Source organism: Nostoc sp. MS1, assembly GCF_019976755.1.
Classification (GTDB): Bacteria; Cyanobacteriota; Cyanobacteriia; order Cyanobacteriales; family Nostocaceae; genus Trichormus.
Window position 1 is genome coordinate 4,164,361 of record NZ_AP023441.1, and the last position, 57,671, is coordinate 4,222,031.

At 41.5% G+C, this 57,671-nt stretch carries 54 protein-coding genes, 3 rRNA genes and 3 pseudogenes (2 of these 60 only partly in view); 27 read left to right on the plus strand and 33 right to left on the minus strand.

Annotated features, from left to right (window positions below; all coding sequences use genetic code 11):
- Positions 1-73 carry the 3' end of a pilus motility taxis protein HmpF gene (gene hmpF, locus NSMS1_RS17990; protein WP_224086127.1) on the plus strand. 1,694 nt of this gene lie to the left of the window's left edge, so the window shows 73 of its 1,767 coding nt (coding positions 1,695-1,767); its start codon lies off the left edge, out of view; its stop codon occupies positions 71-73.
- Positions 74-469: 396 nt separating this feature from the next.
- On the opposite strand, the gene NSMS1_RS17995 is transcribed toward hmpF, so the two are convergent.
- Positions 470-3,052: a GAF domain-containing protein gene (locus NSMS1_RS17995; RefSeq protein WP_224086128.1), complete on the minus strand. Its 2,583-nt coding sequence runs from the start codon at positions 3,050-3,052 to the stop codon at positions 470-472.
- Between the two features lie 580 nt (positions 3,053-3,632).
- On the opposite strand from NSMS1_RS17995, the gene NSMS1_RS18000 reads away from it, so the two are divergent.
- Positions 3,633-3,878 carry a hypothetical protein gene (locus tag NSMS1_RS18000; RefSeq protein ID WP_224086129.1) on the plus strand — a complete coding sequence of 82 codons (246 nt, stop codon included), beginning with the start codon at positions 3,633-3,635 and terminating at the stop codon, positions 3,876-3,878.
- A gap of 163 nt (positions 3,879-4,041) precedes the next feature.
- Here the strand turns inward: NSMS1_RS18000 and NSMS1_RS18005 are convergent, their stop codons facing one another.
- From NSMS1_RS18005 to NSMS1_RS18025, 5 genes are all read right to left on the minus strand, one after another.
- Positions 4,042-4,413: a hypothetical protein gene (locus NSMS1_RS18005; RefSeq protein ID WP_224086131.1), complete on the minus strand. Its 372-nt coding sequence runs from the start codon at positions 4,411-4,413 to the stop codon at positions 4,042-4,044.
- A gap of 81 nt (positions 4,414-4,494) precedes the next feature.
- The gene (locus NSMS1_RS18010; protein WP_224086133.1) at positions 4,495-5,646 is read right to left on the minus strand and encodes a glycosyltransferase family 4 protein; all 1,152 of its coding nucleotides are present in this window, start codon (positions 5,644-5,646) and stop codon (positions 4,495-4,497) included.
- A 182-nt stretch (positions 5,647-5,828) separates the two neighbouring features.
- The gene (locus NSMS1_RS18015; RefSeq protein WP_224086135.1) at positions 5,829-6,833 is read right to left on the minus strand and encodes a GDP-mannose 4,6-dehydratase; all 1,005 of its coding nucleotides are present in this window, start codon (positions 6,831-6,833) and stop codon (positions 5,829-5,831) included.
- 263 nt (positions 6,834-7,096) lie between these two features.
- Entirely contained in the window at positions 7,097-8,455 is a 1,359-nt protein-coding gene (locus NSMS1_RS18020; RefSeq protein WP_224086137.1) for an AtzE family amidohydrolase, read from the minus strand.
- Positions 8,452-8,631: a DUF4089 domain-containing protein gene (locus NSMS1_RS18025; protein WP_224086140.1), complete on the minus strand. Its 180-nt coding sequence runs from the start codon at positions 8,629-8,631 to the stop codon at positions 8,452-8,454. The genes NSMS1_RS18020 and NSMS1_RS18025 overlap by 4 nt, the downstream gene beginning before the upstream one ends.
- Before the next feature lie 97 nt (positions 8,632-8,728).
- On the opposite strand from NSMS1_RS18025, the gene NSMS1_RS18030 reads away from it, so the two are divergent.
- The gene (locus tag NSMS1_RS18030) at positions 8,729-9,508 is read left to right on the plus strand and encodes an MBL fold metallo-hydrolase (RefSeq protein WP_224086141.1); all 780 of its coding nucleotides are present in this window, start codon (positions 8,729-8,731) and stop codon (positions 9,506-9,508) included.
- Between the two features lie 233 nt (positions 9,509-9,741).
- Here NSMS1_RS18030 and NSMS1_RS18035 read toward each other — a convergent pair whose 3' ends face one another.
- Positions 9,742-10,398 (minus strand): DUF3386 domain-containing protein, encoded by a 657-nt coding sequence (locus NSMS1_RS18035; protein WP_224086142.1) that lies wholly within the window; start codon positions 10,396-10,398, stop codon positions 9,742-9,744.
- Positions 10,399-10,499: 101 nt separating this feature from the next.
- On the opposite strand from NSMS1_RS18035, the gene NSMS1_RS18040 reads away from it, so the two are divergent.
- The 4 genes from NSMS1_RS18040 to rrf all read left to right on the plus strand — a co-directional run bounded on the left by NSMS1_RS18040 (position 10,500) and on the right by rrf (position 16,242).
- Positions 10,500-11,174 carry a LuxR C-terminal-related transcriptional regulator gene (locus NSMS1_RS18040; RefSeq protein WP_224086144.1) on the plus strand — a complete coding sequence of 225 codons (675 nt, stop codon included), beginning with the start codon at positions 10,500-10,502 and terminating at the stop codon, positions 11,172-11,174.
- Positions 11,175-11,467: 293 nt separating this feature from the next.
- Positions 11,468-12,956 (plus strand): 16S ribosomal RNA (locus NSMS1_RS18045).
- 279 nt (positions 12,957-13,235) lie between these two features.
- Positions 13,236-16,063: ribosomal RNA gene (locus NSMS1_RS18050) — 23S ribosomal RNA — on the plus strand.
- A gap of 61 nt (positions 16,064-16,124) precedes the next feature.
- Positions 16,125-16,242, plus strand: a 5S ribosomal RNA gene (gene rrf / locus NSMS1_RS18055).
- Together the 16S, 23S and 5S rRNA genes form the textbook arrangement of a ribosomal RNA operon.
- 132 nt (positions 16,243-16,374) lie before the next feature.
- On the opposite strand, the pseudogene NSMS1_RS18060 reads toward rrf, so the two are convergent.
- Positions 16,375-16,563 (minus strand): annotated as a pseudogene (locus NSMS1_RS18060) (abscisic acid-deficient protein Aba4 family protein); the annotation flags it as partial.
- A 371-nt stretch (positions 16,564-16,934) separates the two neighbouring features.
- On the opposite strand from NSMS1_RS18060, the gene NSMS1_RS18065 reads away from it, so the two are divergent.
- The 5 genes and pseudogenes from NSMS1_RS18065 to NSMS1_RS18080 all read left to right on the plus strand — a co-directional run.
- The gene (locus NSMS1_RS18065; protein WP_224086146.1) at positions 16,935-17,240 is read left to right on the plus strand and encodes a hypothetical protein; all 306 of its coding nucleotides are present in this window, start codon (positions 16,935-16,937) and stop codon (positions 17,238-17,240) included.
- A 133-nt stretch (positions 17,241-17,373) separates the two neighbouring features.
- Positions 17,374-17,532, plus strand: a complete 159-nt coding sequence (locus tag NSMS1_RS18070) for a hypothetical protein (protein WP_224086147.1) — start codon at positions 17,374-17,376, stop codon at positions 17,530-17,532.
- A 60-nt stretch (positions 17,533-17,592) separates the two neighbouring features.
- The gene (locus tag NSMS1_RS18075; RefSeq protein ID WP_224085968.1) at positions 17,593-18,699 is read left to right on the plus strand and encodes an IS630 family transposase; all 1,107 of its coding nucleotides are present in this window, start codon (positions 17,593-17,595) and stop codon (positions 18,697-18,699) included.
- Positions 18,686-18,808, plus strand: coding sequence for a hypothetical protein (locus NSMS1_RS35140; protein ID WP_263432519.1), 123 nt, complete (start codon positions 18,686-18,688; stop codon positions 18,806-18,808). Before NSMS1_RS18075 ends, NSMS1_RS35140 begins: the two co-directional genes overlap by 14 nt.
- Positions 18,801-19,121 (plus strand): annotated as a pseudogene (locus tag NSMS1_RS18080) (ISL3 family transposase); the annotation flags it as partial. The gene NSMS1_RS35140 and the pseudogene NSMS1_RS18080, both read left to right, overlap by 8 nt.
- 93 nt (positions 19,122-19,214) lie before the next feature.
- On the opposite strand, the gene NSMS1_RS18085 reads toward NSMS1_RS18080, so the two are convergent.
- The 6 genes and pseudogenes from NSMS1_RS18085 to NSMS1_RS18110 form a co-directional block, all read right to left on the minus strand.
- Positions 19,215-20,549: an IS701 family transposase gene (locus NSMS1_RS18085; protein ID WP_224086148.1), complete on the minus strand. Its 1,335-nt coding sequence runs from the start codon at positions 20,547-20,549 to the stop codon at positions 19,215-19,217.
- 51 nt (positions 20,550-20,600) lie between these two features.
- Positions 20,601-20,807, minus strand: a pseudogene (locus NSMS1_RS18090) (hypothetical protein); the annotation flags it as partial.
- A 502-nt stretch (positions 20,808-21,309) separates the two neighbouring features.
- Positions 21,310-21,840 carry an HARBI1 family protein gene (locus tag NSMS1_RS18095; RefSeq protein ID WP_224095267.1) on the minus strand — a complete coding sequence of 177 codons (531 nt, stop codon included), beginning with the start codon at positions 21,838-21,840 and terminating at the stop codon, positions 21,310-21,312.
- A gap of 8 nt (positions 21,841-21,848) precedes the next feature.
- Positions 21,849-22,229, minus strand: a complete 381-nt coding sequence (locus NSMS1_RS18100) for a helix-turn-helix domain-containing protein (RefSeq protein ID WP_224086152.1) — start codon at positions 22,227-22,229, stop codon at positions 21,849-21,851.
- 67 nt (positions 22,230-22,296) lie between these two features.
- Positions 22,297-23,337, minus strand: coding sequence for a cobalamin biosynthesis protein CobW (gene cobW / locus NSMS1_RS18105; RefSeq protein WP_224086153.1), 1,041 nt, complete (start codon positions 23,335-23,337; stop codon positions 22,297-22,299).
- Between the two features lie 140 nt (positions 23,338-23,477).
- A complete protein-coding gene (locus tag NSMS1_RS18110) occupies positions 23,478-24,641 on the minus strand; it encodes a helix-turn-helix transcriptional regulator (RefSeq protein WP_224086154.1) in 1,164 nt (387 codons plus the stop codon).
- Between the two features lie 317 nt (positions 24,642-24,958).
- Between NSMS1_RS18110 and NSMS1_RS18115 the strand changes: the two genes are divergently transcribed.
- From NSMS1_RS18115 to NSMS1_RS18130, 4 genes are all read left to right on the plus strand, one after another.
- Entirely contained in the window at positions 24,959-26,143 is a 1,185-nt protein-coding gene (locus NSMS1_RS18115; RefSeq protein ID WP_224086156.1) for a hypothetical protein, read from the plus strand.
- Positions 26,140-26,937, plus strand: coding sequence for a hypothetical protein (locus NSMS1_RS18120; RefSeq protein ID WP_224086158.1), 798 nt, complete (start codon positions 26,140-26,142; stop codon positions 26,935-26,937). Before NSMS1_RS18115 ends, NSMS1_RS18120 begins: the two co-directional genes overlap by 4 nt.
- Before the next feature lie 161 nt (positions 26,938-27,098).
- Positions 27,099-27,797, plus strand: coding sequence for a hypothetical protein (locus NSMS1_RS18125; protein ID WP_224086160.1), 699 nt, complete (start codon positions 27,099-27,101; stop codon positions 27,795-27,797).
- 20 nt (positions 27,798-27,817) lie between these two features.
- Positions 27,818-28,213, plus strand: coding sequence for a hypothetical protein (locus NSMS1_RS18130; protein ID WP_224086162.1), 396 nt, complete (start codon positions 27,818-27,820; stop codon positions 28,211-28,213).
- A gap of 117 nt (positions 28,214-28,330) precedes the next feature.
- On the opposite strand, the gene NSMS1_RS18135 is transcribed toward NSMS1_RS18130, so the two are convergent.
- The 4 genes from NSMS1_RS18135 to NSMS1_RS18150 are packed head-to-tail and all read right to left on the minus strand — an operon-like array spanning position 28,331 to position 35,262.
- Complete coding sequence (locus NSMS1_RS18135) at positions 28,331-31,279, minus strand: RNaseH domain-containing protein (protein WP_224086164.1); 2,949 nt, start codon at positions 31,277-31,279, stop codon at positions 28,331-28,333.
- A 5-nt stretch (positions 31,280-31,284) separates the two neighbouring features.
- Positions 31,285-33,981, minus strand: coding sequence for a hypothetical protein (locus NSMS1_RS18140; RefSeq protein WP_224086165.1), 2,697 nt, complete (start codon positions 33,979-33,981; stop codon positions 31,285-31,287).
- Positions 33,945-34,109, minus strand: coding sequence for a hypothetical protein (locus NSMS1_RS18145; protein WP_224086166.1), 165 nt, complete (start codon positions 34,107-34,109; stop codon positions 33,945-33,947). Before NSMS1_RS18145 ends, NSMS1_RS18140 begins: the two co-directional genes overlap by 37 nt.
- Position 34,110: 1 nt before the next feature.
- Entirely contained in the window at positions 34,111-35,262 is a 1,152-nt protein-coding gene (locus NSMS1_RS18150; RefSeq protein ID WP_224086167.1) for a hypothetical protein, read from the minus strand.
- Positions 35,263-35,409: 147 nt separating this feature from the next.
- Here NSMS1_RS18150 and NSMS1_RS18155 point away from each other — a divergent pair, with 147 nt between their 5' ends.
- A complete protein-coding gene (locus NSMS1_RS18155) occupies positions 35,410-35,760 on the plus strand; it encodes a helix-turn-helix domain-containing protein (protein ID WP_224086168.1) in 351 nt (116 codons plus the stop codon).
- A gap of 30 nt (positions 35,761-35,790) precedes the next feature.
- Entirely contained in the window at positions 35,791-36,333 is a 543-nt protein-coding gene (locus NSMS1_RS18160; protein ID WP_224086169.1) for an ImmA/IrrE family metallo-endopeptidase, read from the plus strand.
- A 163-nt stretch (positions 36,334-36,496) separates the two neighbouring features.
- Here NSMS1_RS18160 and NSMS1_RS18165 read toward each other — a convergent pair whose 3' ends face one another.
- The 7 genes from NSMS1_RS18165 to NSMS1_RS18190 form a co-directional block, all read right to left on the minus strand.
- On the minus strand, positions 36,497-36,730 hold the full coding sequence (locus tag NSMS1_RS18165; RefSeq protein ID WP_224095435.1) for a hypothetical protein: 234 nt from the start codon (positions 36,728-36,730) through the stop codon (positions 36,497-36,499).
- A gap of 133 nt (positions 36,731-36,863) precedes the next feature.
- Positions 36,864-37,013 carry a helix-turn-helix domain-containing protein gene (locus NSMS1_RS18170; protein ID WP_263432520.1) on the minus strand — a complete coding sequence of 50 codons (150 nt, stop codon included), beginning with the start codon at positions 37,011-37,013 and terminating at the stop codon, positions 36,864-36,866.
- A 99-nt stretch (positions 37,014-37,112) separates the two neighbouring features.
- Positions 37,113-37,244, minus strand: a complete 132-nt coding sequence (locus tag NSMS1_RS35145; RefSeq protein WP_263432521.1) for a hypothetical protein — start codon at positions 37,242-37,244, stop codon at positions 37,113-37,115.
- Entirely contained in the window at positions 37,241-38,431 is a 1,191-nt protein-coding gene (locus tag NSMS1_RS18175) for a hypothetical protein (RefSeq protein WP_224086170.1), read from the minus strand. The genes NSMS1_RS35145 and NSMS1_RS18175 overlap by 4 nt, the downstream gene beginning before the upstream one ends.
- 46 nt (positions 38,432-38,477) lie before the next feature.
- Entirely contained in the window at positions 38,478-38,867 is a 390-nt protein-coding gene (locus tag NSMS1_RS18180; RefSeq protein WP_224086171.1) for a type II toxin-antitoxin system VapC family toxin, read from the minus strand.
- The gene (locus NSMS1_RS18185; protein ID WP_224086172.1) at positions 38,864-39,085 is read right to left on the minus strand and encodes a hypothetical protein; all 222 of its coding nucleotides are present in this window, start codon (positions 39,083-39,085) and stop codon (positions 38,864-38,866) included. The genes NSMS1_RS18180 and NSMS1_RS18185 overlap by 4 nt, the downstream gene beginning before the upstream one ends.
- 14 nt (positions 39,086-39,099) lie before the next feature.
- Positions 39,100-40,179 carry an ATP-binding protein gene (locus NSMS1_RS18190; RefSeq protein WP_224095269.1) on the minus strand — a complete coding sequence of 360 codons (1,080 nt, stop codon included), beginning with the start codon at positions 40,177-40,179 and terminating at the stop codon, positions 39,100-39,102.
- A 202-nt stretch (positions 40,180-40,381) separates the two neighbouring features.
- On the opposite strand from NSMS1_RS18190, the gene NSMS1_RS18195 reads away from it, so the two are divergent.
- Positions 40,382-40,618 carry a hypothetical protein gene (locus tag NSMS1_RS18195; RefSeq protein WP_224086173.1) on the plus strand — a complete coding sequence of 79 codons (237 nt, stop codon included), beginning with the start codon at positions 40,382-40,384 and terminating at the stop codon, positions 40,616-40,618.
- Positions 40,619-40,778: 160 nt separating this feature from the next.
- On the opposite strand, the gene glmS is transcribed toward NSMS1_RS18195, so the two are convergent.
- Positions 40,779-42,653, minus strand: coding sequence for a glutamine--fructose-6-phosphate transaminase (isomerizing) (gene glmS, locus NSMS1_RS18200; RefSeq protein ID WP_224086175.1), 1,875 nt, complete (start codon positions 42,651-42,653; stop codon positions 40,779-40,781).
- 285 nt (positions 42,654-42,938) lie between these two features.
- Complete coding sequence (gene psaC, locus NSMS1_RS18205; RefSeq protein ID WP_224086177.1) at positions 42,939-43,184, minus strand: photosystem I iron-sulfur center protein PsaC; 246 nt, start codon at positions 43,182-43,184, stop codon at positions 42,939-42,941.
- A gap of 411 nt (positions 43,185-43,595) precedes the next feature.
- Between psaC and NSMS1_RS18210 the strand changes: the two genes are divergently transcribed.
- Complete coding sequence (locus NSMS1_RS18210; RefSeq protein ID WP_224086178.1) at positions 43,596-43,967, plus strand: DUF6464 family protein; 372 nt, start codon at positions 43,596-43,598, stop codon at positions 43,965-43,967.
- A 110-nt stretch (positions 43,968-44,077) separates the two neighbouring features.
- Here NSMS1_RS18210 and fmt read toward each other — a convergent pair whose 3' ends face one another.
- The gene (gene fmt / locus NSMS1_RS18215; protein WP_224086180.1) at positions 44,078-45,079 is read right to left on the minus strand and encodes a methionyl-tRNA formyltransferase; all 1,002 of its coding nucleotides are present in this window, start codon (positions 45,077-45,079) and stop codon (positions 44,078-44,080) included.
- 897 nt (positions 45,080-45,976) lie between these two features.
- On the opposite strand from fmt, the gene NSMS1_RS18220 reads away from it, so the two are divergent.
- Positions 45,977-47,224 carry a hypothetical protein gene (locus NSMS1_RS18220; RefSeq protein ID WP_224086182.1) on the plus strand — a complete coding sequence of 416 codons (1,248 nt, stop codon included), beginning with the start codon at positions 45,977-45,979 and terminating at the stop codon, positions 47,222-47,224.
- Positions 47,225-47,289: 65 nt separating this feature from the next.
- Here NSMS1_RS18220 and NSMS1_RS18225 read toward each other — a convergent pair whose 3' ends face one another.
- Positions 47,290-47,817 (minus strand): DUF2199 domain-containing protein, encoded by a 528-nt coding sequence (locus NSMS1_RS18225; RefSeq protein ID WP_224086184.1) that lies wholly within the window; start codon positions 47,815-47,817, stop codon positions 47,290-47,292.
- Between the two features lie 197 nt (positions 47,818-48,014).
- Between NSMS1_RS18225 and NSMS1_RS18230 the strand changes: the two genes are divergently transcribed.
- Positions 48,015-50,318 carry a PhoD-like phosphatase gene (locus NSMS1_RS18230; RefSeq protein WP_224086186.1) on the plus strand — a complete coding sequence of 768 codons (2,304 nt, stop codon included), beginning with the start codon at positions 48,015-48,017 and terminating at the stop codon, positions 50,316-50,318.
- Positions 50,319-50,393: 75 nt separating this feature from the next.
- Here the strand turns inward: NSMS1_RS18230 and NSMS1_RS18235 are convergent, their stop codons facing one another.
- The 4 genes from NSMS1_RS18235 to NSMS1_RS18250 all read right to left on the minus strand — a co-directional run bounded on the left by NSMS1_RS18235 (position 50,394) and on the right by NSMS1_RS18250 (position 53,113).
- Positions 50,394-50,885, minus strand: coding sequence for a hypothetical protein (locus NSMS1_RS18235; RefSeq protein WP_224086187.1), 492 nt, complete (start codon positions 50,883-50,885; stop codon positions 50,394-50,396).
- A gap of 135 nt (positions 50,886-51,020) precedes the next feature.
- Entirely contained in the window at positions 51,021-51,560 is a 540-nt protein-coding gene (locus NSMS1_RS18240) for a L,D-transpeptidase (RefSeq protein WP_224086189.1), read from the minus strand.
- Between the two features lie 324 nt (positions 51,561-51,884).
- Positions 51,885-52,397 (minus strand): L,D-transpeptidase, encoded by a 513-nt coding sequence (locus NSMS1_RS18245; protein ID WP_224086191.1) that lies wholly within the window; start codon positions 52,395-52,397, stop codon positions 51,885-51,887.
- A 71-nt stretch (positions 52,398-52,468) separates the two neighbouring features.
- Positions 52,469-53,113, minus strand: a complete 645-nt coding sequence (locus NSMS1_RS18250) for a bifunctional 4-hydroxy-2-oxoglutarate aldolase/2-dehydro-3-deoxy-phosphogluconate aldolase (RefSeq protein WP_224086192.1) — start codon at positions 53,111-53,113, stop codon at positions 52,469-52,471.
- A 248-nt stretch (positions 53,114-53,361) separates the two neighbouring features.
- Between NSMS1_RS18250 and NSMS1_RS18255 the strand changes: the two genes are divergently transcribed.
- The 5 genes from NSMS1_RS18255 to NSMS1_RS18275 all read left to right on the plus strand — a co-directional run.
- Positions 53,362-53,631, plus strand: a complete 270-nt coding sequence (locus NSMS1_RS18255) for a hypothetical protein (RefSeq protein WP_224086193.1) — start codon at positions 53,362-53,364, stop codon at positions 53,629-53,631.
- 183 nt (positions 53,632-53,814) lie between these two features.
- Positions 53,815-54,858, plus strand: a complete 1,044-nt coding sequence (locus NSMS1_RS18260) for an erythromycin esterase family protein (RefSeq protein WP_224086195.1) — start codon at positions 53,815-53,817, stop codon at positions 54,856-54,858.
- Between the two features lie 48 nt (positions 54,859-54,906).
- Complete coding sequence (locus NSMS1_RS18265) at positions 54,907-55,470, plus strand: HdeD family acid-resistance protein (RefSeq protein WP_224095270.1); 564 nt, start codon at positions 54,907-54,909, stop codon at positions 55,468-55,470.
- Between the two features lie 1,131 nt (positions 55,471-56,601).
- The gene (locus NSMS1_RS18270; protein WP_224086197.1) at positions 56,602-56,922 is read left to right on the plus strand and encodes a hypothetical protein; all 321 of its coding nucleotides are present in this window, start codon (positions 56,602-56,604) and stop codon (positions 56,920-56,922) included.
- A gap of 392 nt (positions 56,923-57,314) precedes the next feature.
- Positions 57,315-57,671, plus strand: partial view of a B12-binding domain-containing radical SAM protein gene (locus tag NSMS1_RS18275; protein ID WP_224086199.1) — the 5' end (the start) only. Its footprint extends 1,233 nt past the window's final position; the window shows 357 of its 1,590 coding nt (coding positions 1-357); its start codon is at positions 57,315-57,317; the stop codon falls past the right edge of the window.

Here is a 57,671-nt window from a genome sequence, read left to right on the forward strand (position 1 = left end):
ATTGCAAACTATTAGTGAGTTACGTCAAGTTATGAATGGTTTGATATCTCAGCCTGAGTTAGTAGCTTCTTGAAAAGTGCTGAGTGGAGAGTGTTGAGTAATAATTTTTTTCTCTGACCTTGACATAGGTACTTAATTGACTATCCTGAGTGACCTTTCTAAGTACCAAGACTTCAACGGCTACTGATGAAGTCTGTAGACTCGTTTGACATCTCCACTCAATAAAGCTCAATAAATTTGACATTGGGGCTTGAATACTTTGACCTGAATTTGTTTTCAGGAAATGTCCTTCCATTCATACCTAACCATTCTTAATGATTGGCTCATGGCATTTACACTCTACTAGTGAGCTGTCATTTCCAAAAATATTTGCAACACATGAATCGGCTGTAGGGGTGCAAAGCTTGCACCCCTATCCATGTATCTATCCCACATTTCGCAGGTATATTATGAAAAAGCGTCTATCTATTTATTTCTCTTGAAAAGTCCATACACCTTCATCCCATTCGCTATCTGTAGGGGGTGACTGTAACCAATGTTGACAGCGTAGCAGGTGCAACATGGCGGCTTTGTCATGTTTATCAACTGCTAAAACCTGGGCAAATTCTGCCCTTGCGAGGGGAAACTGACGCTGGAGATAGTATTCTCGACCTTTATGATAATGTTCAATTACCCGTAATTTCTCGCTGTTGATGGGGTCGGAACGTAAACCCACTAACTCATATATAGATACGGGTTCATTTCTACCTTTAACGCGGATGTAATCTAGTTCTCTGGCCCAAATTTTATCTCGGCATGGTCGGAAGGTGTTATCGCTAATAATAATGTCACAACCATATTGTTTACTCACACTTTCTAGGCGAGAACCAAGATTGACACCATCACCGATCGCCGTAAATTCCATCCGCTTACTGGAGCCAATATTACCGCTAATTACAGTATCGGAGTTAATACCAATACCGATATTAATTCTTGGCTTATTGGCAGCGTAACGCCGTTGGTTAAATTCCTGTAGGCGATGGCGCATTTCTATAGAAGTTTGTACCGCCATCCAGGCGTGTTCTTCTAGGGGGAGGGGAGAACCAAACACAGCCATAATCGCATCACCGATATATTTATCGAGTGTGCCTTTGTGCTTAAATACAGCATCTACCATTGATTCAAAATACTCATTGAGCATACTTACCACTTCCTCAGCTTGGAGATTCTCAGTCAAAGTGGTGTAGCCGCGAATATCAGAAAATAATATAGAAACATCTTTGCGATCGCCTCCCAGTTTAGCATCGTCCAATTTCAACAATTCTTCTGCTAATTCCTGGGTCATGTACCGATACATGGTACTTTTGAGGCGTTTTTCATCACTAATATCTTCCATCACTACCAACGCACCACAAACTTGTTGCGGGTCGCTGGCATCGGCAATGGTATTTATTGATAAATTAATACTATGTTGTACTGTGTCGTTGCTAACGAGTGTGCGGTCTGGGTAATATTGCTGGCGGCGTTTGGTATCTTCGCCATGTAAAGCATCTTCACACCATTTGCTAAAATCGCCTTCTTTAATGGCGATCGCTTCACAAATAAGTTTACCTTCTAATCGCTCCTGGGATTCTAATCCCAACAAACGCACTGCGCTTTCATTAACTGCAATAATTGTCCCCGCCTTATCTGTAGAAATTACGCCATTGGAAAGACTGCGCAGAATATCCCGTTGCATTTGTTCTTGCTGCTTGACTGTGGCGAACAACTGCGCGTTTTGTAAAGCCACCCCAGCTTGGATATTGAAGGCTTCCATAAATTCTTCGTCATTGCGGTCAAAACTTGCTTGGAAGCATTCTGGGGCTGTGGGCCAAGTGTCGGGGTTGTATGGAGGAAACTCGCCTGTTTTCTTTTTATTTATCAGTTGAGTAACACCGATTAATTCTTGGTCGCCGTTGAATACGGGCATACATAATAAGCTACAAGTGCGGTAGCCATTTTGTTGGTCGAGTTGTTTGGCGGTTGCTGAGTCTGGATGGTCGTATAAATCGAAAGGAATGTTAAGTTTTTGACCTGATGCGGCTACTATCCCCGCAAATCCTTTACCTATGGGTACGCGCAACTCCTTGGTAGAACCGTTATCTTGGGTGATTTTTGTCCATAGTTCATGGCGATCGCGGTCTATTAACCATAGGGTACTGCGATCGGCGTTCATTAGTTCCTTGGCTTCGTCCATCACCCGTTTGAGGGTATCTTCCAAATCCAGACTACTTTGGCTGAGGGATTTGACAGCTTTCATCATCGCCGCCGCCGCCCTTTGTTTTTGTGTGGCGATATAAAAAGAGCGCGACGACTCTAAAATCAAGCGAATTGATGGCGCAAACTCTTGGAATAACTGCTCATCAGCACTGGTAAAACCTTTGGTATCAATCTGTTGTGCCAGTGGTGCTTCAGGGGAGTTGTAAGGTTTTAATTTATTGAGTAATTGTACTACTGCTACTAGTCGCCCTTGCTCGTTTAAGAGCGGTAAGGCCAACATAGTGTAGGTACGGTAGCCTGTGATTTTTTCTTGTTTTTGAGCAAATATCGACCGGGGGTCGTGATAAAAGTCAAAGGGTATGTTAACTACCTTCTTAAAAGTAGCGACTTCACCTGCAATACCTTTGTCGGCGGGGATGCGAATTTCTAAAGAGCGATCGCCCTCACCTGCGGCAACAATTGACCACAATTCTTGTTTTTCTTCATCTAACAAAAATATAGTCGTGCGGTCTGCTCCTAGTAATTCCCCTGTTTTTAGGGTAATTGAGTGCAACATTTCTTGCAGAATAGTCTCAAACCCATGAGAATCTAACATCGACAGGGTTTGATGCACAATTTGTAGCTTCTGCTCAACTTCTGTAACAACTTGTTTAAAAGTATCCTGAGTTAAGGGAGCAAGAAATGTAGAAATAGTACCTTTTCTGCGGGCTAGTGCGCCGACAGGAGAAGAATTTGCTGGCAGGTTTTGTTCCTGATTTTGTACTCCAATCATCAAATCGCCAGTCTCCCCAAAATTACGCCGTGGCAATGACATAAGTAATTTTTGATATAACAGGATTTAGACTTTTAAGAATTTATTTAAGTGTTGCTAAAGGCAACGAAGATGGACATTACACACAGTGTAATCTGTAGTTCAGTCAGCGTCATCCTGCTCTAATACTGGTTTTCTCTATATCTCCTGCTACCAGCCGACAGCAAAATCAGTATAGACGATAACTCAATGGCGATCGCTAGATTCATAGTTATACTGATATATTTATCAGCTATTTGCTTGATGTATCTTATTAACGGGAATAGTGTATAAATTATATTGCCCAATTTCGGGGGTTTAGTAACACCCTGCTTTTTGTACTTGGCAATGGACAAAGTTCAACAGGGCTGATCGTTGTAAAAGAATTTTGTGATTTTTGCGTAAAACTTGAAAATGCCACTGATATTTACAGAGAAGAGTTTTGGGACTCATCTTGATTGTTGAGCTATTAAGTAGGTAGAACATTGGTTACTAAACAGATGACTACATCACTGAAAATTTTTCAATAATCAAATTAGTCCTCTCGCAATTTTCCTGCCGTATCTGATTAAACTTTCATATTTTGCAAGAGGGGTAAATTGACATGACAACTTACACATTAAGTCAAGCTAATTCTTGGTTTAACATTGAAGCACTATTTAACATTGGTGCTATATTTGGTATTTATAGTGGCGATCCACGGCCAATTAGCCCAGAACCTAGTACAGAAGAAATCAAAAATCCATTAGAAGAAGTATTAAACCCATCTAAAAAACATAAAAAAAAGCCTATAGGCTCTGATACAGACTCTTCAAGCAATTCTACAATTGACTCAGATTCACAAGTATAAAACTTCATTAAAGCTGGCTTATCGAAAAAATGGTTTTAAAACTATTAACCTAAGATAAATGAATAGCTGTAAGGACGCACAGCTGGCTGTGCGTCCTTACCTATGTATCTATATCAAGCATTCTGTGAAATGGTGTAAGCCCTAGATTATTACTATCAACTCATCATTCATCCAACTGTTGGGCTGATACTTCCACGGCTGTAACATCAATTGTTCCTTCTGGTGCGAAGCGTTGAAAATGACCCTTTTGTACCATTACATTTTCCCCACAATTAGGACATTGCATTTGACTATTATTTAAACCCGTAAATTCATAATTACAGACGGGACATTGATCAGTGACTAAGTTGCGTTCTAGCCACCAGCGAAACCCAAAGAACGCCACAACAGGCGCTAGCAATATGAATCCCAGAATAATCAACAAAGAATTTACTAACCATCCCAAGCCCAAGGAAGCCAGTAGCCAAGCGATGGCTAACGCTGTTAGCCAAGGGCGGAAATTTAAAAGATTTAATTGAGAGTTGTTAAAGCTCATTTTAAATACTGTCTTGCTCTCCCTCTAGGATAGCGTTTGGTCATTAGTCATTGGTCATTAGTTATTACTATAGACTGTGGACTAATGACTCTGGACTAGAGACAAAAGCTGCTTTTGCAAAGCATCTATGCCGAAAAGCGCGATCGCCTGTTCACGTAACCATTCTCCGTCACAACGTTTATCGTTTCCTTGCAGAATCTCTAAACAAGCTGTGGCTACGGCTTCTGGGTTACGATGGGGAACACGCCACCCTAGCTTACCATCTTGCAAGGGATCTGCTGAACCATCATCGTCACCGGAAAGTACTGGTACACCACAAGCCATAGCTTCTAGATAGACAATACCAAAACCTTCTTGTGAGGGCATGATATAGGCATCAGCTAGGCGATAATGTGCCATTAAATCTTCAGTTGGTACGAAACCAGCAAAAATCACGCGATCGCTGACACCCAAATCTTTGGCTAATTGTGCTAATCGTGGCTGGTCATCACCACGACCAATAACTAAATATTTTACTTCGGGGAACGCCTGGACAATCTTTGGTAATGCCCGAATTGTCACATCCACACCTTTATATATATCACCTGACCATAGTCTGGCTACGGTCATTAATACTTTGGCATCCTGTAAGCCATATTTTTCTATTAATTCTGGCTGTTTGGGGCCTGGTGTAAATTTATCTCCATCGATTGCACAAGGCAACATTCTCACTTTTTGCGGATCTATACCATTAACCGCACAGGCGCGATCGCGACTATAACGACTAATCGTCCAAATTTCTTTTGCACCTGCTAAAGCGCGGCATTCCTTTTGGTTCAATGGTTCCCAAAATTCTTTACCATAGGTAAGGATAGTGTAGGGAATACCCAAAGGTTGGCAGAGGCTCTGTATGAGTACGGACAGCTTAATGTGACCACAAAAAACATGTTGTGGTCTTTTTTGTAATAAAAATTTCAGTAGTACCCCAGCCATTGTAATTCTGCCTAGTTGGGGTGAATTATTTTGAAAGTAGTGGAATTTGAGACTATCGCCAGCAAAAGAATTTGAGCATTCAGGACTATCTCGCAATAGCAAAACTTCTGCTTGATAGTGTTTGTCTAATCCTGAATATGCTCGAAAAATATCCTTAACGTAAGATTGAATCCCACCTTCCTGTTTAAGAACTTCTAAAAAGACGAATATATGGTTGGTTCGCTTATTAGAAATTGTATTCAAACTTATTTTGTCTGTCACTGTATCAAGTAACCTTGAAGTTATTTTAATTAAACGATAGGCTACGCCTCGCCATAGGCGATCGCGTGTCCGTATTATAGATATACTTTCTCACTCAATATAAATTATAAAATCTTAATAGCAAGTAGCTTTTAAAGTTGTTAATTCACTGCTATGTATTCAACGAGTTGTACTAGAGTATATTACTCTACCAATAATTTTTTTTCTGACACTTGAGCAATTGAGCCATTTTGTAATCGTTCTATATCTGTTTGCACCATTTTCTCTAAAAGAGTTTCAAAGCTAACTTCAGGTTCCCAACCGAGATTCCTTTTAGCTTTACTGGGGTTAGCTACTAATTGGAAGTGTTCGTCTTGTCTAAGTAAATCTGTATTTATCACTACATGATTTTCCCAGTTTAGACCCACAGACTCGAAAGCGATAGATATTAATTCTTTGACACTACGTAACTTTCCTGTACCAATTACATATTCTTCTGCTTCGTTAGCCTGCAACATCAACCACATTGCTTTTACGTAATCACCCGCAAATCCCCAATCTCGTTTTGCATCCAAATTCCCCATCTCTAAAGTCTGAGCTAAACCTAATTTAATTGATGCAACCGCCAGTGATACTTTACGTGTAACAAATTGAGGTGGGCGCAGGGGTGATTCATGATTGTATAAAATCCCACTACAAGCAAACAGACCATAGCGTTGTCTGTGATGTACCATTGTCCAATGGGCGTGTAGTTTTGCTGCTGCGTAGGGGTTTTTAGGACGAAATGTAGTTTCTTCGTCTTGCGGGGAAGATAAAACATCCCCAAACATTTCCGAACTACTAGCTTGATAAAATCTTGTAGCTAAACCAACTTGACGAATTGCATCTAATAATCTAGTAGCTGTTCCGGTGATTAAATCGAGAGTTCCCAGTGGATCTTTCCACGAGTCAGGGACAAAACTAGGTGCAGCCAAATTATAAATTTCTTGGGGAAGCAGTTGTTCTACTGCATTCACTAGTGCTAGAGGATCTCTCAAATCGACGTTGTATATTTCTACCTGATTTGCCAAATTTCCCAGCTTTGCTAAATTTGGTTGGCGATGTGGGGAAACCAGTCCTACAACTCGATAACCTTGATTAAGAAGCAAATGGCTGAGATAGTAGCCATCTTGACCAGTAATACCTGTAATTAGGGCTGTCTTAGTCATATCCTCTCCCTATACTCTCTTTGACCATATAAGAGTTACAGCAGCTTTACTGAGTGTTTTCTATACTTATAAACATCTCAGTTTAATTTTTTGCCACTAATAATTCCGCTAATTGTAACAAAGCCACAACAGTAACTCGTATGCTAACTCTACTACTACAGGAATGATTTTTTATACAAATTTTACAGTCAACAGTCAATAGTCAACAGGTAATTGATTTAAGCAAGAGTGCTTTCAAGTAAGTAGTATCGGACTATTCCCTTTTAAACTGTTCCTCTGCTTTCCAACACAGCAGCCACCTGTAAAATTAAGGCTTCATTATAGGGTGCGGCGATTAACTGCACTCCTAATGGTAAAGCGTTGGGGCGTTGAATTGGCACTGATAAAACAGGTAAGCCAATAAAAGATAAGGGTTGGGTAAATAACCCTAAATGTGGACGGACGAGAATTTCTTCTCCATCTATATTCATCGTCTGTTGTCCAATGAATGGGGCAGAGGTGGGGGTTGTAGGGGCTAAGATGATATCAACATCTTGAAAAACTTCACGAATGCGATCGCTATACCATCGGCGAAAGCGTTGTGCTTGTATATACCACTGGCTGGGAATTAATGCGCCTGCCAAAAAGCGATTGCGTGTTGCTGGGTCAAAATCCTGGGAACGGGTTCTTAATTTATCTAAGTGTAAATTTGCCCCTTCGCTGGCTGTAATTATAAATGCGGCGGCTCTAGCGCGGTGGGCTTCTGGTAAAGTAACGTATTTAGTAACATTTAAAGCATTGGCTACTTGCTGCACTGCTGCTAATGCTTCTGGTGTTGCGCCTTTTTGGAAATAATCATCAGCGATCGCAATTCTGATATGAGAGATATCTTGATTTAGGTGAGGTAAAGTTGGTTGTGGATGTCGTTTGGTACAGATAGGATCGCGATTGTCTTCTCCTTGGAGAATATCAAATATCGTAGCAATATCCTCAACCGACCGAGCAAAAGGGCCGATATGGTCAAAACTACTAGAAAATAAAGCCACCCCAGCACGAGATAAACGTCCGTAAGTCGGTTTAAAACCATACACACCACATAACGCCGCCGGCACACGAATAGAACCGTTAGTATCAGAACCCAGCGTAAACGGAACCAAGCCAGCAGCCACAGCCGCCGCCGAACCACCAGAGGAACCACCCGCTACACGCTGTAAATCGTGGGGGTTAGGAGTTACGCCGTAATGAAAATTTTCTGTTACAAACCCATAGGCGTACTCATCCATATTGAGAGTACCTACTAAAATTGCTCCAGCTTGTTTAAGTTTGGCTACGGCTGTTGCATCTTGAGTGGCTGGGGGATTTTCTGCATTAATTTTCGCACCCGCCAGAGTTGTTAAACCAGCAATATCAAATAAGTTTTTTACTGCAAAAGGTACACCAGCTAGTAAACCAGGATTGTTACCTGCGCCTATTTCTCTATCGATACGTGCTGCATCAGCTAAAGCAACTTTCTTAGTGACAGCTGTAAAACAGTTAAGTTCTCCATCCTGTGCTGCTATCTGTTCTAAAGCTGCTTGCGTCACCTCCACGGCGGTAACTTTGCCTTCACGTATAGCCTTAGCGATAGAGACAGCATCATTCATGGTTCAAAGATGGGTGCAGGTTGGATTTCTACTGGTAAAGGAAATGAGTTAACAAGTTGAGCGATCGCTTTAATTCTCTCAAAATTTGCCACCACCCCATCCCGGTACTCATCATTTATCGGCAAATCCAATAATAAAGCCGCCTGTTCAACATATACACCCAATGGAACTTCCATCTTTGTACCTCCGTGCCTTCGTGGTTATTCTACGCCTTTACCCTTGTCTTAGCTGCAAGAATGTCACAATGAAATTAAGCGTTATCATCCTTTGGCTATGTACTTGACTTGGTTTGACAATAATAGCTGGCTGCTAGAAATCAGCAACCAAAAAATACTTATAGACCCTTGGCTCGTTGATGTATTAACTTTCGGCAATTTAGACTGGTTATTCAAAGGCTCCCGTATTCAAGAGCGTCCCATACCAGAGAATATTGACTTAATTCTGCTATCTCAAGGTTTAGAAGACCATACTCACCCACCAACACTAAAACAACTTAACCCTAATATTCCAGTAGTGGCTTCTCCTAATGCGGCGAAAGTAGTCCACGGTTTAGATTATACAAACGTAACCAGTTTGGCTCATGGTGAAAGTTTTACTTTAAATAATCTTATAGAAATTAAAGCTTTTCCTGGTTCTCTAGTAGGCCCTACCCTTGTCGAGAATAGTTATTTTCTTAAAGAATTAGAGACTGGTTTCACACTCTACTACGAACCCCACGGAAATCATTCTCCACAGTTAAAACAATTAGCACCAGTTGATGTCATCATTACGCCAATTATTGATGTGGTATTACCTGTTGTTGGCAGCATTATTAAAGGTAACAGCAGCGCCTTGGAAGTAGCCAAATGGCTGCAACCACAAGTCATGCTGTCTACAGCTAATGCCAAAGAAACAAGCTATGAAGGTTTATTGAGTAAAATACTCAAAACCGAGGGCAACATTGCAGACTTCCGTTTGCTACTAGAAAAAAATAACTTGTCTACACAGGTTTTAGATCCAAATCCAGGCGATCGCGTGGAATTACAATTAAAAAAGCGTGTATTGGCAAGTTAAAGGTTAAATGTTCACAATCGTTATCCCCAGGTGTAAATATTTGAAGCACTCATAATTTCTTACTTCTTGAAATAAGTCTTTATACTCTGCTCAATATTCATCTATGATGCCAACTGTTGGATGAGGGTTTCTTGCCAAATGTTTGAGAATTTGTAAATAAAATAAAAAGGACACGATATAGCCGTGTCCCTTTACATATATGAGTAACTAAACTCAGATGTTAAACATTCAACCTAAGCCGCAGCAGGTTCTAACAATTGAATATTAGAAAAGACAAACTCTTGCACCGATATTTGTCCTGCTGTTTGAGTGCGAATTTCCCGACGATTAAGGATGGAATAACCTCCAACCTTTTCATACTCATCTACAAAATTACTAACACCGCCTCTTTGTTCCCCAGTTGCTGGGTCATGATAAACAGAGTCATAGGTGTGAGATAAGTAACCTTCCCCAGTCTCATGCACACTAAAGGTATTGATCGTCACAACCACACCATGAATATGACGGTGAACTAGAGTAACTATATTATTGTGGACTTTATAGCGATCGCCTTCAGCTTTACCGCCCATCAAAATTTCTACCGCACCATTCTCATCAGTCGCACCATAACGGAAAGTGTTAGCACCGTGAGTTTCTTCAAAAGTGCGACGGACACGGTGAATAGCAATTTCCCAAGCTTGTCCGTGAATAACTTTTTTAGCTGACTCATCATCTATACCCAAAACTTCCGCCTTGAGTTCCGCGTTAACAATGACCTTTCCGGTAATAACCTTATCGTTATCTCTAAAAGTGATATCTGCCGAGTACCCTGGAAAATTCTTATCCCAAGTGTAGCGGTTGTCATAAGCAGCCCGGAAAAATTCTTGAGCAGAGAGTTGTGTAACTGTCATGTGCTTATCCTAGAAAATTAGTTATAGTCGCTTTTTACCTTTGCTGGTACTAGCATAGAAGTAATTGTTGAGTCTCGCATAGACCCCAACTGGGTACACTTATGACTAATACTCTACATGATGTATTTGAAGCGATCGCCAACCTGCGTAGTGAGCAAGAATTACAACCAACGCTCATGGATAAGATTGGCGAATACTTTGGTGTGCAACGTTGGGGCATATATCTAATAGATGATGAATCAAAAGCGGACACCAAGGCCCAAACCATTCCCGCCATCTGCTTAGAAAGTAACCCTGTCGGTCAGTATGTAGTTGAGCGTCACGCCCCCGCCCACGAACAGTTAATATTGACCCCAGAAGACTGGAAAGACTTTTGCCCACGCCACGACCACGGCCACGTCATGACCGGCCCCATAATTTGCGATGGTCGCCTCATCGGTACTATCAACTTCGCCCGCGACAAAGGAAAACCAGCCTTTACAGCCAACGACCTAGCCGACCTCAGCGCAGTGTGCATTCATTTATCAACTAAACTCGCCACCCTCAGAAACAACCCCACAATATTCAAATCATCAACATCAAATCCCCTCACACCCCGCGAATTGGAAATTGCCGAACTAGTAGCAAAAGGACTAACCAACGCCGAAATCGCCGAAAAACTGTGGATTACCCAAAACTCTGTCAAACAAGCCCTCAAAAGAATGTTCCGCAAACTAGGAGTCTCAGCCCGTGCCGAAATGGTCGCCAAACTACAAGAACTGTTAGCTCATAGATAATTTTTTTAGAGGTTGAAAAGCTTATAAATTATTGCTTACAGCCTCTTGCCCTCACAGATTTAGAAAAAAAATTTATTTACCTCTTGACGCTCCTAAAAATACTCGCTATCCTAGATAAGTGTCGAGGCGAGAGAGCTAAGACAACTGAACCGAGAAAAAAGAATACTTTGAAAGCTTAAAGAAAAACCAATCCTCGTCAAACAAATTGGTTTTGGGACTTCCCAAAAACTTAAAAAATTATAGCAAGGAATCTGGAAAACAAGTTTTTTCAGATAACAAACTCGAAATACAACAAAACGGAGAGTTTGATCCTGGCTCAGGATGAACGCTGGCGGTATGCTTAACACATGCAAGTCGAACGGTCTCTTCGGAGATAGTGGCGGACGGGTGAGTAACGCGTGAGAATCTGGCTCCAGGTCGGGGACAACAGTTGGAAACGACTGCTAATACCGGATGTGCCGAGAGGTGAAAGATTTATTGCCTGGAGATGAGCTCGCGTCTGATTAGCTAGTTGGTGTGGTAAGAGCGCACCAAGGCGACGATCAGTAGCTGGTCTGAGAGGATGATCAGCCACACTGGGACTGAGACACGGCCCAGACTCCTACGGGAGGCAGCAGTGGGGAATTTTCCGCAATGGGCGAAAGCCTGACGGAGCAATACCGCGTGAGGGAGGAAGGCTCTTGGGTTGTAAACCTCTTTTCTCAGGGAATAAAAAAATGAAGGTACCTGAGGAATAAGCATCGGCTAACTCCGTGCCAGCAGCCGCGGTAATACGGAGGATGCAAGCGTTATCCGGAATGATTGGGCGTAAAGGGTCCGCAGGTGGCAATGTAAGTCTGCTGTCAAAGAATGAGGCTTAACCTCATCAAGGCAGTGGAAACTACATAGCTAGAGTACGGTCGGGGTAGAAGGAATTCCTGGTGTAGCGGTGAAATGCGTAGAGATCAGGAAGAACACCGGTGGCGAAAGCGTTCTGCTAGACCTGTACTGACACTGAGGGACGAAAGCTAGGGGAGCGAATGGGATTAGATACCCCAGTAGTCCTAGCCGTAAACGATGGATACTAGGCGTGGCTTGTATCGACCCGAGCCGTGCCGGAGCCAACGCGTTAAGTATCCCGCCTGGGGAGTACGCACGCAAGTGTGAAACTCAAAGGAATTGACGGGGGCCCGCACAAGCGGTGGAGTATGTGGTTTAATTCGATGCAACGCGAAGAACCTTACCAAGACTTGACATGTCGCGAACTTTTCTGAAAGGAAGAGGTGCCTTAGGGAGCGCGAACACAGGTGGTGCATGGCTGTCGTCAGCTCGTGTCGTGAGATGTTGGGTTAAGTCCCGCAACGAGCGCAACCCTCGTTTTTAGTTGCCAGCATTAAGTTGGGCACTCTAGAGAGACTGCCGGTGACAAACCGGAGGAAGGTGGGGATGACGTCAAGTCAGCATGCCCCTTACGTCTTGGGCTACACACGTACTACAATGCTACGGACAGAGGGCAGCTAAACAGCGATGTCAAGCAAATCCCGTAAACCGTAGCTCAGTTCAGATCGCAGGCTGCAACTCGCCTGCGTGAAGGAGGAATCGCTAGTAATTGCAGGTCAGCATACTGCAGTGAATTCGTTCCCGGGCCTTGTACACACCGCCCGTCACACCATGGAAGCTGGCAACGCCCGAAGTCATTACTCCAACTTTTCGGAGAGGAGGATGCCTAAGGCAGTGCTGGTGACTGGGGTGAAGTCGTAACAAGGTAGCCGTACCGGAAGGTGTGGCTGGATCACCTCCTTTTTAGGGAGACCTACCCAACTCAGTGACCGAAAGCACAAAGCAAATAGGAAGTGAGATGGTCTACTCTAGGTCGGTCGAGGTTGGTAAAAGCTTTCAAAGTATTATTCCGGTTTAATTAAAATAGGAAAAAGTCAGCAACTAATAGAGAGAAACTCGTTAGACTGCTGGGTGAATGCCTAGCCAGAACCTTGAAAACTGCATAGAAACGCGATTTATAAGCAGGCAGACACAGACATCCAATGGGTGTTGAGTGGATGCAGGTGGAAACCAATGTATTGTGGTCAAGCTAATAAGGGCTAATGGTGGATACCTAGGCACACAGAGGCGAAGAAGGACGTGGTTACCGACGAAATACTCCGGGGAGTTGGAAGCAAACATTGAGCCGGAGGTGTCCGAATGGGGCAACCCTATGTACAGCCTGTTGAATATATAGACAGGTATGAGCCAACCCAGCGAACTGAAACATCTTAGTAGCTGGAGGAAAAGAAATCAATAGAGATTCCCCAAGTAGTGGTGAGCGAAAGGGGAAGAGCCTAAACCAAAGGGTTTACCTTTTGGGGTAGTGGGACAGCAATATCGAATCCAGCGATTAGACGAAGCAGCTAAATACTGCACCAGAGAAAGTGAAAGTCTTGTAGTCGAAAATTCAAGGATAGTAGCTGCATCCCGAGTAGCATGGGGCACGAGGAATCCCATGTGAATCAGCGAGGACCATCTCGTAAGGCTAAATACTACTGTGTGACCGATAGTGAACCAGTACCGCGAGGGAAAGGTGAAAAGAACCCCGCAAGGGGAGTGAAATAGAACATGAAACCATTAGCTTACAAGCAGTGGGAGTCCGATTAAACGGATGACCGCGTGCCTGTTGAAGAATGAGCCGGCGACTTATAGGCACTGGTAGGTTAAGACGAGAATGTCGCAGCCAAAGGGAAACCGAGTCTGAAAAGGGCGATAATCAGTGTTTATAGACCCGAACCCTGGTGATCTAACCATGGCCAGGATGAAGCTTGGGTAACACCAAGTGGAGGTCCGAACCGACCGATGTTGAAAAATCGGCGGATGAGTTGTGGTTAGGGGTGAAATGCCAATCGAACCAGGAGCTAGCTGGTTCTCCCCGAAATGTGTTGAGGCGCAGCGGTAATGATTATAGTCGGGGGGTAAAGCACTGTTTCGGTGCGGGCTGGGAGACCGGTACCAAATCGAGACAAACTCAGAATACCCGATGTACACATTGCCAGTGAGACGGTGGGGGATAAGCTTCATCGTCAAGAGGGAAACAGCCCAGACCACCAGCTAAGGTCCCCAAATCATCGCTAAGTGATAAAGGAGGTGAGACTGCACAGACAACTAGGAGGTTTGCCTAGAAGCAGCCACCCTTGAAAGAGTGCGTAATAGCTCACTAGTCAAGCGGTCTTGCGCCGAAAATGAACGGGGCTAAGCGATGTACCGAAGCTGTGGGATTAACTAAACATTAATCGGTAGGGGAGCGTTCCGTAGTAGGTAGAAGCAGTAGCGGCGAGCAGCTGTGGACGAGACGGAAGTGAGAATGTCGGCTTGAGTAGCGCAAACATTGGTGAGAATCCAATGCCCCGAAACCCTAAGGGTTCCAGAGCCAGGTTCGTCCACTCTGGGTTAGTCGGGACCTAAGGCGAGGCCGAAAGGCGTAGTCGATGGACACAGGGTCAACAATCCCTGACTAGTATACGGGAGCATTATTAGGGACGCATGAAAGATAGCCATACCCTGATTGGTTTGGGAGGAGTTTACGAACTCCGCGTGGCCAAGGATAGTGTCAAGAAAAGCTAGTAATGTGATGAACGTATGTTACCCGTACCCGAAACCGACACAGGTAGGGAGGTTGAGAATACCAAGGGGCGCGAGATAACTCTCTCTAAGGAACTCGGCAAAATGGCCCCGTAACTTCGGAAGAAGGGGTGCCCACCTCAGACGTGGGTCGCAGTGAAGAGATCCAGGCGACTGTTTACCAAAAACACAGGTCTCCGCAAACTCGTAAGAGGAAGTATGGGGGCTGACGCCTGCCCAGTGCCGGAAGGTTAAGGAAGTTGGTCAGTGGCAACATGAAGCTGACGACCGAAGCCCCGGTGAACGGCGGCCGTAACTATAACGGTCCTAAGGTAGCGAAATTCCTTGTCGGGTAAGTTCCGACCCGCACGAAAGGCGTAACGATCTGGATGGTGTCTCAGAGAGAGACTCGGCGAAATAGGAATGTCTGTGAAGATACGGACTGCCTGCACCTGGACAGAAAGACCCTATGAAGCTTTACTGTAGCCTGGAATTGTGTCCGGGCTTCGCTTGCGCAGGATAGGTGGGAAGCGTTGAAGCAGTCCTTGTGGGGACTGTGGAGCTAACGGTGAGATACCACTCTGGCGAAGCTAGGATTCTAACTTATTTCCATTATCTGGAAAAAGGACAGTTTCAGGTGGGCAGTTTGACTGGGGCGGTCGCCTCCTAAAAGGTAACGGAGGCGCGCAAAGGTTCCCTCAGCACGCTTGGAAACCGTGCGGCGAGTGTAAAGGCATAAAGGGAGCTTGACTGCAAGACCGACAAGTCGAGCAGGTACGAAAGTAGGCCTTAGTGATCCGACGGCGCAGAGTGGAATGGCCGTCGCTCAACGGATAAAAGTTACTCTAGGGATAACAGGCTGATCTCCCCCAAGAGTCCACATCGACGGGGAGGTTTGGCACCTCGATGTCGGCTCATCGCAACCTGGGGCGGAAGTACGTCCCAAGGGTTGGGCTGTTCGCCCATTAAAGCGGTACGTGAGCTGGGTTCAGAACGTCGTGAGACAGTTCGGTCCATATCCGGTGCAGGCGTAAGAGCATTGAGAGGAGCCTTCCTTAGTACGAGAGGACCGGGAAGGACGCACCGCTGGTGTACCAGTTATTGTACCAACAGTAAACGCTGGGTAGCCATGTGCGGAGCGGATAACCGCTGAAAGCATCTAAGTGGGAAGCCCACCTCAAGATGAGTGCTCTCACTACATTAAGTAGGTAAGGTCACGGGCAGAACACCCGTTGATAGGCTCTAAGTGGAAGTGCAGTAATGTATGTAGCTGAGGAGTCCTAACAGACCGAGGGCTTGACCTCATCATCATTGGCAAATATCGCGTTTCTGGCAGTCTTCAGGGTTTTGTACCCACTAAGTTTTCCTGGTGCCTATGGTGCAGTGGCACCACTCTGATCCCATCCCGAACTCAGTTGTGAAACGCTGCTACGGCTACGATAGTTGGAGGGTTGCCTCCCGCCACAATCGCTCGGTGCCAGGTTCTTTTTTTGAAAATAAAACCCCCTTTCCTGTGTGAAAGGGGGTTTTGTTTTGGCTTATTCTTTTTCTCTGTCCTCACTTTGTTTATTTCGCCCCTTCCTCTGGTGCACCTCCTTTGGAGACCACATTTTACTTAACTACCTGTTGAGGAAACAGCTTGTTCTGTTGATGTATTACTATTTTGACTATTGGGAGAAATTGCTTTAGTAATCCAGTATGTAAAAATGTGAGATAAAACTCCTAACGGGCCAGCAAATAGACAAAGTATCAGAGAATGAATTGTCCAAATCCCTGTTTTCTGTCCTTCCCAATATATCCACCTTTATATATACAACAACAGCTAAAATCTTTATTGAGTAAGGCTTTTACTTTATGTGTATATCCATAAAGTAAAATAACTTTCCACAAAGATAACTGTAAAATCTTGCTTAATAATATTAATTACACTAAGATTTTAAAAAATTTTTCTCTATTTATAACTGGCTACCAGTGCCAATTAATAGGAGATAGTTTAGAATTGAGTCGCAAAATTTATACTATCTAAGTCTGGTAGTCCGAAATTCTATAAAAAATGGGTAAACTACACGCTTCAATCATTCAAGTTCACGCAGAACTTCTGGCTTTGACTCTTTTACTTACCAACAGTGAAGGCAAGGAGTATGAAAAAAAATCATTTCTTCACAGCCAGTGCGTATGGCAGCAGCACTTGGGCTTGCTCTGCATAAAAAGTTTGGTGGAGGTAGGAATCTGGCTTTAGGTGAAGCATTAGCAGAGGAAAAACCTTTGACGATGGAAGATATTAATACAATGGTGGACTATTTTGAACTTTTCAAAATAGATAAGAGTGATCCTGGATGGGGCAACTGTGAAAACCCATCTGCTAAATGGATTCGTTGGTCACTTATGGGAGGTGAGTGTGGTCAACAATTTGCCTTAAACACGAAAAATATGATTGAAGAGGGTTTAAGAGATAAATCCATAAAAATCAAAACTAATTAACTTTTATACACATAAAGTAAAAGTAAAGCTTTTAGTTTTTCCCTGTAGTTTTACTACATTGGAGATCGCAACCAGTCAGAATAAGATAATTACAGTAATCTTTCTGTAGAAAACAGTTAGAAAGGATACTGTAATGTCGTTAAGCGAAGCCAACACCAGAACAGCATTTATTGACCCAGCTTTAACAAAAGCAGGATGGAACTTACAAGACCCGAATCAGGTAGGGTTTGAGATTCCAGTGGATGGCTACGACGCAGAACCTTGGAATGGTGTTACTGACTACTGCTTGTAAGCTGCTACGCAGCTTAGTTGTATAATATAAACTTAAGTAAAAAACTATTATCGGCCATATATGCCAGCAAAAAACCATCTTTCTCAAGAGCAGAAGGAAAGGCTACTGAAAACACTAAAAGAGCATGAAAATCCTTATGTAAGAGAGAAGATTCTGATTATTCTGTTGATAAATGATGGAAAAACATATCAAGAAATTAGCAATTTTTTAGAGATTGCATATCCGACAGTCGCATATTGGGCAGTTCACGGCGACCCGGATAATTTAGAAAGCTTTTTAGATGGAAGAAGAGAAGGTAACTGCCGCAAAGTTACCAAAGAATATGAAAATTTGTTATTAGAAATAATTGAGAAAGACCCAGTAGAAAATGGATATGAATTTGGTCGATGGACGGCGGCAAGATTAGCAACATATCTTGAAGAAACAACAGGAATTAAGTTAAGCGGCTCTCAAGTTAGGAGAATATTAGAGCGAAAAAAGTACGTTTACCTCTGGGCAAAATATAGCCTAGAGGACAAACAGAATCCTGAAAAGCGTAAGGCATTTCAAGAAAAGCTATCAGAATATTTAAGAATAACCAAAAAAACTCCAGAGCGTTTACAAGTATGCTTTTGGGACGAAAGTGGATTTAGTTTAAGAGTGATAAGAAGAAAAAGTTGGGGTAAGAAAGGTACAAGGAAAAAAGTTACAGGGCAAAGGAGAAGAGGAAGAGTAAATATTATGGGAGGGTTACGTTATCATGACAAGAAAAGAATAAATTTTGTCATAAAAAAAGGAAATGCAGATGTATTCTATGAACAGATTAAATCTCTAAATAATTTTCTGTTACAAGAATGGGTAGAACAAGGGAAATCAGTTGAAGAATTTAAAGATGGTTCAGCGAAAATAGTTATCATACTAGATAATGCTAGTTTCCATAAAAGGAAAGATATTTTATCTAAAATTGAGTCAGAAATGCCAAATATTATTCTAGAATTTCTTCCACCTTATAGTCCAGATTATAATTTAATTGAATTGCTTTGGCATTCAGCTAAAGAATATATAGCTCATAGATTGTTTGAGTCTGTATCACAGCTAGAAGAATTGTTAAATAAATTGCTCAATCAAGGTGGACTTATTATTAAATGGGAACGCAAGATTAAAAATAAAGGTAATGCTGTTTATTAACTTTAGCTGCGTAACAGCTTATCAGCCCAATGGTGAAGTGATTGCTGTAGTCGAGGCAAAATGGCAAAGCCGTGACCCACGTATTGCTCAAGGACAGGTAGAGTATTAATCTAGCAAAGATGCACTCCTTAAAAGAAAAATTTAGACAAATATTTGAATTTCACACATCTTGGGGAGATAGCATCATTGAATTATTGGATTGGATGTACGATGCCATGTTATTTTTTCCCAAATCTATCGGAACAATGATTAGATGGTTTGGGGAAATAGTTGGTTATTTTGATAGTAGAACTACCAGTGGTACTGTAGAAGGTATTAATAAACTTAAGCTGATTAAACGTCTTGGATATGGTTTCCGTAACTTCAACAATTTTCGTCTACGCAGTTTATTAAACTGGCACTTTAGTATTAATTCTCCATAAAACAGGCGCAAGAGCCAAAACAAACAACCAATTTAGCCACTATTAACCCTCTTCTGTCACTTTCCGAAATAAGCAAGTAGTAAATAACTGAAATTATCCAGAAGAGAAAAAAGGTTTAAATTGGTTCATTGTAAAAATTAGGTGATTAAATCCAAGCAATAAATCGGAATTGGGAAAAACATTTAGCCAGGGATAAATCAACCAAAATAATAAAAGAGGTTGAACAATTAAACGAAGATTATTTAAAGTATTCTTCCATCCAGAATCATGATTCCATTGTTTATGGTTAGAGAAATCTACACAACTAATACAAGCACTGTCATGTATTTCTGTTTCAGAAGGAGCTTGATTTAAGGATAAGAAAGGTGGAGAACTTAAACTAATCATTGTGTAGACACAAAAAATAATCTCCCACCATTTCTCAATATGTTGAAAATTTGTAAATCTGTAGTCTGTCCAGCCCAGTTCCTGTTTACACTGCCAAAAACCATATTCTACCCAAGTTCTTAACCCATATAAGTCGCCTAAAATTTTCTTGAGGTTCCCTGAAAGATTAGTCATGACAAATGAAGTAGAATTTTCTGGCATAGTTTCTGGATCAGTTGTTATTTCCCAGTAAGTTATGGCTCCTTTTTTACCATAAACTATTTCTCTAATATATCTAGTTTCTGATTTTTGGTTACTAAATGTTCTTTCAAATTTGCACCACTTATTCGCCCTAACGCTCTGCCCTGCTGGCAGCCAGACTCCATGATTACTTCTGATTGATACCACATAACCTAAGCCATATTCAGCCAGTTTTCTAATAAATTGGCTACTTTCACCATACAAACTATCAGCCAATACTAATTCAATATTGAAATCTAATTCCATTAACTCTGTAATTATTTCTGATGCTAACTCTATTTTAGTTTTATATTTATCTGAATCCTTTAGTGTTCCTTTTGGTTTAAATACTTTGAAAATTAATGGGAAAGTTATGTTGGCATAAACTCCATAAGCGTTAACTGAAACTATCCCTTTATCTACTTTTCCCACACTTCCTAAATATTGTCTAGCTACATAATCTGTCTTTTTACCTTTTTTTCTGTCTCCGGTTTCATCTATTACTACCGTAATTGTCTGACCATTTAATGCTCTTTTTATTTTCTTTAATCTTCGGCTCTTCAACTCATTTACTGACCAGTATGAATTGGCTATAAAATGATGTAATGATTGGGCTGAGTTTATACTGACTACTTTTGCTATCTCTGGTAATGATTTTCTTTTGATTGGTGAAATTATGCCTAAGTGTAAATATTTGAAACATTCATAATTTCTTACTTCTTTGAACAGGTCTTTGTACTCTGCACAATATTCATCTACGAGCGCAACTGTTGGCTGCGCATCTCTTGCCAAATGTTTCAGGATTTGTAATTCTACATCCATTGCCCTGCTTTCCTTCCAGAGTTTTTTCTTTTCATCCTTTTATTTAGAATACTCGGAAAGTGACAGAAGAGGGATAGAACAAATTTCCAAAAAGATATGACGCTCAACTGGACGGCCAGAGAAAAACCGCCAAATAGGTTGTCGAGTCTTTAAACCGACTTCTAACGCCAAATTTTCCTGAGTCCAACCCTTGCGGGCAAACGCTCTTTTAGCCTGTTGAATGCCAATCTGTGATGCTTGGAGCGATCGCCTGACCATAAGACAAAAAACTCATATTAAAATTCACAACTTAAATTTTTATGAATACCAAGGATTTTATACTTTTTCTTATGCTAGATATTTTTTGCTCTAGTTAAATCATACATAAGTCAGAATAAGGCTGTAATTTGACCCAAATATTTAAACTTTTGTAACAAATTCAAACGCTATTCACTCATCTTATACATCTCTAACCTTTGCCACAACCTCATCTCAAACACCGGTTTATTAGGCTGGGAAAGAAAAATAGCGTAAAACTTGGATATTTTGCACTAATAAATTAACTTTTTAACAATGGACCTTAGTGCTGTTCAACCAAAGATATCAGGAGTTCAAGCAACAATAGACATCTCCGAAAACTATCAAAGCTTTGCTGTGGCTAGCTTATGAGACGTAAATGCAAGCATCAAAAGCTAACTAGTGAATATGATAAGATAAGGGTTTGAGATATTTATTATAGAGAACAAGACCAAAATATATGGTGATGTGCATTAATTTCATCTCAGGCGCTGCTTGCGTGGATTTCTGGTGGTAATATAAGTGCGCCAATTCGGAATCTTACTAGTCCACAAATTGTCAAAATTACCTCAGCATACTTTTTCGGATTTAACCGAAATCTTTCTTGAACAACTCGAAATATTTTTACTGAACGGATTCGGTGTTCAACAAATACTCGTTTGGACGAAAACTCTTGATTTTGTTGTTTCTGGTCAATTGTTAACTTTCCTTTTCTTGGTGTTTTAATAGGAGTATCAATTAAATCTTCGCCTAGATATCCTAAGTCTCCCTGAAATTTCTGTTGTGGCTCAAAGTTATCACGGTTTTCTCGGAATAAAGTTATATCACTTTTTGGACCCGGTTCTCCTGCCACAACATCAACGATATCGCTGCCATTAGGCAAGATAATTATCTGAATTTTAAATGTATGTTTACTTGCTTTACCTGAGTAATATTTTTCTTGCTCTTTATTATCTCCAGGTCTTTCTCTGACTTGCTCATAGCTATCTACAATTAATTCATAATCTGTGAGTATCTCTTTAACTACTTGATAGTCAGATTCTTTTTTTTTACTTGTTCAATTAAACTGGATGGTAACAATTCTCTCAAGAGTGGCAACCAATAGTTAAATGTTTCATTTGCTGTAGACTCGCTCACTCCAAACTGGATACCCAGAAGTTGAAAGGTTGTCATATGTCTCAGATATACTAAGGTTAAAATTATTTGTTCTTTGATAGCTAGTTTTGGTTTACGACCTCCACCACCAGTAATAATTCTAACTTTTTTTGATTCTAGCAACGCTTGCTTCTCATGGTGTAACTGCTCCGCATTTTGCATTAATTGTTGTAACTGTTCATATTCCATACCAATTAACCGCTTTGTTTCTTTCGGTTTCTCCTCAATGTGATTCAGTATGTCACTCATATTTTTGTGTTAAAAAACTTCTCATGATGTTCTCCTAGCACAAAATATACTATTTTGGAGATGTCTATTACAAGCTTACTAATTGTGATTCTATTTCTGTTGAGTTTAAATCTCGACCAATGAAAACTAGGCGGGTTTGCCTTGCTTCTTGTGGCTGCCAAGGGCGATCATAAAATTTATCAAATCGATTACCTACGCCTTGCATGACTAAACGCATGGGTTTGTTGGGAACTGAGACAAAGCCTTTAATTCGGTAGATTTCTTGCTGGTTTGCCAGTGTTTGCAATTGTGCTTGAAGTTTTTCGGGGTCAAAGTCTCGGTCTAAAATCAGGTGCGTTGATGTGATGTCTTCGTCGTGGTCATGGTCTTCTTCGGTGTCGTGATGGCTGGGACGGCTATCTAGATTGTCTTCTACTGCGGCTTGGAATCCTAATAGTATAGATGGGTCGAGTTGACCACGATCGCTCTCTACCATTTTCACGACTCTCGGCAATTCTTGCTTGACTAATTCCTCAACTTGTAATTTTGTCTCTGCATCAACTAAATCAGTTTTGCTTAAAACTACTAAGTCTGCACAGGCTAATTGGTCTTCAAATAATTCTTGCAATGGTGTTTCATGTTCTAGACTATCATCAGCTTGGCGTTGGGCGGCGATCGCATCCAAATCACTAGCAAACGTCCCCGATGCTACAGCCGCACAGTCTACCACTGTCACCACAGCGTCTACAGTGGCGGCGTTGCGTATTTCTTGCCAACGAAAGGCTTTAACTAAGGGTTTGGGTAAAGCTAAACCAGAAGTTTCGATGACAATACAATCAATACTATCTCGGCGTTTGAGTAACTCCTGCATCGTCGGGTAAAACTCCTCTTGGACGGTGCAACACAGACAGCCATTGGTTAATTCAAAAATATTACTCCCGCCGTCTTCATCTTCTGGACAAATTTGACAGGATTTCAACAAGTCGCCATCTATACCAAGTTCGCCAAATTCGTTGACTAAAACTGCTATGCGACGACCTTGGTTATTTTGCAGTAGGTGGCGAATGAGGCTAGTTTTACCACTACCTAAAAAGCCTGTAATTACAGTAACGGGGATTTTTTGAGCCATGATCTAAGTAAGCAGCAGCTAGGCGAAATTTTTACAGAACGGACTATAGCCATAGTACCTGAGTTCTGATGAGAAATTGCGATCGCTCTCCGGCTTAACTGATAATTCAGCGATAAAGTGACCATGAGCTATTGTTCTAGTTAAATTACTTCTTGATACCGAGCTATTAAGGCAAAAGCAAATTTCTGGTGTTGTTCGGCTAGATATTGAGGATAGATAAATTGAGCATTGTTCATAAAGCGATACACCCAGCGACAAAATTCGTCTAGCGATCTCTTAGGCAATTTCACAACATAATCTACATAAGCAGGTTTGCCATCTTTTCCCATTGGCCCTAGTTCAATTTCTTGCTTAGGATGTCGCTTTTCCCCTTCCTGGATAAATTCCATCACTTCAGGAAAAAATCGAACTTTTACTTTTACAAGCTCTAGTTCTTCACGGATTTCCTTTTGCTGGTCTTCTCTTGAACCTAAGCTCAACCCCCAACCTGCATTTAAAAGACGATGAGCGATATGTAGCCTTCTCCACTGAGCATCTGCTCCCCGACCTCTTTCATCCAATACTTTGAAATGATCACTATAGCGATCTAGACGTGACACTACTAAATGACCATTTTTGTAGTCCTCCTTTAGCAAATACCAGGCAATGTCTGCATAAATCAGTTGCAAAGGATAAACTTGCTCATATCCGATTTTTTTAGAATTGTAAGGATTACGGCAGCGATAAAGCTCAACTGCTTGCCCCTTAATAATTGCCGCTTCCAGTGCATTTAGTTGTTCAAATAGCGTACCTTGGCTTTGATATTTGCCCTTGGCCATCATCTCTACTGGATCAGTGTAGACAATAACTCGGTTTAATTGGGTTCTGACCGGATAAAACATTTCATGTTTCAGGTTTAAACCCTGTAATCGTCTAGTTAGTCTTTGATATATCTGGACAATTTGCGGGTCTTCCTGATACCTTGCCTGCGACTGTAGGGCATTGAGGGCAACTTGTAACTCCTCGCCGTTCATTGCTCCTGTACCAAGATAATAACCCCATCTATAAGCTTTTTTATCTAAAAGCCCGTAGCGGCGAAGAGTTTTTAAATCATTTTGAATGGTATGACGCGAATATAAAGGTAGCTCTATATTCAATTCACTTGCTACCTTGTATAAATACATATGTACTATATTCAAGGTATCATGATTATCAGAGTCAGATTGCATAGGATCATGACAACCAACTCCTGGGTTTCGGGCAAACGTAGCAATTAAAAGTAAAAGACGCTCGAAGGCAGGAAGAGAGGCATAGGAATGCTTCATAAACTATATTTCATTCATAACTGTCAATAATAAGACAGTATTAGCCTGGAATTTATAAAAAGCTGAAAAGTCTTGCTTAGTATATTTTTTAAAGATTTCACCCTATAGCATCCAATACTGCCAAATAGTCGCACTCTATCTTGACCTCTGTGTAATATGCAGTTCAGATAGAGTTTTGGTGACTAAAAAATATGCAGACCTGCCCCTCCTGTCAACATCCTTTACACACTACTGGGTTCTATTGCTCGAATTGTCCTCAGCAAATTCGGTGTAAAAACTGCAATGAAGCACTCCTTCCTGGAGCAAAAAGATGTGTAATGTGTGGAACCCTAATAGGTGAAGGATCTAACGGATCAGCATCAAGCAATGGCGGTAGTTTCCCAACCGTAATGAACACTTTAAAATTTGTTGAAACCAGCAAAGGCTACTCACGAGAAATTCAGGCTTCTCTATCTAACGAAGTGGGGATTAGCTGGGGTGGTGCGGCGATCGCGGCAATTGTTGGTGGACAAATGACACCAGGAAAAACACCTACTGGTCGTCCAGTGATTCGTAATGTAGGTAATGCTGAACCTCAACAACTTTCGTTGTTCAACTATGAACCTAATGCAGAGAACAATGAAACTACTATTAATACTGTTGCTCAACTTCCTGCTGCTCATGGAGTTGATGCTGATAAGTTAAGACAGATTTTTCGATATAACGGCGAACAATTACAGCTAATGGAAACGCGGCTCAAAGCTGCAAACAAGATAGATGCTGCACGGAGGTTGACGTTTTTGGTTCTTCTGTATTCATTAGATGTCGATGGGCGAGAGGAAATTCCTCGTACTGAGTTGAACGATATTCTCAAAAGAGTCAGATTATATGACAACAACATCATCACATGGATTAGCAAAAGTGCCGATCTGATAGTTGAAAAAGATACGGTTGGGTTGCGGCTATCCGGACAAGAACAAGCGCGAAAAGTTCTCGCTGAGGTGCTTGATCGATCAATAGAAGGCAAATGGGATTTAACTTCAGGTGGAGCTTCACGCAGTTCTAAGTTAAATGGCAAAGCAGATGAGGATTCAGAAAATTCCACAAAGAATGGCAAGCGTAAGAATAATGAACTGTCCAAGGAAGTTGAGTCTTGGGTAGTTAACTGGAAACCACTCACATCGAATATTGATTTTCATGCAGTTATTAAAGATTGCACGGGTATGGAGAAGGGCTTGTTTGGTCTGTGGGCAATTTGTCAAGCAACAAACGACCCTAAGATAGTGGTTTCAAGCAACAAGCTCAAGCAGTTCCTGTATTTTGGACTGGGCATCAAGGTAGATGAGAGTAACTTAGAACGCCGCTTACAAGCTGCTTCAGGACAAGGAAGCTTAATTAAAGTGCAGGGTGGTTTTCAAATACTTCCTCCTGGCTTGGCTGAAGTCGAAAGATTGATCAACTCCAAACAAAACAACGCATCTATTGATGAATCTGCTGAAAATTCTGGTGAGGTGCAACCATGAGAAGGACATCCGAGCAACTAATTCAGGAACTTGCCAAAATAGTTGACTCTCACTTTGCTAATGCAGTGGTTGAATGCTATGTCGAAATGCAGCAAAGATTTCTAGCAGGCGACTGGCAACCAACAGAATTAGATGCTGGTCGGTTTTGTGAAGCAATTTCACGCTGCTTGCTGCAAATGGATACTGGAAAGATTGATCATCGTAAATTGCCTGGTGAAATTCGTCAAGATTTTTTACTAAATAACAGCATTCCTCATAAACTTGGCTCAAAGGATCGTTATCATCTGGCTAAAGTAATTGAGGTTGTATATAGATTTCGTTCTGATCGCGGTGCTGTTCACATATCAACCGAGTACACCGCCAACTATATGGATTCTATGCTAGTGCTTCATGCTAGCAAATGGATATTTGCCGAATTTCTGCGTCTGGTTTGGAACCGTGACCGAAAGATTGTTGCCGAAACCATCGCCCAGATTGTTCAACTAGAACATTCCATTATTCATGAGTTGGATGGAAAACCGCTAGTTTTGGCAAAGGATATTTCGGCAACGGATGAAGTTCTATTGCTTCTGTATCATGCGACAAATAACCGCTTGATTCGGGCTGAACTACGTGAATATGCTGCCGGACAGAACCCTCAGAATGTTAATGTTGCAATATCTAGACTCATTAAAAGTAAGGATATTCGACCTGTGGCTGAGGATGAAGTTGCTCTTACTCCTAATGGTCAAAAGCGAATCCTTGAATTGATATTGCCGAAGCTCACTCCTAAAAATAGAACTCCACCTCAATAGCTCAAAACGCATTGAGAACGGTTTAAATCACAGTAAAGATGGCAGATAAATTGGTCTAATCAAGATTTATTAAGTATTTCCGAGTAAATACGGCTTCAAGCTCACTTTCATTTACTCTATGCTTTTAAGAATAAATAACTACTTTCAGAAGCGATCGCACAATGGACGACAGCAAAGCATTATTTGATTACTGGCATGATCGAGTGCGGCTGAAAAATCAAGAATTAATTGCAGAGCCTCAACACGTTCCAACCCAAAAGCTGCGCCATGAATGTACCAATTACGACGAACTTCGGTCTATCCCTGAAGTTCAACAATTGGATGAACTAGAGCGTAGTAGAGTTATTGCTGTTATTAAGTACGAATGTACAGCTAAAGTTTTACAACACCGGGCTGGTCGTCTGCGCGATCGCGCTCATCAGTTGGAAGCAGCTTGTCATGAACAAGACCAACAAAAATCTAAGCTTCTTGGTCTTATCAAAGCTTTACAAGAGAAACTGTTTGGCAAGGACAAGGAAATTGAAAGGTTAGAAGCAAGAATTGCCTCGTTAGAAGCTGAAAATGAAGCCTTTCGATCTGAAGCAGAGAATAGCAAAGCCGAGGCAGAATTGCGTACAGAACTAGAGCAGCTAAAAAAGGAGTACAATGCTGTTGAGAAGCGAAGACTGGAATTAGCTAAGAATAATCAGAGTTTAGGTGGAAGACTTTCCCATACTAAACGGTATAAACAGCAAAGAGATGAAGCAAGAGCTTTAGTTGAACAGCAAAAACAGCAAATTGCTGTCTTACTTTTAGAGAGTCAGCGTCTTCGTGAGGACAATCAAAGGCTTTTTCAGAAATTAAACCAAATAAATCGATAAAATGCTCTAAATTTGAAATCATGAAACTTCAAGAGCTAAAAGCTAAAGTATATGAGTTAGCTGGTGTCAACACTACCAAACAACTCAAGGCAAAGTATAAAGATATTCAGGCGCTAGATATGCGTCTAAAAAGCTCTTGGGAAAAGACTCTTACTATTGTTCAAAAATCGCAAAGCGAGTTTGAGGATTGGTTAGAAAATCCATCTGAAGAATACAAAGAACTCTTTTCTGAGATTACAGAAACTTTGGAACAATATGATCATAAATCAGCACAGACAAAACAGTTAGTGCAAGAAATTGTGTCAATAGCTGATGATCTCGAAGAACTAGCAAAGGAATCTCAAAACGAAGCAAATCAAATCAAACAAGAAGTTAAAGTAACTAAACTTATTTCAAAACAAGCCAGACTTAACTAATTTTGACATTATAGTATAGTTAATCCTTAAAACCTCAATCATTTTGCTGTTATTAACAAATAAACTCCCTAAGAACATATAATTTTAGGGCTGATATTGCCGTTTTTATGCCTCACGTTAAATTTGTCCATTTACACCCAGTATGCACAAATGATCTTCTATGAGTTCATTGCCTAAGTGCATTGGGTATGGTGAAACGATATTTCCCATAGACCAAGCAGGTGAACATCTTAAATAATGAGGAACACGACATAGTGCTTTTAAAGCTTCTTCTGTTTGAAAATGTGGGTGTACAAAAAACGGTACTATCTCGACTATTTGCTGATGTTTGAATGGAATATTAGCACCGTATTTATCCTCGTGAAAACCGAGTTTATAAAGTTCGGGTATTGGCATTTCATTTTGCAACTTCTGTGTTCTTGGTAGTTTTCCCACAGAGAAGTAATGTAATAGTTCTAGTGCAGACTTCTCGTAAAAACTACTCAGATGTTTAAAATCTTGTGCCGCACAATTTTCGTCCCAAGCTTCTCGATTGGTAATATACTGTGGTGTTTCTTTACCAGTGCGAATACGAATTACTGCTAATAAGTTTTGTAGTTGTTGATGATCACGGGTATACTCGCAAGTGTGACCAGGAACATGACAGAAGTCAAGAACATTGTATTTTGCCAAAAGATTCTCATTTTTTAACTGCGGCCAGATTTTGCCGTCATTATCTTCGCCGCGTCCGTTACGCCATCCTTCAGCTTCAATGAGGACAATAGTTGGTCGGTCTAAATATTTGGTGAGTACATTGGCAACAAACCGTACAAATTCTGTACCGTTCAACTTGATTTTACTTTGAATGCGCTTTTTGTTTTCTTGGCGATCGCAACGTGCTTTAGCAAAAATTTTTCCGATATCAATTCCCGCCTGGTTATAAGGAATCCAATCATTAGCATCGGGAAGTAGTACATCTACTGCACCTGTTGCACGTAGACGAACGGCAAGAGCATAATGAATGTCACCCTGAGATGGATTAGTTTTGCGGCGACAAAAGCTAATTACATCTAAGCCTTGGGCAATTTCTTTCGGTATCTTTGCTTGCTCGTATATTTGAGAGGGTAGTCCGTATAGCGCCCCTATTTGGCGTAATGTCCCATCGAGTACAGCATTCATCACACGGCCTTTTGTGGGTTTGCTGTAAGATGGTGATTTGTCTTCATCATCTTCTGTATCATTTGATTTTGGCTTAACCGTCTGTATCATTTGCGAACTAATTCCTTCCCTGACACAAGCTTCACGAATCGCCCCTTTAATGTTTTGTTGAGGAAGAAATCCCTTTGTTTTGATTTGTCCAATTTCGATAATCGCTAGACAGTGGGGATTAGTCTCAAGATTTATCAGTGGAATAACACTTTGCTGGAGAAATTTACGCCATAATTCTCGTTTTTTCTGATGCTGATCGCGTATTTGATCATCAAATTTACTACCATCTTTAGGTCTAAGACCATTTGTCTTAAATTTCTCTAAAAGCTCGGCATTATCAATCAAAATTTTGGAAACCGTGATGTCTGCTGGAAAATCTTCATTGTCATCAAGAAGGAATACATCGCGTAATTGCTGATAAACTACTTCATAAGTATCTTGTTCTCGATAAATGATAAAAATGTGCATTGGCTTACCCTGCAATGCTCTGTAAATAGCATCAGTAGCAATTTGCTGATAGGGTTGGTGCTTTGTACGAGGTCTAGAAATAAATTCGTAATCACGCATTGCTAATGGTACTTGCCTACTAGATGGTGCAGGAATATCAGGCTGCATAGGCTTATCTGGTATTAACACGCCGTTGAGCAATTCCAGTATCCGTGCAATGATATCGCCCCGTTCCAAAAAACTAAATCCCGTTTTGATACTGTGTCCTCTTTTGCGGTTTTCATGCTCGTACTTATAACCCTCAGCATGAACTATATAATATTCGTCTTTGTCACCCCGGTTAGTTGCGTTATCTAAATTACCAACTACTCCGGGATTATTTAGAATATTTTCTGGCTGTTCTAGAGCGCGTGCTTTGAACGCCGCCAGTAGTTCCGGTAGTTGCAACCTCCATAAATTTTCGTTATCTTTGCCGTTGTTCTCAATAACAAGACGTACCAGCGTCGAATCTATCTCGTAATCTGATAAACGCGCCTTATTCATACCCATGAGAACAGAGATATCACGCCCATAGTTGGCTTCTAACAAAGGTTCATGAGAGTATCGCTGGCAACTCAGATGTAAGAAAATCCACGGCTCTAAATTGCCATTTTTATTGAATTTTCCTGCTTGCGTCTCAACATTAAAATCTAGACGGTAAGCAAAATAACCTTCTTTTTCTTTGCCAGAATCATCAGTGTAATTGGACTTAAAAGGCTTACTGACAAGGTAGAGTCCAACCCTACCCGAACCGCCTCCCTGTACTTTGCGCCATTGAATCTCCTGTTCTTGTTTTCCAGAACGAATAATACACTTCTTCCCGTGCAACATTGTTGCTAAAAGACTAGGAATAGCTTGAAATCCCAAGCCTTTTTCTGCGTTAATATCACGCACAAGTATTTCTGGTTTAATGCGTTGCCATTCCCAATCAGGTGGCATGATTGCTATCCTTTCTAGAAAGCGATCGCACACGCTATTTACTTGCTCCGTGTTACCCTTGTCCCGATATTGCTTTGTCCATTCCTGCGACCAAATTCTCACTAATTGATGTATTTGCTGGGGTGTGGGAGTCTTGAGTAGGTTTTCTGGTGTTCCTACAGCTAACGCCTGATATACAGAAAGCTTTCTTTCCTCATCAAAACTATGAAACTCAAAGCCGTATGTGAGCGTAGATGCACAAGCAAGCAAAGCATTATTTAACTGTCGATATAGTGGCTTAACCTCCCTGTTACTGCCACGATACAAGACTTGTTTTATATCACGGCAGAAGTCTGCAACCACTTGGACAAAAGGAAATGGCAATACAGCAATATCTAGATTGGCTAAGGCATCTGTCACCAAGTTCATGCGGGCGGGTAGTAAGATATTTGTTGCTGTGGTTTTGCTAGTCATAATTTTTATCTATCTCTTGAGTCTATTTCCCAGTTAAAGCCATCGATATCAACCAAAGCATCGGCTATCGATTGGTATAAAGCTTGACTTATATTATCTTCAGTAACATAGTTGCAAAGCAAATCGATGATTGCTGCCAGCAAGCTGGTACGTGGTGTATCAGGCTGTTGCTTTTCGGCATAGTTTGGCCCCCAAGCAGCATCAACAAAGTAAGCATGAAAAGGAACACCTCCACGCAAAAGACGACCTACAGCTTGCACTATTACACCCGCAGTAGTCGCGGCTAAGTCTTGGCGAGGAAAAGCACGTAACTCTGGATTTGGACGCAGTGTTATGTAGTAAGAACGATGTTCTACCGATCGCCAGTAACGCGCAGACAATCGGCGCACAGCTTCCGCACGTCCTAAAATTCCGTCTCCTTCCCAAGCAATGAAATTCGTATCGTCCAGCCAATCCAAAGCCCGACGGTTGATTTCTTGAGCGATCGCTTGAGTATCATGTGGATGAGGATAGGGACGGGTGAGAAAGTAAACCGCACCAAAAGCAGCTTTGCCATTAGCATTTAAAATGTTGAATCCGCGTCCTATAGCACTCATCGGTGCGGCTAGGATTTTACCGCCAGTCAGCGCGAAAGTTTCAATATCTGCACGGTTGAGAGCGCCAACTTCCATTCTTGAAAGATAATCAATATCATCAGTCAAAGTTTCTGAGCGATCGCGCTGCAAATGGTAGACTTGCTCCCGCATACCCCACCAACATTGACGGATTTCATCTGCTACCCACCGCGCTTGATCGTAGGAGTTTACAAGTAACAGTAAGCGTTCCCTATCCTGCCAACAATCTGCATCACTCTGAGCAAGGTGTTTCAATTGCCCAAGTTCCTGTCCTAAATGGCCGCTCCCGTTGTTGCCAACTAAGGCTTGTGCCATTTGTTTAAACATTCCCATTTTCTGACGTTCAGCTGTTCCAGAAATACGGATAGGTTCGTCTTTGCTGTTCAGTTGAGGCAGAAACTTAAATTGGCTTTGAGCGATCGCTTCTGTTGCACTCGCCTCTGGCATTAAAATACCCTGGGGATTACCGACATGAAATTGCGTAGAATGTGGTAGATAAGATGTTCCTGATAATGCCAAAACGTTAGGACCGGGTTGACCATCCAAATCTGTAAGCAAGCGATGAAAGTTTAAAACGTAGTAACGACCAATATTTGTATAAGCGAACAAAGATAAAGCATTTTCGCTACTGTTCTCAGATTGGTTGTGATTGTCATCCTTGCGAGAATAGTAAGTACCAAACTGCCTTCCCGTTGGAGGCAAAGGTAAAATATTTAACATTGCTGTAGGCATACGACGATGTGGTGGCTCTTCATCCAGAGTGGGCGGTCGATGATGCCATTCATAAAAAACAATGCGCGTGTGTCGGTCTAAAAGGGTGATGGTCAGCGCAAACTGTAAACGATATGCCAGGGTTTCAAGAGTATCTACCGGATCTGATTCTTCCTCCTGTTTTGAGGACTTCCGCCGTTTTTTATTAGCTGTCTGCTGTGAATTGTTTTGACGTTTTTTTAGTTCTTCTCGCAGTCGTGCTAAACGTTTTCCTGTGTTGGGGAAAAAATCAACTATCCAGGCTCTGCAAGCACGATAAATACTATCATCAGTGGCACTTTCGCCGATACTATTAATCTGTTGAATCAAAAGTGCTAGTCTCTGAACTTTAGAATTGCGACGAGGTTGCCCAAGTAAAGGATCATCGTCGAGTAATGCGTCAAAATATTGCATTATCTTTTGTACACGCCTGTTATTTGCCTTAACTTCTTGCTCAGTGATATCAGAAGGATCTAACTCTTCAAGTCCAGCAAGGCGACGGGCAAATTTATACAGGAGAGAATTAGGTGTGAAATAGCCACGTTCTATCCATTTGCGTAAAAATTCGTGACCAGAATTTTTATCTAATAACGTTAATGTTGCTGTAACTACACTTTGTACATGGCGTTCTGCGGTTGCCCATCGCACCATTAATGACGGGCTAACACGGTTAAATCTCATGTAATCTTCAGTTTTCACCCCAATGTCATCAAAAACACCACCATTTGTTAGTAAAACTTCCTCAGCATATACGTCATCAAACCACTTAATAACAGTGTCTACTTCATCAAAGACAACAATATCGGAATGTAAATAAACGAGTTCTCCTATCTTGATTGGACGTAATTCTAGATGACGTGGTAAGCCAGCCATTGCCATTGCGCCTGGAGTTGTAATCCAAACACGGGCATTTGGCATATCACGATATACCTGCTGTGATGGGCAGGTGGGAAAAAACGGACACAAGTGTGATATGCCAGGGTAATTGTTTTGTTTTTTACGCTCACTTTCACTTTCTGGTGCTTTTTTGAGAGAGTGGCATGGCTCACTTCCAGGTATGAGTGGCTTGCCGTGCAAACGGTCGAAGATGTCGTTAGACTGTAGCAGTCCTTGTAAGGCACAAGCTGTTCCCAAAAAGCGATCGCCCCAATGTGGTTGTCCGCGTTGCCAATGTTCCTGAAAGTCTTTTGAGGCATAGAAGCTTTTGAGATGCGCGTCCCGTTTACTGCGCCCTAGTAACGGTACAGCAACTGGTTCATCGTTTTCTGGGTCGTTGCAGAACCACCAGTTAATCTGATTTGCTAACCGCAGTGCTGACTGTACATCACTGACAACCAAAGTGATGCGGCAAGTTCCACCTGAAGCAATAATTGGGCTTGTTCTCGCTTTAGCTCAGGGCTAGTCAATTCCTTGACACGCTTTGTAAAAATATCTGGTGGCTCAAATAATGTCATTTGATACATCATGCTATTTTCCTTGATTCAAGTGCATTACTTTGGTGATGACTTGTTCTTCAAAAGCGATGTCACTAAAGATATGGGTGCTTTTTGGTAATTCCGTTGCTTCTTCACGCAGGATTTCGATGTAATCTTGGCGCTGATGCAGACGATGGTTAGGAATAACATAAAAACTTTCGTCGTAGTGCAACTCACCTTCCCCGAATATCGGCTTCAGTTGCAAAGCCAAATCATACGGATTGCGGTAGTCTTTGATATCTACAGACCACACTGAGCCGTCACCAAAACGTAGTTGTAGGTCGTAACGGTCAATACCAGGCCAAAGTTGCACTTCGCAAAGATATTCTGGCTGTTGTTTGTGCAGCTTTGTTAAAGCATCGAATAAACGTATTTCCGGGATTCCTGGCAAACAGACCCGCCAATGAATGCCGAATTTGAGATTACACAGACCTCGCTTCCAAGAAATGCGTCGCACATGGGACAAGTTTTTCCGATGGTCGTTGCAGACACTTGGCTTAATGCCACGTAAATGTCCATGTTTTTCAATTAAAGGGCCGCAGCGATCGCAACACCAATAAGATTGGTTTTCTTTGCAGTCTTCATACAGTCCACCAACATCATCAATAGAGACATAACTTGTCTTAGAAAACTTGTTGCGAAGCTGGTCTAAAGTAGTGTAAGGATGCTCAATCAAGAATCGACGCAGCAGAACATATTCCTTTTGAGCGCGTTCAGCATCCTTTTCGTTGGCTGCTTGCAGCTTTTCCAGCAACCTCAGAAATTGGAAGTTTTCCAAGGCTATTTGTTGTACTTTTGCAGAAGCAAACTCAGGAATTTGCCCTCGTTTGATTAATTGTTCGTAGAAATATTGACTTGCTTCCTCACTTAGCGCTCTATCGTATATCAAGCCATATTCTGAGTCAAACTCTTTGGGTATTTCTAGGGAATACCATGTTTGCAAAGGTTTTTCTAAAAGAGTTAAAAGACCTTCCAAAGTACGTGGATAAGCAATAGCTGACATCTTCAATGCCAAAGTATTACAAGCACGCCGTAAGAAATCAGGGTAGGGGTATTTAGGGATTTGGTCTTGAGTATCTGGACGGAAAAACTCTGCTAAACCAACAACCAACAAATCAAATATGATGATTTCGTTATTATCCAAGGAGTACCTCCTTTGTAGAAAATCAGCTGTGGATAGATTTCGTCTCTTAGATGAAACACTGTTAATTGTATGTATACAAAGAATACATAATAACTATAGCTGAGTGATACAATAAAGAAAAGCGTTTCACAAAAGCAACAATAAACTATGGGATACAACTTAGACACAGCTTTATTAGGTGCAATGGTGAAGACGAAGCGAGGGAGCAAGGGTTTGCGAGATACAGCTAAAGAAATAGGTAATATTAGTTCTGCTACACTCTCACGGGTAGAAAATGGCAAAATGCCTGATATGGATACCTTTTTATTACTTTGCAATTGGCTACAAGTGTCACCATCTGAACTATTTAAGAAAACAGAAGAATCCGAAGTTTCCTGCGACTTTAATACATTAGAGACAATAGAAATTCAATTGCGAGCATCCAAAAAACTTGATCCAGCAGTAGCTAATGCACTAGCAGAATTAGTCAAAGCAGCCTATAGGGATAATTCTCAATAGAGTGACAATTAATAGCCAGATTAAAATAATATGACACTAACAGAGACATTACCAACAGAGTTTAGGCAGAGGTGTGAAGGAATTGCCACCGAGCAACGTAGTTTATTAAGATTACGAGCATTTGACTCATTACCCGCAGATATGCTAACGGCTCAAATGAATGCAAAAATTGTGACACCCGAACAGATTCCCAGCTTAGACCCTAGTATCGTGGAGATATTGCTCAATAGTGACCAATGGTCAGCAGGAATTATTAATCAAAACCCACTCTGGATTATCAACAATCCACGCCATACTCCCGCACGACGTGAATCAAACCTGATGCACGAGTTTGGACACTTGCTATTAAGACATAAAATCGTCCGCTTTGATCCAAATACTGGGCTTCCTCTGCGCCGACAAAACGATGAAAATGAAGCAACTTATTTAGGTGGCTGTCTTCAAATTCCACGCCGGGGATTACTCTGGGCTGTTCAGCGTCAAATGACACAGACGCAAATAGCGTTGCATTTTCATGCAAGTGAGGAAATGGTGCGATTCCGTAGCAATGTCACAGGCGTAAATATCAGATAAATATTGTATAAAAACTTGGATGCGGCAAATTTTTCAAGTCATAACTTAAGTTTCATCGATTTGTAGTGAGGTTAAATCAACATGAGTTCTGGGAAGAAACTGCGATCGCCCTCCAGACAAAAGTGATGTATGCAATCGCATTGATTGAATTGTTTGCACTTACTTACTTTGATAAAACTATGCTTTGACGGATAGTACGCTTGCGATCGCTTTTGCGAGTACCGCCAGCCATTTGATACTCATGGCTGTTGTTACCATATTTGTAAGCAATACCACGCAAGATTTTTTCAGAATAATCATTCTTTGTGGATGAGGTTAGCGCAACGTTAATAAGCCTGCGATCGTCATCATGAAGTATAACGTGAAGACGGAAATCGCTTTCAAGTACGCAAAACACGGAAATGTGAAAGCGGAAGTTGCTTGCGGGAAAGCAGAAGTTGCTTCCAAGTACGCAAAACACGGAAATGTGAAGGCGGAAGTTGCTTGCGGGAAGGCAGAAGTTTATTCATAATCTGTGAGTATCTCTTTAACTACTTGATAGTCAGATTCTTTTTTTTTACTTGTTCAATTAAACTGGATGGTAACAATTCTCTCAAGAGTGGCAACCAATAGTTAAATGTGTCATTTGCTGTAGACTCGCTCACTCCAAACTGGATACCCAAAAGTTGAAAGGTTGTCATATGCCTCAGATATACTAAGGTTAAAATTATTTGTTCTTTGATAGATAGTTTTGGTTTACGACCTCCACCACCAGTAATAATTCTAACTTTCTTGGATTCTCACAACGCTTGTTTCTCATGGTGTAACTGCTCTGTATTTTGGATTAATTGTTGTAACTGTTCATACTCCATACCAATTAACCGCTTTGTTTCTTTCGGATTCTCCTCAATGTGATTCAGTATATTACTCATATTTTAGTGTCAAAAAACTTCTCATGATGTTCTCCTACCACAAAATATACTATTTTGGAGATGTCTTTTTGATTGAGAGCCGCATCTACATCTTCACTGACGCGCTTGAAGATGCGTAGTATATGGTTAATTGGACTTTGTAATTCCCCTATTTCTAGACTGCGGTGAATTTGACGGATAGCTTGCACACTGGTACAGGCTTGTAAATTGCCTGCATCTAGTTCAATTTGTACTGCTTGAACAGCCCAACGTTGAGGACTGGTAGCTAAATATTCTAAAGCAGCTTTGCCTTCAACTGGGTTATGTTTAATGACAAAAAGTAGATGTTCATCTAAGCCAAATAAACGTAGACGCTGCCACTCATCCCAGAAGGCAGAGTGCCAGCGAAATAAACAAGGACTTTTAGCGTTACGTGTTTTGTCCAATCCATAGAGTAAATAATTCCATACGATAAGAAATGGAAATGATATAATAGGTAGCCATGAGTTGATAGTAGCTCCCACACCTCCCGCCACGGCCAAGACCAAGCCTACCGCCACGCTTCCCATCACGTCCAGCACTATGACGAAGACCAGGCCTACCGCCACGCCTATTGCCACGGCGAACGTCACGTCTACCGCAAAGGCGAACGCCACGGCGAACGCCACGCCTCCCGCAAAGGCGAAAGCCACGGTGAACACCAAGGCGAAAGCCACGGCTTCTAAGTCTTGGTCTCCTGGCACTTTTCCCATCATGCTTTGCACTATGGCTAACTCCCCTTTTCCCATCACGCCTATCGCCGTGGCGTTCGCCACACCAAACGCCACACCAAACGCCACGCCTCTCGCCACGCCCCCCACCACGCCCCCCACCACGCCCCCCACCACGCCGAACTGCACGCCCTCCACCACGCCAACAACTATATTTTCGACTGGTACACGCAATATAAACAGCACTAAGCCAAATATTAAGTTAGCCAGAATAGGTAAAATAATATTCCCCTGAATTATTAACCGCCATCCGCCTTGCCGTCTTATAGTAATGAACGAAGATTCTCTATCTAGATAGGGGTGAATGCGCTTGAGGTGGTTACGCCATGCTGCGGGACGGAAGAACAACCAGAAAAGCAGTTGTAGGCTACCCAGTATCAAGTTTGGGTGCTGTCGGGGTGAATCTGTGTAGGCGTTGTGGAGTGAGTTTTTAGGCATTTAAGTTGTTTTGTAGATGTTGAGAGATGAGAAATCTAGTTAAAATTTATTTAAGAGTTTGCACGCCAGGATACGCAAGAATCTTTGCGTCAACCGTGAGTAAAGGGCAGTTGTAAATTCTGGCAGTGGCTACAATAACTTGGTCAAATGGATCTCGGTGAAAGCCTTGGAGTTGAGTTGATTCAACGATGATGGGGATTGTTATGTCGAGTAGCTGCACTCCTGGATAAGCTAAAGCTGCCGTAAACCACTCATCAACTGTGTACGGTAGAGTTAGCTTACCAATCTCTACTAATTTGGCTATTTCCCAACAAGACATTATGCTAACCCCTAACCCTTGGGATTCATATTGTTGCAGCCAGCCTTGATATTTTGGGGTTAGTCTGGCATCACCTTGAATCCACCAAACCCATATATGAGTATCTAATACAATCATTGCAAGGCTTCCCAATCTTCCAGAGGGACAGCAGGTTCAAAAGGATCATCATAACGATACGGTTGTTTGCCACGCAAAGGATACAGATTCGCCTCTTGCCGATGAGTGTCACTTTCTAAAATAATAATCTCAACCGATTCTCCAGCCTGAAAAGGTAAATCTTTGATGATCAAAGTTCCGTCTTCGGTCAATGTTGTTTCAATTCGATGTGCTTTCATAGTCGCTCTACTAATTATGAATCAAATAAATCAGTAAATGGGTTCATTTGTATTAATCCTTCCTCACGCCAACTATCATCAGTTTCTCCTTCTTCTAGAGTAAACAATCTTTCTCGACATAAAATTTGTAATAACAGTGGTTGATATTTGCTTTGAGTTAATATCCACTCAACATCCTCATCAGGCAAAGGTATTGGTGAAGTCGCTATCAATTCCCGTGCCTCTGCTTCCGTCAATGCTCCTAGATATGCCGTGTAGCCGAAAATATTGAAAAATGGTGAACTATGTCCTGTATTTTTTGCTAAATCAATTGGTGATTCAAGACTAGATAAAACAAATGCTAAATTACCCCTTGTATGGTTGGTTGCTAAAGAACGTAAGCTTTCCCAAAAGGTATCGTCCAACTTTGGACAACGTTGTAACCCAACACCAATCTCATCTAATAAAATGACAGTGGGAGAAGACAAGTTTTCACTAACTATATCCATAAAATAATCTAAATTACACAGTGTTGGAAGTGGGAAATTTAGAGATACTAAAATATGTTTTAATAGTCCTTCTCGGCTTTGCAGTCGCCCATCTTGCAAGTCTACAAACACCCATTTGTAATTTTTTGGATGGGGTAGCCAATCAGATTTTTGACTAGGACGTAGTTGTGCTGCTGGGGTGGTAGTGATATTTTTTAAATAGTGTAGTAAAGAAGTTTTACCACTGTGCTTTTGACCAATGATAGCGGCGTTTTGCAGAGGATGGCGTTTGAGGAGGTTAAACAGACGCTTTAATTCCTTCTCTCGTCCAAAAAAGTAACGCGGTTCAATTATGGGTGCGCCAGTGATGAAGGGTGATGTTTCTCTGCTAGTTTGTGGAGTTTTTGCTTCTTGGTAACTAATCTTTTGCCAATCGAAACCTAGCTTGTTGCAGAGTTCTAGGAAATTTAGATAATCAACTGGTTTGCCAGTAAGGAAGCTTTTGATTGTGGACAAGCTAAGTCCTGTTTCAGTAGCAAATGACTGCTGGCTGGGAAAGCCGTTACGTTGAAGTGCTGACTTGACTTTATCAATATACTCTGCTGCTACCTTAAGCGATCGCGCCATCACTGTCACTCAAACATTACTGCCATTATGTCAGCATTCTATACCAGATAAGCGGTATTAATAGCGTTTGAGAGTTTTAAGCACCATACAACCTCAACTCATCTATATTCCCCCAAAAATACAAGATAAGTCATCCTTGGCTCAACCTCATACTCAACCAGCCTCATCTTTAAATGAAAATGTAACGAGAGAGGGCTGCAAAATGAAAAAAGTATTGGGAATCCTGCAAGTTGCTTTCTTATCTTCTAGTGTTGTTATGTGCGCTACGGTGACTTACGCTGCTATTGATATGGCTACTGGTCAATATCGAGTGGAAATAGCAGTCAATAATCAAGGACTCACTATTAAGTCTATTATCGACAAGAGAGAGTGCAGAATTGAAGAACAACCTAATCAAGCTTTACCTTGTAAAGCTTCTCAACAGCAACCCTTGAATTGAGTATAAAGCAGAGTAAGGAATTGATAATTTCTCACTGCTGACAAAAAGAGTGATCGCTTAAAACTAAACGTTAGGCGATCGCTCTTTTTTTGGTACAATAGTTTTATGGATTGTTAAACTGAATTATTTTTCTACAACCTCAATATTTCTCGATTCAACACTACTCAACCGTCACAGATTTTGCCAAATTCCTTGGCTGATCGACATCCAAACCACGACGGGCGGCGATGTGGTAAGCCAATAGTTGCAAAGGTACTACTGTGAGGATGGGTGAGAGTAATTCATCCACTGATGATACAGGGAGTAAATCATTGAAGATTTCCCCGGCTTCGCCATCGCTAACTGGCGTTACCCCAATTAAGCGAGAATCTCTGGCTTTGGCTTCCTGGGAATTGGAAATCACCTTTTCATACACTGTACCAGGATAGGCGATCGCCACTACAGGCACTTTCGCATCTAACAAAGCAATGGGGCCATGTTTCATTTCCCCAGCCGGATAACCTTCAGCGTGAATATAGCTGATTTCTTTTAATTTCAATGCCCCTTCCAAGGCAATGGGGAAATTAATTCCTCTACCCAAAAAGATGAAATCTTGAGTCTCTGCAAACTCATGGGCTAAATGTTCTGTCAATTGTTCTTGACGTTCTAAAGTCGCTTCTATTTCTTTGGGTATTTTGCGCAAGCCTTGAATAATATCTGCTAGTTTATCCGGCGCTACAGTCTGGCGATGATAGGCTAAATCTATGGCTAGGGCATAAAACGCCATCAGTTGGGCGACAAAAGTTTTCGTAGCTGCCACACCGATTTCAATTCCTGCCAAGGTATTGATAATATGGGGTACAAGATGACCAAGGCTACTCTCTGGGCGATTGGTAATCCCCAATAGTCGGGCTTGATATTTTGTTTCTTTACCTTGACGGCGTTCTTTTTCCATCGCTAAGGCGGCTAAGGTATCAGCCGTTTCCCCGGACTGCGTAACGCCGATAGTTAATGTATTGGCTGTTAGCGGTGAGGGTGCATAACGATACTCAGACGCATAATGTACTTGAGTAGAAATTCCTGCTAATTGTTCAAGTAAATACTTTCCTACTAAAGCGGCGTGCCAACTAGTGCCGCAAGCAACAATATGAATTTGTTCTATGTCTGCGTAAAATTGTTCTGGTAAACCTAACTTAACTGGTGATTGAAATGATTCACCACTATTAACTTCTGTATGAAAATATGCGTCTAAACTTGCTCTAACTACTCCAGGTTGCTCATAAATTTCTTTGAGCATAAAGTGCTTGAATCCCTGCTTCTCTACCATTGTGGGACTCAAGTTCAACAACCTGGGTTGTTTTTTCAGCCTGTCGCCAGCAAAGTTGTAAATTTCTACTCCCAAGGGTGTCAGACGGGCAATTTCGCCATTCTCTAGGGGTAAGACAGCGCGGGTATGGGAAACGATCGCAGGCGTATCTGAGGCACAGAAAAACTCACCTTGACCAAATCCTATCACTAAAGGCGCTTGCTGGCGGACAACAATCAACTCGTCTGGGTAGTCAGCCGAAATGACGGCGATCGCAAATGCTCCATGCAGATGGCTAACAGCTTGGCGGACTGCTTCTAGAAAAGAGGAGGCATTTTTTGCCAATTCGGCTATCAGGTGAGGAATTACTTCTGTATCGGTTTCCGACCGAAACTCATACCCCTTCTGCTTCAGTTCTTCCCGTAGCTCCCGATAATTTTCAATTATCCCATTCTGCACAACAGCAATTCGCTTTGCTGCATCTAAATGAGGATGAGCGTTATGCTCTTCTGGTTTACCATGAGTCGCCCAGCGTGTATGACCGATGCCAATTTGAGCCGGGGTTGCAAGTTGTTCCAGTTTAGAACGAAGGTTATGCAGTTTACCCTTTGCCCGGACACAGTGAACCTCACCTTCCCATACCGTAGCCACACCAGCCGAGTCATAACCCCGATACTCTAACTTTTCCAGCCCAGATAATAAAATTTCTGTCGCTGCTTGAGTGCCAATATACCCAACGATGCCACACATTGCTCACACCACCCTTTATTCAAGAGAATTAAATTCCAGTATAGTCAACAGTTAACAGTTGACAGTTGACAGTTGACAGTTGACAAACTTTACTAAAGAAAAAAAGGAGCAAGCAGGTTGCTCCTCTGTCCACTAGGTATTTTTCTATAAATTTCTAAAATTTTATAGGATGGGCGCGATCGCTTACCGAGAGACGAAAGGCGATCGCTACCCACCCTACAAAGCTAAAGAGGCTTGCTATCGATGCGCTTAATGGAGAGCAATAAGGAATCGGTAGTTAATTCCTTAGTAAGCTAGACCCATGCTGCGAGTTGTTTCTGCACCCAGATAAACCCGTACGCTCAAAAAGTCAGTGGGGCAAGCAGTTTCACAACGCTTACAGCCCACACAGTCTTCTATACGGGGTGAAGATGCGATTTGGCCAGCCTTGCAGCCGTCCCAAGGAACCATCTCCAGAACGTCGGTAGGGCAGGCGCGGACGCATTGTGTGCAACCAATGCAGGTATCGTAGATTTTTACGGTATGAGACATTGAAAAAACGGCTCCTTTCCAGTGTTCTTTTCTGTGAAAGAATCATAATCAAGGCATAGTTTACCGCAGTCGCTTATACGCCGTAAGTAAAAGGCTACATAACTTTAAACAATGTAATAGGCACTTGGAAAAATTAGCTTTTCCGCAATCTCTCTGTTTACCTATAAATCAGCTACATTGTGCGCTGGTAATTACTCTGCTGACTTTTTTAATAAAAATAAATTTGTAAAGATATATAACGTGAATGTTGGCTGTTAACTAGCGAAAGATGAGGGAGAGGGGGAGCAGGGACTAATGACTAATGACTAATGACCAATTTGTAGTGAATCATTAATTATAAGCTGAATCCGGTGAACTAGCTTAGGCTGCTGCGATACTATTTTTATAATGTAAACCACATCACATGAACTCATGGAGCCAGACTCTTTACCAACCGAGGTAATTCTGACGCATCCCCGTCGCTCCCTCGGTAAAGTCCAATTGGACTGGACACCACAACCTGGAAATTATCTCGATTTTGAAGGTAAAACCTACGCCGTTCTTGAACGTCGCCATAGATATCAGTTCAAATCAGGGCGTTATCGCCTGCATAATATAGCCGTTTACGTCCAGTCGGCGCAAAAACCGACAGAAAAAACTTTAGTAGCCGGACGTTGGGTTGTAGGCGATGCCACTTGTACGTACAATGCCCACTCAGAAATCATTCGCTGTGCAGTAAATCCTAATGGACCTTGCGAGTCCTGCCGTTATTATCAAAGGGCAGAACTCTATCCCCAAACCTAACCCCACTCATCCTAGCTAATTCAAAATTCGTCTTGAAAAGTTTGCTCAACGGGGGGAACCCCCGCACGCAACTTTCCGCAAAATTCAAAAGCTAGATACGGTAGTACGAATTACGAACCCCCTAAAACTTCTCCCACAGCCAAACGTGTACCATTAACAAAATCCCATCCTGCTTGGGGACGTTTGCCAGGTAGCTGAACCTCTCTTAAGAGTAACAGCCCTTCACCCGTTTGAGCGATCGCGCCAACTCCCTTGGTTATGCTTACCACTTCGCCTGGACTACCCGATATATTCGATAAATCTGGCAATTTTTGATAAATCTTTTCTAATTCTGGTGGTAGCCCATCCCTGTAAGCAGCACCAAGGGGAAGGGAGGCTGTAATCTTGAGAGGTTGGTTACGGAAGGTAGTTGTGCAATTCGGGTAAAATCCTCTGATTTGGTTGTGCAGTTGCCAAGCACTCCTTGACCAATCTAAAGCATAATCTTCTTTTTGAATTAAAGAAGCATAAGTGGCGGCTGTGTTGTCTTGTGGAATGGGTTGAATTTCCTGGTGCTGTAGCTTGAGTAAGGTTTCTATCAACAAATCTCCACCAATTACAGATAATCTCTGGGCTAAATCATCAGCATTATCGAGTAAGCCTATGGGTGTAGTCGCTTTAAGTAACATTGCCCCAGTATCCATACCTGCATCCATTAACATCGTCGTGATCCCCGTTTCTTTTTCTCCGTTGTACAGACACCATTGAATCGGCGCTGCACCCCGGTACTGAGGCAAAATTGAACCATGTACATTTACTGAACCCAGTTTTGGCATATCCAGAATTTTCTGTGACAGGATTTGCCCATAGGCAACCACAACAAAAGCATCTGCGTTTAATTGCTTAAGTTGAGTGAGGGTTTCGGTATGTTTCTTAATCCGTTCTGGTTGCCACACTGGTAGATTGTGTGCGATCGCCACATTTTTGATTGGTGAAGGTGTCAATTTATTTCCCCGTTCTCGGCGTTTATCCGGTTGAGTTACCACAGCCAACACATCAAAATTGGGATTTTCTAGCAATTTATGTAAAGTAGGAACTGCAAATTCTGGTGTACCAAAAAATACTATTTTCATTAGTTATTAGTAATTAAGTATTGGTCATTAGTGAGCTAGCGATGGGTACGTAGAAGGTTTCCCCATGAGTAACTAGTGTTTCCCGTTCGCAAAGAGTCCCGCAGGGAAAGGGTACTCTACGAGAACCCGTAAGGGTCATTAGTCCATAGTTAACACTCAACAGTCAACTGTCTACTGTCCCTATGCACTTTTTATTGGCAACTAATAATTAAATATACGGTGGTAAAACTAAAATTTTCTTGGTACACTTATTACTACATTGACTAGCAGCTACACAGTCTATAACTGTATATAAAGCTAGTAGTTTTTATATTTGGTTAAGTCTACCCATTGAATTTCGGTGACTAAAATCCCAGCTATCTAGCCTAAGATTTTAGTGACGTTTATGAAAACTTCAATAGCAACTTCTACCTACGGGTAGCTGCTAAAGTTTTTTACAGCTTTCCCAATTTTCTAACTAACGCCTCACATAAACCATTATCAGGGTCTGTACTGTTATAGCGGCATATTGGCAGAGTAGCTCACCATAGCTAAATGTTAATTACGCTAACTTTACAATCTGTAATATTTTCTATTGAGCTATCAATGATAGTTCAAACATCTCTTAATTGCTTTTTAAATAAATAGCAACAAATACCTATTCTAAGTAATAACTCGGCAGGAAATATACTGGTAATTTTTAACTAGTATATTTTACGTAATATCCACATTTAGAAAAACAAGGTTTAAATAATGAAACTGTATTTTTGTAAAAATATGCAAATTTAAAAAAATTAACTTTATCTGATCTAGTTAAATCGTTGAGTTTGTTGTTATACCTGTAATCAACAGCCTGCTTCCTTAGTCGAATAAACTTTGCTCCTCATACAGCAACCGCCCCTCTGGAGAGTCCTACCCATGCTTAAACCCCTCTTGCTGTCAGGATGGTTCCGCGTGCAACCATTTCTTAATTATGTTGTTGTCATTTTATTAATTGCTCCTTTGGTAGCGGCTTCAGGTCATTCAAGTTCAGCGAAGCCCATCGCCAAAGCAGGTACTGAAGCTGAGACACCTGACACTACATCACAGGAAGCAGCTACTATTAATCAACCAAGCTTGGCGCAAGACTTAACAGCAAGAAGTTTGCCACAGGACAAAGTTATTGCCCAAGAACCACAAATATTACCAGCCGAGAGTACAGATTCTTTAATAGCGAAAAAATATTCCTACTCCAATGATCTCCTAGCAGATGTGGAACTCGCACCAATTCCAGAGTTACCAGTAAGTAAAAAGTTAACAGATACTCATATCCAGTCACTTACACAAAAAGATCAACTAATTTTAAATGCAGTGTCTGAAGCTCACTCGTTAGTGGCGAGTCAGGTAGCATCAAGCTTGATTAAACCATCCACACCAACTTCCACTCCAGATATATCCGTAGAGGAACCACAAGAAGGAGCCGAAGCACAAAACGATCCCATTGGTAGCCCTCATCCAATTCCCTGGAAATGGATTATGTCAACGCAAGAAGCCATTGGTTCTAAAGGCGTTTCGGGAGTACGTTATTACCGTAGTGTACCCGTAATTTCTCCTGATGGTAGATATGCCGTTTATAGCCGGGTACAGATAGAAGTTAAACCCGAAATGCACAACAGCAAAGTCAATAGTGTTCTGTTTGTAGAAGATAGAGAAACGAAGAAACTGCGGGTGATGGCAGCTACTACGATGACCACTGATCCTCTATTAAATAAAGAAGAAGTAGCAGCAGAACCAGCCGAGGAAGATGGAAAAATAGGGGTGTTAGTTCCTGTAAGTTGGTCAGAAAAAAGCGATCGCTTTTTAGCACGGAAATTTGAAGGAGTATTCAACACAGGAGATTCCACAGATTCCGCAGTGATTTGGGATCGCCAAAAGAATCAAACTAACACAGTTGCACCAGCGCACACAGAAGACGACCATGAAAAAATTGCTGTGCTATTAGGTTGGAGTAAAAACGAACCCGACCATGTAATCTTCCGTGCAGGTGAACTGGGCGAGGAAGAATGGCCTTTAGTAAAAGTGGCGATTGATGGCAAAACAGCCGCTACAACCGAAAAAGACCAGCCAATTACCTATGGAGACAAACTGACCCAAATTTGGGCAGAACCACAAGTGGCTTCTCGTTAGACAGTTGACAGTTGACAGTTGTCAGTCGTTATTCGCGCTCATCTCCCTTGTCTCCCCCCTCTCTCTCATCTTCCCCCACTTCCCTCATACAAATTGGGCAATACTTTGTGCGGTATTTCATGAACTCGTGACAGAGAAATTCCCTCACGCTGTTCTTGTGCTAGTGGATGATTCAGACCTTCGGGAAACGTGATTAAAGGTCTTTCATGGGCAAGGCGTAGTTTTACATCTACGGGTAATTGGTATGTATTTGGCTGATAGCAATCAAGTACGGCAGAAAGTAGCCCAATAAAAGGTGGCTCATCGCTACCATCTGTCTTATAAAGCTCAAGATAACGAAAAAATGATTCAGGTTCGACTTCTGCCCAAACGCCCCAGCCAAAATTTTGGTTAGTACCATGAACAGGCAGAGGTAAGTAACTGCGAATAAAAAATCGCTCGTCATCTATTGAGCATAAATCTTGGTTAATCTTAATACGTTGCGCTTGCTCCTCTGGTGGTACAAGAAAATAATCGACTGGTTTTTGTTGAGCAATATCCATTAGTAAGTCTTCATGCTCCTGACCACAAATCGAGCAAAGATAACTACTCATATATATTTGTGTGTTAGTTTAACTTTTTGTTTAGCTTAAAGTACTTATACCACAAGGCTTGCGCTCAATTTTCAAGCATTCAGCTTCAACAGTTATTAATGGACTTCTCATACTCATCAATTTAGGCTGGAGTTATAGGGCTTATACTATTTGACTGGAATCATCCAAACAATTTCTCAAACCTGTAACTTTTGGTCATGAATAACCAAGCTGGAGACTTTTTCGAGGATCTACCGTTGATTTTAGCGGGGCCATTACTACAACGTACTGAAGCAAAATCAGTGACTGTACTGGTGGTACTCCAACAATCTTGTCAGGTAGAACTCAAAGTTTATACAACTACAAATCAAGGTGAAGGGTTAGGAAATTGTTTGCTGGAAGGACGGCGTTTTAGTGTTGCTTTAGGTAAGTATTTGCACGTTGTGGCGATTACGGCTGTGTCTCCAGTAGGGGATAGTTTAACGAGCGATCGCATTTATGCTTATGATCTCCAATTTACCTGTGCTGATCAAACCTTACTGACACTAGAACAAGCATTATGCTCAAATCGTTTCCCGCAAGTTAGTATTAGCTACTTTGAGCATCAAAAACCCACATTTGTTTTACCTCCAGACCGTCTGGAAGATTTGCATATTATCCAAGCTTCTTGTCGCAAACCCCACGGTTCGGGAATAGATGCGTTACCCATACTCGATTCTCTGATCGCTTCAACTGCTAAGGAACCTCGCCGCCGTCCTCATCAGTTATTTCTGACAGGGGATCAAATTTATGGTGATGACGTAGCTGCACCATTTTTATGGGTCGCCAGCCATCTTGGTGATGCTCTGTTGGGTTGGGAAGAAGAATTGCCAATAGGTCAAGGTTACTGCACACCAAAGGAACTACTGCCAGGAGAACGAGCGCAAGTAGCAAGTGAAGAAGCAGGATTTACTGCCGGATTGCACAATAAATCAGCCCAAGTTTCCAGTCATCTGTTGAGTTTGGGAGAATATTACGCTGCTTATTTACTAGCTTGGTCGCCAGTGTGTTGGCCAGATGCCTTTCCCCCAGGAAAGTGGGTGAGTGGCGATCGCCTTGCCCTCAAAACCTGGGATCGAGAAGTGGCGGATTTACGTCAACTTATTTACACGTTGGGGATGGTGCGCCGGGCATTGGCAAATATTCCTATGTACACTATATTTGATGATCATGATGTCAGTGATGATTGGAACTTAAATCAGGCTTGGTGTTTGCGAGTTTATGGTAGTCGTCTAGGTCGGCGGACTGTGCAGAATGCTTTGTTAGCATATAGCGTTTTTCAAGCTTGGGGTAATACACCAGAGCAATTTGCTGTAGGTCAATCTGGGAAAAAATTATTGGCGGCGGCTGAGAGTTGGTCAGTATCAGCCGGGAAAGATGTTGCAGCCCAAGAAGCGATCGCTAATTATTTAGGAATCCCAAGTTGCAACCCCAATACAGGTCTACCCAATTTTGTTTTAGAAGATGGGGTATTCATCCTTGAGCGCCATCCTGAAGCCTTAACTTGGCACTACATTATTAGCAGCAATTGCCATGAAGTCATAGTATTAGATACCCGCACTTGGCGGGGTTATCCTGCTGATAAAAAACCCATTGCCCCACCGATGTTGTTGTGTCATCAAGCGATGAAGGAACAACTGCTGCAACCATTACAAAAAACCGCAGACAACCAAAATTTCACCACCTTTGTGATTGCACCTACCAATGTATTTGGATTGCAAGTCATTGATTGGATTCATCATTGGCACTTAAAACGCGGAAAAGTTTTTTCCACCGATGTTGGAGATGCTTGGAACGTTAATCTTGAAGCATTAGCAAAACTCCTCACCACTTTGTGTGAACAACGCCAACAAGTTGTCATTCTCTCTGGCGATATTCATTACAGCTGTGCTACCCGCCTCTCATACGGTGCAATTCCCCGTTCACCAAAGCAATCAGTATTAGTGCAGTTAACCGCCAGTGCATTGAAAAATGAAGAAACATTAACTAGATTAATTCACACACGCCTTAAACAATGGCTGTTACCAGAACAAACTCGACGTTGGCTAGGCTGGAATCATCCACCCAAGATGCTAGAAGTTTCTGCAAAACGTTTACAACGCCGTCAAACAATAACTAATCCTGAATGGCATTGTGTACTCGAATGGATACAGCGACAACCCACTCAGAAATTTCCTAACCTAGTAGATATGTCTACTTTTGTTTTCCCCCGCAACCACAGAAATTCTCGATCATCATGGTTACAACCCTTCAAATTTTGGCATTCTCCCTGGTTTCAGGATGGACGAGAGGTAGTTGGTTTAAATAATCTCGCCTCAGTTCACTTTGAATTGTCAACAACTGATAATTGTTACCAAGTCATTCAGGATTGTTATTGGTTTTCGTTTCCACTTTCTACGAAAATAGTTTATAGCCGTTTTACTACTAATCTGCAACCAAATCAGTACTTGTTAGATGAGTTTTTAATTGTGGGGAGCAAATAATACCAATTCAAAATTCAGGAAGTGTAGGGTGGGCATCTTGCCCGCCCATGTTCTGCAAGTTAAATTTATAACAAATTAGCGCGATCGCTGTGTTGGATTAGCTGTTGATTGAGAACGTTGTTGATAAAATCCTACAACTTTCTGCACGTAGGTAGCCGTAAAGCCTTGATTACAACCTGTATATGCACCAGTCATCCACCAACAAGCGACACCTTGCACAGCAGCAGTTTCATTGTTTCTTGTAGCGCGGAGTTGCTGGTTTAATTCACGCCGTGTAATACAAGATACAACCTCGCGTGCCAATGCGGGGCTATTTTCAAATTGCGTGGGTGTGACTTCTCTTTTAAGACAAGTTCTCGACCAACCTTTGAGAGTTTCTGGTTTCACTTGCCAAGCACTATAAAGTCCATCGTTGGCTTTACCAGTTTGCGGTGCAGCTTGTCTTAATGCTTCCACTAATGCGGCAATTTGAGCATCAGCAGCTTGTTGTGCTTGAGCGGACAATGGTAATAATCCGTAGCTAATGACAACTCCGCTAACAAGTAGCAGCCTCAGATACTCTTTCATAAAATCTTCACGAACCTGACAACATCTATTCAATAGTAATTGACAGTGGACAGTTGACAGTTGACAGTTGTCAGGTTATGTTCACTGTCCATTGTTCATTGTTCACTTTCTCATCTTCTCTACTCAGCACTCTCTTCATCGCCGTACTATTACTAGAGTCCCTGGTGTTGTCCAGTTGTATAACTTGCGGGCTTGCTGGACTGGTAAATTTACGCAACCATGACTGACTGGAGTGCCAAAGTTGTTATGCCAGTAAGCTCCGTGAATGGCATAACCTTCATAAAAATACATGGCGTAAGGAACATCAGGGATGTCGTAGCCAGGGCCACGCATACGGTTGATGCGGTATTTGGTATCAATTGCAAATTTACCTACAGGCGTAGGAGTTGAACGCTTTCCTGTAGAAACGCGGAAGGAATAAACTAATTTTTTACCTTCCCAGGCAAATAAGCGTTGCTGTGATAAATCAATTTCAATTCTGCGAGGTTGAGATATTTGTTTGCTGTCGGGTTGAGTGTCGATGTTTTGCTCAACTGAGGCAATTCTGGCTGTTTGAGAACTGGGATCAGCTATGGTTGGTAGCAACCCAGAAAGCAAAGCTGCCATGATGATTACCACACCTGTAAACAAATTTACAGAGTGACGTTTCCTAGTCTTAAAAATCCAGCTTTGCATATTCGTTCACCTTCTTGATTATGCAAATATCATCAATTCCTAGATTTATCATTTCCAAATATTCAAAATTCATCACATAAATCTTGACATTTGGTAACTACTATATTTCTAGGAGATTCTGAATTAAATATTAACCAAAACTAGGATTTACGCTAATTCCCTTGAGGCAGATTCTGAGATTTTCCTCTTATATAATTTACTTCATCTCTAGTTATCTCTATTCCGGAAAATGCCAACAGAATTTTCTGCTGGCATTAGTTTAAATCTTTTTGATTTGTAAATATGTATCAGTCTAATAAATCTACATTTTGATTTAATTATTTATTACTTTTGAATGACAACTGGTGTTCCTATAGATGCCCAACTGAAGAGCCATTTAGCATGATTAGGGGCAAGGTTAACACAGCCTCTACTGACAGGAGTACCGAATTTTTTATGCCAATATGCACCGTGAATACCATAGTTACCACTATAGAACATCGCATAGGGAACATTGGGCATATCATAGCCTCTACCACGCATCCGCGTAGACCTATACTTTGATTGGATTTTGAATGTGCCAATGTGCGTAGGTGTAGATTCTTTACCAGAAGAAATGGCGACCGCATACACAGGTTTGTTACCTTCCCAAGCAATTAATTTCTGCTGTGAAAGGTCTACTTGAATCCAGCGTTGGTCAGATTTTTGTAAAATATCGACAGTTTTGGCAATTTTTTGTGGGGCGGTCGTTGCTAATGTTTCACCAGACCCAGTGTTTATTACACTTAAGGATAATGCACCACCAACAACAAACATTTTTAAACCACGTTGCCAATTAAAATGAACCAGTGATTTCATAGTAGAAACACACAGATAATAAAAACAGAAGATTTGGAGATATCAAATATAGCAATGGTTTCTTAATAATTTCATCCTGAAAAATACGCTAATTGATCAATTAAGTCTTTGGCTAACCCTGCGATCGCTTGCCAATTTTTCTCTTTCACTAGTTGCGGTAAAAATAACTCTCCACTCAAACCCACAGCGATCGCACCAGCTTGGATGAGTTCTTTGGCGTTTTCTAGGGTGACTCCGCCAGTGGGAATTAAGGGTATATGACCTAGCGGCCCTTGTAAACTCTTGATATACTTAGCTCCTCCCATAGCTTGTACGGGGAATACTTTTACACAGGTTGCACCATAAGCCCAAGCACTGACAATCTCCGTAGGGGTGAGTGCGCCGGGAATAATGGGTATATTTTTGGCCAAGGCTGTTTGAATCATGGCTGCATCAACATGGGGAGTAAAGAGAAATTCCGCCCCAGAGGCGATCGCATCTTCTAGCTGCTGCACATTAAATAAAGTACCCGTACCAATCGTACATTCAGGTAATCGATGACGTAATTGGGCGATTAATTCCCCAGCGCGATCGCTATTCCAAGTAATCTCAATTAGCTGCATTCCTCCAGCCGCCACAGCCAACGCCATTTCCAGCCCTAATTCCAATTTTGGAGCGCGGATAACTGCGATCGCTCGCTGTTTTTGCAACTGTAATAACCAATCTTGAGTAGACATTTTTCACGTAGACGCAAACCTTCTATTCTCTATTACCAGCCTGACATATAGCTAGGGGATGGGGTGGGAGTGGGGGAGATGAGGAGAACAACTGTCAACTGTCAACTGTCAACTGTCAACTATTAACTGCCTCCTCATATCAGCAGATTCGACACTTGATCCAATAACAAAGATATGAGATAGTTTAAACATCTTATAACCTATCGATTTACCGTATTTTAGAAAAAGCAACCAAAGGAGTAATAGGAATGACAGTTGCACAGCATGACACAGCATCGTTGACTATTAATATTGACAACTCCAGCAGCCTTAATCAAAGCCGACTGTGGCAACCTGTGCAACTAAGTACAGCATTTATCAACAAAATTTGGTGGCATACTCACGCCTACAGCACAGTTTTCAGTATTGTGCTACTAGCTTTGGTAAGTTTTATATTCTTGAGTCTGCATTGGTCTTTCCGTAAGATTGCGGTACTGACGAAAGCGGATACCGTTTCAGAACATGAAATTACTTCCTAATAGAAGAAAGAATACTAACATTTTTTACTCAATCTTGAGATAGGTTTATACATCACACGCTATATATCGGTAGTGTGATGGAAGATGAAACAGAACTCTTTAAGCTGAGTCTAGCAAGCCAAGAATATACCTAAGAAGCACCACACTGTTACAAGACTTTGGGGTGCTTCTGTAGAAGTTTTTATGCTAGACGCAACTAAAACTAATATTGTTGAGGCGTTGCGTAAGTCCGTACACCAACTGACAGGCGCAGCCACAGATTACGACTCATTAATAGACTTAATTGGCAATGCTCGTTTAGTTCTGATTGGCGAAGCTTCCCACGGAACCCACGAATTTTACGAGCAAAGAGCCGAAATTACTAAAAGATTAATTCAAGAAAAGGGTTTTAACGCAGTAGCAGTTGAAGCAGACGGGCCTGATGCCTACCGCTTGAATCGTTATGTCCAAGGCGTAAATGAAGATTTGACACCAATTGATGCACTATCAGGTTTCCAACATTTTCCGAGTTGGATGTGGCGCAATTTAGATGTAGTAAAGTTTGTCAATTGGTTACGTGAATATAATGATAATCTCAATGAGACTGGGGTGAAGGTCGGCTTTTACGGACTAGACCTTTATAGTATGTATGCTTCCATAGCAGCCGTTCTTGATTATCTTGAGCAAGTTGATCCAGAAGCGGCAAATCGCGCTCGTAGTCGTTACGCTTGCTTGGAGAATTTTGGCGAAGATACACACTCTTATGGTTATGCAACAAGCCTTGGTATTAGCGAATCTTGTGAGGGAGAGGTAATTAAGCAACTGCGGGAATTACAAAATAGAGTTGCAGATTATACCCATAAGCAAGGACGACTGGCAGCAGATGAGTTTTTCTATGCTGAACAAAACGCACGGATAGTCAAAAATGCTGAAGCTTACTATCGTGCCATGTTTACCGGAAGGGTGTCTTCGTGGAATATTCGCGATCGCCATATGGCCGAAACCCTAGAACATCTCATGACGCATCTAGATCAGCAAGATATACCAGCCAAAATTGTGGTTTGGGAACACAACTCTCACTTAGGGGATGCTAGAGCCACAGATATGGCACGACAGGGAGAGGTAAACCTTGGCCAATTGAACCACCAGAGACTTTTCCCTCGGCGTTGTGAGGGAGATGGGGGAGAGGGGGAAGCAAAGGAGCAGAGGAGAATAACTAATGACTATGGACTGTTGACTATGGACTAATGACTAATGACTAAAAAAATACAAAAAGTACGTCGGAAATCTGCATCTATGAGGCATAAATCCTTGGGGATAAGAAAAAGACTAGCTCGCAATTGGTGGACTGTGGCGTTGCGGGGTGCGATCGCTATTATTTTTGGTTTAGTCGCTTTATGCTGGCCGACTCTCACCTTGGCTTCGTTGGTGTATCTGTTTGCAGGTTTTTGGCTAGTGGGGGGAATATTACTAGCGATCGCAGCTTTTCAAGAGCGTTTGCAAGATACTCATAGTAGACTACTCTTACTAGAAGGAATTATTGGGGTTGTAGTAGGAGCGATCGCTTTTATTTCTCCTGGTATTGCTGGATTTGTTTTGCTTTACCTAATTGCGATTTGGGCAATTAGTACTGGTTTATTTGAAATAATCGCTTCTATGCAACTGCGACAAACAATAGAAAATGAGTGGCTTCCCGCAGTAGCCGGGATTGTCTCTATAATTTTTGGTGTAATGTTAATTATCTGGCCAGTAGCTCAGGCATTAACTTTTTTGTGGTTAATTGCTGCCTATAATGTTCTGTTTGGAATGCTGTTATTAATTTTGGGTTTACGCTTACGTCTGGAGTTGAGACTAGACTAAAGCCGTTGAAAGTACAGCTAATACCAATTCAAAATTAAGAAAGTGAAACATAACATAGGTTTGTTGGTTTACATCTGAATCATATTTTTTGTGAAATGGTATTAGAGGCTTGGTACAAGTGCTTTAGTGTCTGAAGATGACACGATCAGAAGCCGAACGGTAGAGTAAATAAGAACTGTTGATTCAGATTTTTCTGCTTGGTTCAAAGTAGATAAATATTAAGATATATATTTTTAGTAATCTTTGTATTACAGATAGAATGCCCGATATTGCGTAAAATGCGTAGTACATTTTCTCCCATAATTAAAGCAGCCTCTAGATAGAGATTAACTTGTTTACTTAATTAATCAGCCAAAAATAGTTTGTATGATAGTTTATAACAATAAATATTTTAACTAAAAATCCGATTTTTTCACAACCATAATTATTAATGCAATGTTATATTGTAGTTAATGAAAAACATTTTTGACTAGGTGATAAGCCTGTGAATATTAGCCAATAGGCAAATAGATTTTTTAATTTATAAGATTGGCATAGCCAGGGAAGATAGCTTATGAAAATGTATAGCTCGTTTTGTTTGATAAATAAACTGCACACTATTCTCAAAAAACAGTCTTTCTCTGGATAACAGAGAACTTGTTACTTAATAAATTAGTTCATAAGCGAGAGCTAATCGGAGCGATAGTTAGTTGTTTGATGACAACATATACGCATAAATTATTAGCAAAAAAAATGAATAACCTAACGCTGCTGAGTTCGACACTTTAGCATTAACAACCTTATAAAATCAAGTTTAAATATCAATAATATAAGGAGAAAAAATGCAAATAATATCAAATAAATCTAGACAAATATTGCCTCATACCATAACAGATGACAGCCAAGGAAATATAACTACATATACCTGGAACTCTAGGTGGAGTAAGCATGTTTGCCCTTGCTGCTCATACGGTTTACTCCTTCATGTCAGCGATAATGGGATTTACTGGCGTTGTAGCCATTGTTATCAAGAAATGCCAGATTGGGACTTAGGACATATCTAAGTGTAGAATTAGCCACTTTAGCTTACTGCTCTGTTCCTATTTCCAGCCAAACATCTATATTAAAATTTAGCAACTTACCAAAAAATTAATGCTCGACTTCAACACATTAACTCAATTTTATAGCACTTACTGCATTGGTATTTGTGCCTTTCTCATTCCATTGAATCTGCTTGCTACCTTTTCAACAATAATGTTGACACTTTTGGGTCGCCCAGCAATTCAGATATGGCAAACTGCTATTATTGCCAGTTTCTTAGCTCTATTGATGATACTGCACGTATTTGCTTGGTTCATGATGGGAGTAGTTATGGCTCCGACGTACATTTTATTAGGACTAGGAAGTATCTGTTTGTTCACTAATTTTGCAGCAGTTCTCTTTAATAAACTCTTCACTAAGAAATATAGCTAAAATGCTTCAGTTGCAAATAAATCAGAAATAAAATTTTAGGCTGTAGTCTTATTCCTTTAGATAGAGAGAGTTAAAGTTTTTTTAGTTTTAATATTCATATATCTAAATACCAATTTAAAAAAAGAATGCAACAGCATGAATAATACCCCTCCTCTTAGCAAGGAGAACCCCCACAACCCAGTGGATCTCTTCACTAAGGGGAAGTTGCCGTCGGGCGGGTGTGGTATCTGTCGCAAAAATTCTTTGAATTGCTATAACTCGTAGTGCAGATATTAAGGTTATCGCAGCTACTTTATGGGCGTTATGTTTGGAGGAGCATTTGCGTTCTAGAACGGATCACCTTAGCTATTGATGGGTGTTCGAGATATCAGAAGTTTTGGAACAAGAATTTTATGAAAGTATTATTGCTCTACCCTCAGTTCCCGCAGTCTTTTTGGTCTTACGATCGCTTCATGGAAATCGCCGGACTCAAAGCCGTATTACCTCCTTTGGGAATTATTACAGTAGCAGCACTTCTCCCTCAAGAGTGGGAAATTAGATTTTGCGATCGCAACGTCAATCTAGAAACAGAAGCCGATTGGCAGTGGTGTGACCTCGTTATCCTTTCCGCAATGCTAGTGCAAAAACCAGATTTTCATGCCCTAATTCAAAAAGCAGTGCGCTTAGGCAAAAAAATTGCAGTTGGTGGCCCTTACCCCACATCAATCCCTCAAGATGCCCTAAACTCTGGAGCGGATTATTTGATTTTG

Coding starts and splice junctions, on each gene's coding strand:
- NSMS1_RS17995 (WP_224086128.1), bottom strand. CDS start 3,052: ATGTCATTGCCACGGCGTAATTTTGGGGAGACTGGCGATTTGATGATT.
- NSMS1_RS18000 (WP_224086129.1), top strand. CDS start 3,633: ATGACAACTTACACATTAAGTCAAGCTAATTCTTGGTTTAACATTGAA.
- NSMS1_RS18005 (WP_224086131.1), bottom strand. CDS start 4,413: ATGAGCTTTAACAACTCTCAATTAAATCTTTTAAATTTCCGCCCTTGG.
- NSMS1_RS18015 (WP_224086135.1), bottom strand. CDS start 6,833: ATGACTAAGACAGCCCTAATTACAGGTATTACTGGTCAAGATGGCTAC.
- NSMS1_RS18020 (WP_224086137.1), bottom strand. CDS start 8,455: ATGAATGATGCTGTCTCTATCGCTAAGGCTATACGTGAAGGCAAAGTT.
- NSMS1_RS18025 (WP_224086140.1), bottom strand. CDS start 8,631: ATGGAAGTTCCATTGGGTGTATATGTTGAACAGGCGGCTTTATTATTG.
- NSMS1_RS18030 (WP_224086141.1), top strand. CDS start 8,729: ATGTACTTGACTTGGTTTGACAATAATAGCTGGCTGCTAGAAATCAGC.
- NSMS1_RS18035 (WP_224086142.1), bottom strand. CDS start 10,398: ATGACAGTTACACAACTCTCTGCTCAAGAATTTTTCCGGGCTGCTTAT.
- NSMS1_RS18040 (WP_224086144.1), top strand. CDS start 10,500: ATGACTAATACTCTACATGATGTATTTGAAGCGATCGCCAACCTGCGT.
- NSMS1_RS18065 (WP_224086146.1), top strand. CDS start 16,935: ATGGCAGCAGCACTTGGGCTTGCTCTGCATAAAAAGTTTGGTGGAGGT.
- NSMS1_RS18070 (WP_224086147.1), top strand. CDS start 17,374: ATGTCGTTAAGCGAAGCCAACACCAGAACAGCATTTATTGACCCAGCT.
- NSMS1_RS18075 (WP_224085968.1), top strand. CDS start 17,593: ATGCCAGCAAAAAACCATCTTTCTCAAGAGCAGAAGGAAAGGCTACTG.
- NSMS1_RS35140 (WP_263432519.1), top strand. CDS start 18,686: ATGCTGTTTATTAACTTTAGCTGCGTAACAGCTTATCAGCCCAATGGT.
- NSMS1_RS18085 (WP_224086148.1), bottom strand. CDS start 20,549: ATGGATGTAGAATTACAAATCCTGAAACATTTGGCAAGAGATGCGCAG.
- NSMS1_RS18100 (WP_224086152.1), bottom strand. CDS start 22,229: ATGAGTGACATACTGAATCACATTGAGGAGAAACCGAAAGAAACAAAG.
- cobW (WP_224086153.1), bottom strand. CDS start 23,337: ATGGCTCAAAAAATCCCCGTTACTGTAATTACAGGCTTTTTAGGTAGT.
- NSMS1_RS18110 (WP_224086154.1), bottom strand. CDS start 24,641: ATGAAGCATTCCTATGCCTCTCTTCCTGCCTTCGAGCGTCTTTTACTT.
- NSMS1_RS18115 (WP_224086156.1), top strand. CDS start 24,959: ATGTGTGGAACCCTAATAGGTGAAGGATCTAACGGATCAGCATCAAGC.
- NSMS1_RS18120 (WP_224086158.1), top strand. CDS start 26,140: ATGAGAAGGACATCCGAGCAACTAATTCAGGAACTTGCCAAAATAGTT.
- NSMS1_RS18125 (WP_224086160.1), top strand. CDS start 27,099: ATGGACGACAGCAAAGCATTATTTGATTACTGGCATGATCGAGTGCGG.
- NSMS1_RS18130 (WP_224086162.1), top strand. CDS start 27,818: ATGAAACTTCAAGAGCTAAAAGCTAAAGTATATGAGTTAGCTGGTGTC.
- NSMS1_RS18135 (WP_224086164.1), bottom strand. CDS start 31,279: ATGACTAGCAAAACCACAGCAACAAATATCTTACTACCCGCCCGCATG.
- NSMS1_RS18145 (WP_224086166.1), bottom strand. CDS start 34,109: ATGATGTATCAAATGACATTATTTGAGCCACCAGATATTTTTACAAAG.
- NSMS1_RS18155 (WP_224086168.1), top strand. CDS start 35,410: ATGGGATACAACTTAGACACAGCTTTATTAGGTGCAATGGTGAAGACG.
- NSMS1_RS18160 (WP_224086169.1), top strand. CDS start 35,791: ATGACACTAACAGAGACATTACCAACAGAGTTTAGGCAGAGGTGTGAA.
- NSMS1_RS18170 (WP_263432520.1), bottom strand. CDS start 37,013: ATGACAACCTTTCAACTTTTGGGTATCCAGTTTGGAGTGAGCGAGTCT.
- NSMS1_RS35145 (WP_263432521.1), bottom strand. CDS start 37,244: ATGAGTAATATACTGAATCACATTGAGGAGAATCCGAAAGAAACAAAG.
- NSMS1_RS18175 (WP_224086170.1), bottom strand. CDS start 38,431: ATGCCTAAAAACTCACTCCACAACGCCTACACAGATTCACCCCGACAG.
- NSMS1_RS18180 (WP_224086171.1), bottom strand. CDS start 38,867: ATGATTGTATTAGATACTCATATATGGGTTTGGTGGATTCAAGGTGAT.
- NSMS1_RS18185 (WP_224086172.1), bottom strand. CDS start 39,085: ATGAAAGCACATCGAATTGAAACAACATTGACCGAAGACGGAACTTTG.
- NSMS1_RS18190 (WP_224095269.1), bottom strand. CDS start 40,179: ATGGCGCGATCGCTTAAGGTAGCAGCAGAGTATATTGATAAAGTCAAG.
- NSMS1_RS18195 (WP_224086173.1), top strand. CDS start 40,382: ATGAAAAAAGTATTGGGAATCCTGCAAGTTGCTTTCTTATCTTCTAGT.
- glmS (WP_224086175.1), bottom strand. CDS start 42,653: ATGTGTGGCATCGTTGGGTATATTGGCACTCAAGCAGCGACAGAAATT.
- psaC (WP_224086177.1), bottom strand. CDS start 43,184: ATGTCTCATACCGTAAAAATCTACGATACCTGCATTGGTTGCACACAA.
- NSMS1_RS18210 (WP_224086178.1), top strand. CDS start 43,596: ATGGAGCCAGACTCTTTACCAACCGAGGTAATTCTGACGCATCCCCGT.
- fmt (WP_224086180.1), bottom strand. CDS start 45,079: ATGAAAATAGTATTTTTTGGTACACCAGAATTTGCAGTTCCTACTTTA.
- NSMS1_RS18220 (WP_224086182.1), top strand. CDS start 45,977: ATGCTTAAACCCCTCTTGCTGTCAGGATGGTTCCGCGTGCAACCATTT.
- NSMS1_RS18225 (WP_224086184.1), bottom strand. CDS start 47,817: ATGAGTAGTTATCTTTGCTCGATTTGTGGTCAGGAGCATGAAGACTTA.
- NSMS1_RS18230 (WP_224086186.1), top strand. CDS start 48,015: ATGAATAACCAAGCTGGAGACTTTTTCGAGGATCTACCGTTGATTTTA.
- NSMS1_RS18235 (WP_224086187.1), bottom strand. CDS start 50,885: ATGAAAGAGTATCTGAGGCTGCTACTTGTTAGCGGAGTTGTCATTAGC.
- NSMS1_RS18240 (WP_224086189.1), bottom strand. CDS start 51,560: ATGCAAAGCTGGATTTTTAAGACTAGGAAACGTCACTCTGTAAATTTG.
- NSMS1_RS18245 (WP_224086191.1), bottom strand. CDS start 52,397: ATGAAATCACTGGTTCATTTTAATTGGCAACGTGGTTTAAAAATGTTT.
- NSMS1_RS18250 (WP_224086192.1), bottom strand. CDS start 53,113: ATGTCTACTCAAGATTGGTTATTACAGTTGCAAAAACAGCGAGCGATC.
- NSMS1_RS18255 (WP_224086193.1), top strand. CDS start 53,362: ATGACAGTTGCACAGCATGACACAGCATCGTTGACTATTAATATTGAC.
- NSMS1_RS18260 (WP_224086195.1), top strand. CDS start 53,815: ATGCTAGACGCAACTAAAACTAATATTGTTGAGGCGTTGCGTAAGTCC.
- NSMS1_RS18265 (WP_224095270.1), top strand. CDS start 54,907: ATGAGGCATAAATCCTTGGGGATAAGAAAAAGACTAGCTCGCAATTGG.
- NSMS1_RS18270 (WP_224086197.1), top strand. CDS start 56,602: ATGCTCGACTTCAACACATTAACTCAATTTTATAGCACTTACTGCATT.